This window comes from Kitasatospora sp. NPDC059146 (genome assembly GCF_042786665.1).
Classification (GTDB): Bacteria; Actinomycetota; Actinomycetes; order Streptomycetales; family Streptomycetaceae; genus Kitasatospora.
This window is the reverse complement of record NZ_JBHZCY010000025.1, coordinates 1-56,569: the sequence shown is the minus strand read 5'-3', so window position 1 is coordinate 56,569 and position 56,569 is coordinate 1. Positions and strand designations below refer to the sequence as shown.

Sequence of the window (56,569 nt, the reverse complement as noted above, 5' to 3'; positions counted from 1 at the left end):
CCAGACCCAGACCTGGCCGGTGACGCCGGACTTCGCGCCGGTCACCTTGGTCATCATGATCGGGCCGGCGCCGGTGTCCCGGACCTTGTTGAGGCTGGCGGCCGGGCCGGTCGGCATCAGCACCTTCCCGTTGCCCGGGGTGGGCTGGTCGGCGGTGGGCGTCCCGGGGACGGCGCTGCCCGTGGCGCTCGCACCGCCCGTGCCGGTGGTCGCCGCCGGGGTGCCGTCGGCCGAGGAACCGTTCCCCTTCCCGCCGTCGGACCCTCCGCAGGCCGCGAGCGAGGCGGCCAGGGTGAGCACGGCGGCGCCGGTCAGGACGGCACGGGAACGGGACGACTGCCTAAGCACGGTGAGGACTCTCCGACCGATGTCGCGCCCGGTCCGTCTGACCGGGCGGCGGCCCCCCGGTGGGGCCGGACAGGCCCGGGGGCGCGGGCGCTGTGCGGTCCCCGGAGCGGTGGTGCGCCGTCCGTCGCGGAAGGGCACCTCCCTGCGATCTTATGACGTGGCCCGGGGCGGGCCGGTTGCGAGGTGGCCACCGGAAATCCAATGTTTGTTCGCGATCAGGTAAAGGTCTTCACCGCGCCCGCCGGACGGCGGGGGCCGCCCGGCGGGGAGCACGGGCACCGGCCCGTCCGGCCGTCCGGGTTTTGGACGCTTTGCCCAGTGACGGTGGCCCGCACATCCGGAACGATCGCTCCGGCACCCTCTTCGACCGGATCCGGGAAGAGTGTGACCGTACCGGTACCGAGCCACCGAGCCACCGAGCCACCGAGCCGTCGAGCCACCGAGGAGAGCGCCATGCTGGAGCAGATCGCCGTCGTCACCGGAGCCGGGAGCGGGGTCGGCCGGGCCGTCGCGGTGGAGCTGGCCGCGGCCGGCTGGCGGCTGGTGCTGGCCGGGCGCCGGGCCGAGCAGCTGCACGCGACGGCCGCGGCCTTCCCCCGGGGCGTGCTGCCCGCCGACGTGGTGCCGACCGACGTCACCGACCCGGCCGCGGTGGACGCGCTGTTCGCGACGGCCGTCGGACACCACGGCCGGGTGGACCTGCTGTTCAACAACGCGGGGACCTTCGGCCCGGCCGTCCCGGTGGACGAGCTGGCGGTCGAGGACTGGCGGGCGGTGGTCGACCTCAACCTGACCGGCGCCTTCCTCTGCGCCCGGGCCGCCTTCCGGCAGATGCGGGCGCAGTCCCCGCAGGGCGGCCGGATCATCAACAACGGCTCGATCTCCGCGCACGTCCCGCGCCCGCAGTCGATCGCCTACACCGCGACCAAGCACGCGGTCACCGGCCTGACCAAGTCGCTCTCGCTGGACGGCCGCCCGTACCGGATCGCGTGCGGCCAGATCGACATCGGCAACGCGGCGACCGACATGACGGCCGCGATGAGCGCCGGAGTGCGGCAGGCGGACGGCCGGATCGCGCCCGAGCCGACCATGGACGTGGCGGACGTGGCCCGCACCGTGCGGCACATGGCGGCGCTGCCGCTGGAGGCCAACGTGCAGTTCGCCACCGTGATGGCGACGGCGATGCCGTACATCGGGCGGGGCTGAGGCCCGCCCGCCGGAGCGCCCGTCCTCCAGCTCGCCCGCCCGCCGGAGCGCCCGGCGGCGGAGCGCTCACTCGTCGTGCGAGTGGCGGTACCGCAGCCCGCAGCCCCGCCGCTCCAGCCGGTAGACGCTGGTGGTCGGCCAGTACTCGCCGTCCTCCACGACGGGCAGTTCGGCGCGCAGCACCATCCGCAGGGCGGGCGGCGGGGCGGTGGCGTGGACCCGCTTGCGGTGGCCGTCCCAACGGCCGCCGCACAGTTCGAGGTCCAGGACGAGGGGGGTGGCTCTCATCCCGTGATGGTGCCAGCGCCACCTCCGCCCGGGAGGTCCGGGACGGCGCCGCCACTCACACGGGGGACCCCCGTCAGCCGTGGGCTGACGGGGGTCCCAGGTACGGGCAGAGGGCTACGGCCGCCAGGTGTCGTTCAGGGTGACGTTCCCCGAACCCGGCACGGTCGCCGCCCGGTTGGCCCCGGACTCCCAGGTCACCGCCCCGCTCGCGTCCTTGCGCAGGTACTTGTACTGGAAGGAGGTGCCGGCCGGCAGCGAGAGCGCCAGCGACCAGACCGGGTACCCGGCCGAGGACAGCGGCAGCGCCTTGGCCGGGTCCCAGCCCCCGAGCGCCGCGGCGTCACCGACCACGTACAGGTTCTGCCCGTACGAGGTGGTCGCGTTGACGTTGAAGGAGGCGCCGGACACCGCCGTGCCGGGCTGGACGTACAGCGCCACCGCGTCGCCCGCGCCGACCGTCGCGGTGAACTGCCCGTTGGCGCCCACCTGGTAGGTCGGGCCGGTGCAGCCCCCGCCGGGCTGCGGGTCGCCGTGCTGGACGTCGCAGTACGTCCCGGCCGGCAGTCCGGTCTGGAAGGTCTGGGTGATCGCGCCGCCCTCGTGGTTGATCGCGACGTAGCCCCGGTTGCCGCGGCCGAAGGCGATCGCGTTGTTGCCGTTGGACCACCAGCTGGTCACCCCGGTGCCGGCGACGGCGTTGCGGAAGCCGACCATGTTGGCGATCTGCCGCCAGGCGTGGGTGCAGTTCCAGCCGTCCTGGTAGCAGGCGTTGACGGTGCCGCCGTTGGGCGGGCCGTCGTCGTTGCCGCTGAAGCCGTAGCCCGAGTAGACGTTGGGCGAGCCGTAGGTCGAGGCCAGCAGGAAGACGTTGGCCAGGGTGTAGGTGCTGCCGTAGGTGTAGTTGAGGGTGGAGCCGTTGCGCTCGGTGTCCCAGTTGTCGACGAAGCTGCGCGCCTGGTCGCTCGGCAGGTAGCCCCAGGAGGCGCCCCAGGTGCTGAGGCTTGCGAGCTTGTCGGCGGTGAACACGCGCTTGAGGTCGGTGCCGACCCGGAACTCGTCGACGTCGCCGTTGCCGGTGTACTCGGTGGGCTGGACGGGCTCGCCGGCGCCGTAGATGACCTCCTGCACCCAGTAGGCCTTGGGGTTGGCCGTCTTGGCCTTGATGGCGGCGAGGTCGGCGGCGGCGATGTGCTTGGCGGCGTCGATCCGGTAGCCGTCGACGCCGAGCGAGCCGAGGTCGTCCAGGTAGTGGGCGATGGTGCTCCGGACGTAGTCGCTGCCGGTGTCCAGGTCGGCGAGGTTGACCAGCTCGCAGTTCTGGACGTTGCCGCGGTCCTGGTAGTTGGTGATCGGCTGGCGGCAGGTGTGGAAGTCCTGGTCCTGGTACGTGCCGGGGTAGTTGTACTTGGTGTACGCGGTGCCGCCGGTGCCGGTGCCGGAGCCGGCCGTCATGTGGTTGACGACGGCGTCGGCGATCACCTTCACCCCGGCCGCGTGGCAGGTGTCCACCATGTTCTTGAAGGACGTGCGGTCGCCGAGCCGTCCGGCGATCTTGTAGCTGACCGGCTGGTACGAGGTCCACCACTGCGGGCCCTGGATGTGCTCCTGGGGCGGCGACACCTCGACGAAGCCGTAGCCCTTCGGGCCGAGGGTGGTGGTGCAGGCCTGGGCGACCGAGTCGAAGCGCCACTCGAAGAGGGTGGCGGTGACGTCCTTGCCGTTGTTCGCGGGCGGGGCGGCCTGCGCGGCGGGGGCGCCGAGGGCGGTGCCGAGCGAGAGGGCGAGCGCCGCCGAGGCCGCGAGCGCGCCGGCCGTGCGGGCGGGCCGGCGGGTGCGGGCGGGCCCGCGGGTGGGGGTGGTGACCACGTTGTCTCCTGGGGGTGGCTGGGGTGGGGGCAGCCGGGGTGAAGTCTGCAAGAAGCTTCTGTAACTTGCCGGAAACTTGCAGCGCTGAACCTAGGGCGACCGGAACAGGCCGTCAAGGTCCCAGGAGATTCGTTTCTGCATCGACACGGAGCGGAGCACAGCCGAGGCACGGCCGGAGCGTTCCCCGGAGCACGACAAGGGCCCGGCGGCCGTAGCCGCCGGGCCCCTCACCTGCCCTGGTTCACCGGTCCCTCAGGAGCCGGTGCGACCTCAGCCGGTCTGGACGGAGGTGTCGTCGATCACGAAGCTGGTCTGCAGCGAGGAGTCCTCGGTGCCGGTGAACTTCACGGTGACCGTCTGGCCCGCGTAGGCCGAGAGGTCGAAGGTGCGCTGCTGGTAGCCGGCCGCGGCGTCCACGTTCGAGTAGGTCTTGAGCGTGGTGCCGTTGACCGAGACGGCCAGCTTGTCGTACGCGGTGCTGCCGGTCTCGGCGGTGTCGATGTGCAGCCAGAAGCTCAGCGTCGCCTTGCAGCCCGCCGGGATGCTCACCGTCTGGGACAGCGTGTCGGTGTGGGTGCTGCCGTAGCCGTCCAGGTACGCCTTCCAGCTACCGCCGTGCGACGGCTCGGACGAACCGTTGTCGATCACACCGCTCGAAGCCGTCCACGGCGACGCCGTCCCGGTCTCGAAGCCCGGGTTGCCGAGCAGCTGCGCCGGGGTGCAGGAACCGCCGCCACCACCGGTGACCGTCCAGGCGAAGCTGGCCGTACCGGACTTGCCGGCCGAGTCCTTCACCGTGACCGTCACGTTGGAGCTGCCCGCGGCGGAGGCGGTGCCGGAGATCAGACCGGTCGAGGAGTTGATCGACAGGCCGGCCGGCAGCCCGGTCGCGCTGTAGGACAGCGGGGCGGTGCCGCCGGAGGCGTTGATCTGCAGGTTGACCGAGCCGCCCACCGCGGTGGACTGGTCACCGGGGTTGCCCACCGAGACGGCGGCGCCGGCCGGCTTGGTGAGCAGGCAGCCGGGCACGGTGAGGTCGACGGTCCGGGCGGAGTTGACGCAGGTGGTGAACCAGTAGGTCTCCTCGCCGTAACTCTGGCCCTTGAAGGCCTTGGTGGAGCCGTCGGCGGCGACCTCACAGGGGTTGTTGAGGGTGCACATCTCCCCGTCGTCGTTGCCGGTGTTGTTGATGCCGACGATCCGCCCGCTCGCGGAGTCGATGATCGGCGAACCGGAGGTGCCGTGGGTGGTGTTGCAGCCGGAGCTGTAGCGCAGCGAGTCGTGCCAACTCCACTGGTCCTCGCGCAGGGTGGGCACGAACCCGTTGACGGAGCAGTTCCACACCTGCTTCCAGTACGAGGACGGTATGTACATCGACGAGCCGTCGACCGGGTGGGCGTCGTTGATGGTGAGGGCGGTGGCGCCGTACTTGGAGGTGATCGAGGCGAAGGTGTCGGTGAGTTCGTAGAGGGCGACGTCGGTGCCGGTCATCGTCGCGTAGATCACCTTGTCGCCCTGGACGGTGCCGAGGCTGTTGCCCGCGCCGTCCAGCAGGGTGCCGCTGCGGCTGGCGCTGACGTTCTGGATGACCTGGCCGTAGGGGGGCATGGACGGCAGGCAGTGCCCGTTGGTGAGCATCATGGCCCGGTCGCCGGAGGCCGAGGTGGGGAACCGGACGAGCGAGGCGGAGCAGTCGTCCAGGGCGATGGTCGACGTCAGGTCGGCGGCCTGGACGGCGTGGGCGGGGGCGGCGGCGAGGACCAGCCCTCCGGCGACGACGGCGCTCGCACCGGCCATCGCGACAAGTCTCTTGAACATGGCTCTCCTTGTGGGGGATCGCGGGCCGCCCGGCTGGTCGCCGAGGCCCACGCCCGCACGAAAGTGCCATGGTCACTTCAAGCGGTCAACAGTTCCCGCACAACTCGCCACCCCAGGGGCCGGGTTGTGCCATCGTTTGGCAACAACCCGTCCTGGTATGCCCGTTACGGGACGAGTCGGCGAAGGTCACGGCTGCGGCGCGGAGTCCGCGCTCTGCCCGTCGACCTTGGCATTGCCCTTGCCGTCCTGCGGGCGGACGGTGATCGTCCAGATCGTCCCGCCGCCCTTCGAGTCGAACGCGTGCGGCTGCTGGAACTTGACGTGGCTGCAGTCCTGCGTGAACTGTCGCGCCTCGGAGTCCCAGTCCACACCGGTGGTGTAGTAGAAGTCGTACGAGCCGTCCGCGATGCCCTCGATGGTGGCCCGCTGCCCCTTGGCGGCGAACACCGAGGCCACCGAGGCGCCGTTCCGGGCGATCGTGAAGACCACGTCCGCCTTGTTGCCGCTGTTGTCGACCTCCAGCGTGCCCTTCCCCTCCCCGCCGCCCTCCCGGACCATGGTGCCGTTCTCCAGGGTCCGCGGCTGCGCGGGCAGCTTCGGGAGGTCCGGGACGGTGAAGGTGCTCCGGTGGCCCGCCGCCGTCAGCTTCGTGACGGCACCCGAGACGCCGGACAGGCCCTGACCGCCACCGATCCGCGCCTTTCCGGCGCTGACGCCGCAGAGCCTGTCGAGCCTCATGTCGGTGCGGATCGCCGACGCCTCGTCGGAGAGCGAGCGCAAGGCGTTCACCAGGTCGGTGCGCACCGCCTCGGCCCCGGCCGGCGCCGCGGCGTCCTTCAAGGCCTTGGCGGCGTGGCTGGATTCGGTCTCGACGGTGGCGAGCGCGATGTTGAGGTCGGGCATGGTCTTGGCCTCGGCCGCCTTCCCCAACCCGCCGCCGATCGGCGCGAGGGCCTGGTCGAGCGTGGTCCCGTACGGCGTCGCGGTGGCCGTCGGCGTGGCACTCGGCGCCGCCGTACCACCCCCGCCACCGCCCGAGCACGCCGCCAACAGCAGCACCGCGCCGACGACCAGACCGGACCTGCCCGCGGACCCCGATAACGTCACAACCCACCCCGATGACACCGTGCGCACACTCCGTGCACAGACGGGCCACATGCTGCCGAGCACGAACCGTCCCGGTCAAGCGGTTTCGGGCGAACGCTACGGCTGCGCAAGCGGATCGGACCTCAACCACTCGATGTCGCGCCGCTCCTTGCCGTCCGGCGCGAGGACGGTGAGGGTCCAGATCGTCCCGCCCCGGTCCGGCGTGAAGTCGTGGGTACCGGTGAACCTGGCGAACGCGCAGCCCTGGGTGAACTGCTTCGCGCCGGAGTCCCAGTCCAGGCCGGTGCTGAAGTAGAAGTCGTACACGCCGTCCGCGATGCCCTCGATGGTGGCCTGCTGCCCCTTGGCCGCGTACACCGAGGCCACCGACGTGCCGTTGGCGGCGATCGTGAAGACCGCGTCCGTCTGCCCGGTGTTGTCGACCTTCACCACGCCCTTGCCGCCCTTACCGCCCTCCTGGACCACGGTGCCGTTGTCCAGGCTGCGCGCCTGCGTCTGCGGCTTGGGCAGTTCCGGCACGGCGAAGGCGGTCCGGTAACCGGCCGCCGCCAGCTTGGCGAGCGCCGCCGAGACCCCGGCCACTCCCTGGCCGGCGCCGAACTGCGCCAGTCCGCCGCCGACGGAGCACACCCTGTGCTCCGAGATGTCCTTCCCGACGGGCTCGGTGTCGGTGGCGAGCGTTGTCAGGGCGGTCGCCAGGTCGGCCCGCGCCGCCGTGGCGCCGGAGGGCACGGTGGCGGCGTTCACGTTCCGCGCGGCCCGGTTGGCGTCGGACGCCAGGCGGGTGAGCGCGGTGTCGAGGTCGAAGGCGCTCTTGGCCGAGGTCGCCTTGCCGAAGTCGACGCCGACCGGCGCCAGGGCCTGGTCGAGCGCCGTCCCGAACGGCGTCGCAGCGGCGGACGGCGAGGCGCTCGGCGCGGCCGCCGCGCCACCGCCTCCACCCCCGCCCGAGCACGCCGCGAGCAGCAGCGCCGAACCGATGGCCAGACCGGCCTTGCCGATGGACTTCATGACCCCACCCCATGTCACCCGGCACGCGCACCGCGCGCACACCCCGCGACATGGTCCCGAGTACGAACCACCCCGGTCAATCCGTTTCCGGCGACCACCCGCGGGGGCCGTCCCGCCCCGCCCGGCGGGGTCGACGCCGGGGTCAACTACGATCGGGCACGTGCTCAGCCTCACCGGACTCCCCCTCCAGGTCATCACGTCGGTCATCGCGATCGTCGTCTTCGCCGCCACCATGTGGTTCTGGCCCAAGTTCGGCGGCAAGGGCTGGAAGTCCTGGCTGGGCCGGATCGGCGCCTTCCTGGCCACCCAGCTGTCGGTGCTGGCCGCGATGGGCCTGATCGCCAACAGCTACTTCGGCTTCTACAGCTCCTGGACCGACCTGCTCGGCACCAGCGGCGGCCTCGGCACGGTGGTCGACCACCAGCCGAACGCCTCCGGGGTGTCCGTCACCGGCGAGCAGAAGTTCTACTCGTCCCAGGGTTCGGAGCCGGACCGCTCCGGGATGATCCAGAAGGTCGACGTCAAAGGGGCCGGCACCGGCCTGAGCACCGAGGCGTACGTCTACCTGCCGCCGCAGTACTTCCAGCCGGGCTTCGCCAAGCAGCGCTTCCCGATGGCCGTGGTGCTGACCGGCTACCCGGGCACCCCGGAGAAGCTGATCTCGCTGATGCAGTACCCGGCGTCCACCCTCGACGCCATCGAGCAGAAGAAGCTGCCGCCGACCATCCTGGTGATGACCCGCCCCACCCTCGTCGACAACCGGGACACCGAGTGCGTCGACGTGCCGAACGGCCCCCAGGTCGAGACCTTCTTCACCAGCGACCTGCCCAAGGCCCTCGCCACCACCTACCGGATCGGCACCGACCCCTCCAACCGGGCCGTGATCGGCAACTCCACCGGCGGCTACTGCGCGCTCAAGTTCGCCCTGCGCAAGCCCGACTCCTACCCGGCCGCGGTCGCGCTCTCCGGCTACTACAGCGCCGCCCACGACCCGACCACCGGCGACCTGTTCGGCGGCAACGACAAGCTCAAGCAGGAGAACGACCTGCTGTGGCGGCTCAAGAACCAGCCGGCCGCCCCGGTCTCGCTGCTGCTGACCACCGCGAACGACGAGAACAACTACGACGACACCAAGGCCATGGTCGCCGCCTTCAAGGCGCCCACCAAGATGTCCACGATCACCCTGGACACCGCCGGCCACAACTTCCACACCTGGACCCGGGAGATCCCCCCGGCCCTGGAGTGGCTGGGCAAGCACATCACCATGCCGGCCGCCGCCTGAGCGGCCCGACGGGACCAGCGGTCCGACGGGACCAGCGGCCCGACCGCCCGAGCCCGACCGGACGAGAGCCCCCTGACTCCGCCTCCGGACGGGTGAAACCGGGCAGATCACACCCGCCTCACAGCCGTATCTCACGGTTCTCTCAGCCACGCCACGCACGGTATGGCGCATGACCACGAGCAGCTACTCCCCTCCGGCCGGCGATCCGTGGCCCGAGGCCGCGAACTACCCGCCACCGGAGGCGCCGCGGCCGGACCCGGCGCCGCTCTTCCCCGAGCAGCCCCTGCCGACGACCGGCCCCAAGGGCCCGGCCTCCTGGTCCGGACGGCTGCGCACCCTCCCGGCCCGCGCCTGGCGCGGGCGCGCGGACGACCCGCGCTGGGTGCGCCCGGCCCTGCTGGCGCTGATGGCCGCGACGGTCGTGCTCTACCTGTGGGGCCTGGGCGCCTCCGGCTGGGCCAACGCCTTCTACTCGGCGGCCGTGCAGGCCGGAAGCCAGAGCTGGAAGGCCTTCTTCTTCGGCTCCTCCGACGCCGGCAACTTCATCACCGTCGACAAGCCCCCGGCGTCCCTGTGGCCGATGGCGCTGTCGGTGCGGCTGTTCGGCCTCTCCTCCTGGTCGATCCTGGCCCCGCAGGCGCTGATGGGCGCCGCCACCGTGGGCGCGCTGTACGCGACGGTGCGCCGCCGCTTCTCCCCGCTCGGCGGCCTGCTGGCGGGCGCCGCGCTGGCGCTCACCCCGGTCGCGGCGCTGATGTTCCGCTTCAACAACCCGGACGCGCTGCTGGTGCTGCTGCTGACCCTGGCCGCGTACGGGATGGTGCGGGCGGTCGAGACGGCGAGCACCCGCTGGCTGCTGTTCACCGGCGCGATGTTCGGCTTCGCCTTCCTCACCAAGACGCTGGCGGCCTTCCTGATCCTGCCCGCGTTCGCGGTGATCTACCTGGTCGTGGCGCCCACCGGCTTCTGGCGGCGGCTGCGGCAGACCCTGCTCGCCGGCGTGGCCGTGGTGGTCGCCGGCGGCTGGTGGGTGGCGGTCGTGGAGCTGCTGCCGGCCTCGGCCCGCCCGTACGTCGGCGGCTCGCAGGACAACGACTTCCTGTCGCTGACCTTCGGCTACAACGGCCTCGGCCGGGTCGACGGCAACGAGCGCGGCAGCGTGGGCGGCGGCGGCCGGATGCCCGCCGGGCTCGACCTGCCGGGCGGCGCCGGGCACAGCCGGGGCTGGGGCCAGACCGGCATCACCCGGCTGTTCGGCAGCGACATCGGCGGGCAGATCGCCTGGCTGCTGCCGGCAGCGCTGATCCTGCTGGTGGTCGGCCTGTGGGCGACCCGCCGCTACGCCCGTCCGGACACGGCCCGCGCGGCCTTCCTGGTCTGGGGCGGCTGGCTGGTCTCCACCGCGCTGATCTTCAGCTTCATGTCCGGGATCTTCCACCAGTACTACACGGTGGCGCTGGCCCCGGCCGTCGCGGCGCTGTTCGGCATGGGCGTGGACGGCCTGTGGCGGGCCCGGCACCGGCTGCCGTACGCACTGCTGCTGGCCGGCGTGCTCGCGGTGACGGCCGGGTGGGCGTTCGTCCTGCTCGGGCGCAGCTCCGACTTCCTGCCCTGGCTGCGCTGGGCGGTGCTGGTCGGCGGACTGGCGGCCGCGGGGGCGCTGGTCGCCGGGCAGGTGGCAGGCCGGGTCTCCGGACGGACGGGCGCGCGGATCGCCTCGGTGGCGGGCCTGGTGGGCCTGGCGGCGGCGCTCGGCGGTCCGGCCGCGTACGCGGTGGACACCGTGGGCACCGCGCACAACGGCTCGATCATCACGGCCGGTCCGTCCGTGAAGGGCGCGGGCTTCGGGCCGGGCTCCTTCGGCAAGGGCGGCAAGGGCGGCCGGGGCTTCCCGGGCGGCTTCGGCGGCGGCCAGGGCGGCCAGGGTCAGGGCGGCCAGGCCGGCCAAGGTGGTCAGGGTGGTCAGGGCGGCTTCGGCGGGCGGGGTGGCCAGGGCGGCCACGGCTTCCCGGGCGGTCAGAACGGCCAGGGCGGTCAGGGCGGCTTCAACGGCGGCTCCGGCCGGGGCGCCGACGGCACCGCCCCCGGCGGCCGCCACGAGCGCGGCGCGGGCGGGTCCACCGGCTCCGGCGGCGCCTCCGGTACGCCCGGCTTCCCCGGGTTCCCCGGCGGCGGCCAGGACCCCGAGGGCGCGGGCGGCCCCGGCGGCTTCGGCGGCGGCATGGGCGGCGGCATGGGCGGCCTGCTCGGCGGCACCAAGGTGAGCGACGAGGCGAAGTCCCTGCTCTCGCAGGACTCCGGCCAGTACACCTGGGCGGCCGCCACCACCGGTTCGCAGAACGCCGCGAGCTACCAACTCGCCACCGGCAAGCCGGTGATGGCGCTCGGCGGCTTCAACGGCACGGACCCCTCGCTCAGCCTGGCGGGCTTCCAGAAGTACGTCCAGGAGGGCAAGGTGCACTGGTTCATCGGCGGCGGCTCGCACCGCGGCTTCGGCGGCGCCGGCGGGGCGGGCGGCGAGGGCGCCGAGGGCGACCAGCAGACCGAGTCGGCGCAGATCGAGGCCTGGGTGACCAGCCACTTCACCGCCAAGACGGTCGGTGGCACCACCTTCTACGACCTGACGGCCCCGAAGGCCTGATCCGGTCGGTCCGACCCGGGCTCCGGGAACCCTGACCCGGAGCCCGAACTCCCCAGGGGGCGTGCCGCGTTCGCGCGGTACGCCCTCTTTCGCGTGCCCCTTTCGCCTGCCCCTTCGCCTGCCCCTCTCACGGGTCCCTTTCACGGGCCCGTCCCACGGGCCCCCACGGGCCCGGCACGACGCCCCGTCAGTCGGAGCCGCAGCGCGCCCCGGCGGCGGGCAGCACCCCGTCCACCAGGTAGGCCTCGGCGGCGTCGCGCGCGCAGGAGCTGTGGTACCAGGACATGTGCCCGTCGCCGTCGCGGGTGAGCAGCACGCCGTGCTGCAACCCGGCCGCCATCCGCTGCGCCCACACGTAGGGGGTGATCGGGTCCTCCGTCCCGCCGATCACCAGGACCGGGGCGCTGCCGGGCGCCGTCACGGTGTGCGGCCGCTCGGTGGACCGGTACGGCCAGGGGCGGCAGTCGGGTTCGAGCAGGGTGATCCGGGTGTCGTGGCGGCTGGTGAGCGGGGCCCGGGCGGCGAGGTCGGCGAGGGCGGTGCGCAGGTCGGCGTCGCTGGGGGCGAGCGGGGCGTCGGCGCAGTGGATGGCCGCGAAGGCGTCCGCGGAGTTCTCGTAGTGGCCGTCGTCGTCGCGGCCGGCGTTGCCGTCGGAGAACCGGAGCAGTTCGTCGCCCTCGCCGCGGGTGAGCGCGGGGTCGAGGGCGGAGCGCAGCCGCGACCAGCTGCCGTGGCCGTCGGCGAGGGTGTCGATGACGACGCCCCAGCCGAGGGAGGCGGTGACGGTGCGGCCGTCGTGGGTGGGCAGCGGGTGGTCCTTGAGGCCGTCGAGGAAGTCGGCGAGCCGCCCGGGGGCGGCGGCCGGGTCGGTGCCGAGCGGGCAGTCGGCGCCCTCGGCGGTGCAGGCGATGGCGAAGGCGCGGAAGCCGGCCTCGGTGGCGGCGGCCTGTTCGACGTCGAGGTGCATCAGGTCGGTGCTGCGTTCGACGGCGCCGTCGAGGACGAGCCGACCGGTGCGGTCGGGGAACTCCTCGGCGTAGAGGACGCCGAGGTAGGTGCCGTAGGAGAGGCCGAGGAAGTCGAGCTTGCGCTCGCCGAGGGCGCTGCGCAGCACGTCCATGTCGCGGGCGCTGTTGCGGGTGCCGAGGAACGGCAGGATGTCGGCGTACTTGGCCCGGCAGGCGTCGGCGAGGACCCGGCCTCGGTCGTAGGCCGGGTCGTCGGTGCGCATCGACTGCTCGCGGGTGCGGTCGTCCAGGCAGTCGATCGGCAGGGTGGCGCCGGAGCCGCGCGGGTCGAAGCCGACCACGTCGAAGCGGTCGCGCATCGGGCCCTGGCCGTCCTTCCAGCCCCGGGCCATGTTGGCACCGGAGTTGCCGGGCCCGCCGGGGTTGACCAGCAGGGCGCCGATCCGGTGGGCGGGGTCGGCGGCGGGCACCCGGGCGACGGCGACGTCGATGCTGCGGCCGCCGGGGTCGGCGTAGTCCAGCGGGGCCTTGAGGGTGGCGCACTGGACGGCGGTTGCGGCCGCCTCCGCGCCGTCGGCGCCCGCGTCGCCGCCCGCGCCGTCGCAGGGTGCCCAGGCGAGCCGCTGGTCGTAGTACGCCTGCAGCGCCGGGGAGGCGCTGGTGGGCGCCCGCTCGGCGAGCGGCGGGCGGCTGGTCGGCGCGGCCGCGGGGCGTGCGCCGCCGGGGCCGGAGCAGCCGGCGGCCAGGGCGAGGAGCAGGGCGGCGAGGGCGGGCAGGGCGCGTCGCCGCAGGCGGGGGGTCATCGGGGGCACCGCCCACGAATACCATCCGGGGCACCGCCGGGGCATCTCGCCCGCTGCCCCCGGCCGCCTCCTTGGCACTTCCTTAGCGCCGCCGCGCGGCTGCGCCGCCACGAGGCCTCGCCGCCTCGCGGTACGACCGGCGAAGGAGGATCGTTTCCTCACCCGCCGCACTGCTGGAGCATCGCCTTCTTGTCCGCCTCGGTGACCGGCAGCTGGTACTTGAGCGAGACCTGGGCGAAGCGCACCGCGTACGAGCAGCGGATCTCGGTGCTGGCGGGCAGCCAGTCGGCCGGGCCGGAGTCGCCCTTGGAGGCGTTCTGCGAGCCGTCGGCGGGGATCAGGTTGAGCGGGTCGTTGGCGATCCGGACCCGCTTGGCCTTGTCCCACGTGGCAGCGCCCATCTGCCAGTCGTAGGACAGCGGCATCACGTGGTCGATCTGGATCTTCGACGCCTGCTGCTTGGTCCACTCGACGGTCCGGCCGGTGTACGGGTCGTGGATGGTCATCGCGGTGACCACGCAGTCCGAGCCGTCCTTGCGCTCGACACCGCTGCCGTCGCGGGCCAACAGGTCGTTGCGGGTGTCGCACTTGTTGCCGCCGTACGGGACGCCCTCGACGCTGTCCGTCCAGGCGGGGCCGAACTCGTTGCGGTCGTAGCCGTCCTTGGGACCGGTACGGGCGGTGGCCACCTTGGCGATCAGCTCCCGGCCCGCCTTCTGCTCCTCCGGGGTGGTCAGCGGCGCCAGGCCGGGCTTGGTGCCGTCCGGGTTCTGCAGCGGGCTGGTGCCGGTGCCGACGGCGGACGGTCCGGACCCGCCCGGCGACTTCCCGCCGCGGCCCTCGACCAGCCAGCCGACCAGGGCGAGCAGGCATATCAGGAACACGGTGGCGGCGGACAGCCAGGTACGGCGGGCGGGCACGGAGAACTCCCGGGATCAGGGGCGGGTTGACGGCGAACCAGCAGACCAGCCACCCCAAGAGAAGGTCAAGCCGACGCCACGGGGAGCCCAGGAGCATGTCGAAGCTCACACTCCGTCGACTCCGGCCGCCCGGGCCCCATCCGGGTCCCCGTCCCCGTCCCCGTCCGCGCCCGGGAGTTCAGCCCCCGATCGCCGACATCGGCCGGTCCGGCCGGACGAACCCGGCGCTGCCGATGGCGTGTCCGGGCCCCTTGCCCGTCACCGAGGCCCGCCAGGCCTCCTCGATCCGCCCGTCGTCCGCGCCCCCGCGCAGCAGCGCGCGCAGGTCCGACTCCTCGGTCGCGAACAGGCAGTTGCGCAACTGCCCGTCGGCCGTCAGCCGGACCCGGTCGCAGCCCCCGCAGAACGGCCGGGTGACGGAGGCGATCACCCCGATCACCGTGTCCGTCCCGGCGACCCGCCACTCCTCCGCCGGGGCGTTGCCGCTGCGCCCGACCGGCACCAGGTCGAAGCGCTCGCCGAGCCGGGCCAGCACCTCCTCGGCCGTCACCATCGCGGCGCGGTCCCAACTCCCCTGCGCGTCCAGGGGCATGGACTCGATGAAGCGCATCCGGTAGCCGTGCTCGACGGCGAAGGCCGCCAACTCCGGTATCTCGTCGTCGTTCACGCCGCGCACCGGCACGGCGTTGACCTTCACCGGGTCCAGCCCGGCCGCCTTGGCCGCCGCCAGGCCCGCGAACACGTCGGCGATCCGGTCCCGCCGGGTGAGCTCCGCGAACCGGTCCGCGCGCAGCGTGTCCAGGCTGACGTTCACCCGCCCCAGCCCGGCCTCCCGCAGCGCGACCGCGGTCCGGGCCAGACCGATCCCGTTAGTGGTCAGCGACAGCTCCACGCCCAGCGCGGCCAGCCGCCCGACCAGGCCCGGCAGCCCCCGCCGCAGCAGCGGCTCCCCGCCGGTCAGCCGCACCGAGCGCACCCCCAGGCGCTGCGCCGCGATCCGCACCAGCCGCACCACCTCGTCGTCCCCGAGCGCGTCCGCCCGGGGCAGCCAGTCCAGCCCCTCGGCCGGCATGCAGTACGTGCAGCGCAGGTTGCAGCGATCGGTCAGGGAGACCCGCAGATCGGTGTGGACCCGTCCGAAGCGGTCCACCAGCGGGCGCGGTGCGGTGTTCATCGCCCCAGTACAGGGGCAAGCGGGCCGCGGGACCAGCGGCCGAACCGCCGGGGACCGCCCGCGACCTGCGCCTTCGCCTTGTGGATTCGTACAAGCGCCGAACGGCTGCGCGACCGGGCCCCGACCGGGCAGGCTGGGCGCATGCAGACCACACCGCCCGCCGTCCCGGCCCTCGTCCTCGCCGCCGGGGGCGGACGCCGGCTCGGCGGGCGGCCCAAGGCGCTGATCCGGTACGCGGGCCGGCCGCTGGTGGAGCACGCGGTGGCCACCGTCCGGGCCGGCGGCTGCCCCGACGTCACCGTGGTGCTGGGCGCGGACCGCGAGCGGGTGCGCTCCACCGCGCACCTGCCGGGCTGCCGGCTGGTCGCCAACCCGGACTGGGCCGAGGGCATGGGCTCCTCGCTGCGGGCCGGACTGGCCGCACTGCCGCCGCGGGCCCCGGCGGTGCTGGTGATGCTGGTGGACACCCCCGGCGTCACCCCGGCCGCGGTCGCCCGGCTGCTGGCCGCGCACCGGGCCGGCGCCGACCTGGCCGCCGCGGCGTACGGCGGACGGCGCGGACACCCGGTGCTGATCGGCGCGCGGCACTTCGCCGAGGCCGCCGAGGGCGCGTCCGGGGACGCCGGGGCCCGCGCCCTGCTGGCGGCGCACGCCGGGGAACTCGTCCTGGTCGAGTGCGCGGACGTCGCCGTCCCCGACGACCTGGACACCCCCGCCGACCTGGCCCGCTGGTCCGTCGACCGACCGCCCCGCTGACGCCGGCCGCGCATCCTCCCCGCGGAGGGGCCCGGCCTCGCCCGTACCGGCGACCGGCCCCTGATCCGTCCCTGATCCGTCCCTGAGGATTGCCCCATTCCGCGCCCGAAGCCGGACGTTTCGGGGAGCATGGGAACCAACCACCCCGACCCGACACCGACGGACGGAGCCCGCGATGGCAGGACTGCCCGACGACTTCACCGGACACGACCCCGCGCGGTCGGGGCCGGGGGCGGGCGGTGGCGCCCGGGCGATCCGCTGCCCCGCCTGCCGCCGCGAGCACCTGTACGAGCCGCCGTCGCTGCCGTGTCCGTGCGGCGCCTCGCTGAAGGTCCCGCTGCTGCGCGGCGGGGTGCCGGTCCAGGTGCGGTTCCGCTCCTGGGAGGACTCCTGGCTGAGCATGCGCTGCCCGCACTGCGGCCGCTCCGACCAGTGGCCGCAGCCCGAGTTCACCTGCAACTGCGGCGCCACCGTCCGCCTCCCGGTGGACCGCACCACCCGGCTGGGCGGCGGCACCGCCGGCCCGCTCGCCGCCCCCGGCCCGCAGAGCGCCCGCCCCTACCCGGCGCACCCGGTGAACGCCCCGGTGCCCGCCCCGCCCGCGCAGGGCGGCGGCCCCGCCGGACGCCCCAGGCCGTTCCGCCACCGCGCCCCGTTCCGCCCCCACCCGGTGCGCACCTCCCAGGACGCGGTGTTCACCGCCGCCCGCTACCTGGAGTGGCTCGGCTTCGACGACCTGGAGCTGACCGAGGCCCAGGAACGCGACGGGGTCACCCTGCTGGGCGGCCGGATGGTCGCCCAGGTCGACACCTGGACCGAGCCCGCCGACGTGAAGTCGGTCGAGTGCCTGTGGCTGCAGACCCTGCACGCCGAGGAGATGGCCGCCGCCATGTTCACCCTGGCCGGCTACTCCCACCAGGCCACCGTGCGCGGCGAACAACTGCTGGTCGCCCTGTTCAGCCTCGACCTGGCCGGCGTGCCCCAACCCGCCAACGGCGCCGCCGAGGCCCTGATGGAGACCGGCTGGACCTCCTGACCCGACCCGCCCCTGCCCCGCCCCTCCCCCGACACCCCGGCGCCCCAACACCCGGAGCCCGGCGCCGCACACCCGGCGCCCCACTAGATCATCTCCCCGACAAAAGCAACAACCTCCGCTCGTGATCTGGTGCACAAGCTCACCCCCGTGTTGAATTGCCGCCACAGCGCGGGCCTTTCGCCGTGCCGTTCACCCTGCCGCCGCCATGCGAACGGGCCGTGACGGCAGGGCTCCCAGGCAGGTCCGCGCCCTTGCTGGATGGCGCACACAAGGAGGTGGCGTTGTCGGAGCACGGATGGAGCCCGAGCGGCCCGGACGAACGGGGGCGGGCGGCAGCGGAGGAACCGGGCGACACCGTGTGGCGGCTGCGATCCCGGGGGTGCTGGCAGGAGGCCGCCGAACTACTGCGACCCGCCGCCGAACACGACCCGGCCGCGGCCCTCGCACGGGCCGAACTCCTCATCGAGAAATGCCTGTTCACCGCCGCGCACTGGACCCAGGCGGAACAGGCGTTACGGCTGGCCGAGGCCCTGGCGGAGGGCACCGAGCAGCGCGCGGCCGCCGGCTGCGCCCGCGGCTTCCTCGCCTACCTGGCCAGCGTGCTCGGCCCGCGCGACCGCCTCGACGAGGCCCAGGCCGCCCTCGGCCGCACCTCGGCGCTGCTGCCGCCGGACGCGCCGGGCCGGCCCCTGCTGGACTTCCGGCGCGGACTGGTCGCCGAGAACCTGCTGGGCGACCGCAGTGCCGCCTGGATCGCCTACCGCCGGGCGCACGAGGGCGCCGGGGAACGCGGGGACGAACTGCTCCGCTCCTACACCTGGCGGCACCTGGGCGCGCTCGCGCTCTCCCGCGGCGACCGCGGCAACGCCCGGGAGGGCTTCGACGCCTCACTGCGACTGCGCGAGCAACTCGGCTTCACGGTGGGGGTGGCGCCGGCGCTCGCGGCGCTCGCCGAGGTGTCCGAACCCGCCGAGGCGGTGCGGCTGCGCGCCGAGGCCACCCGCCTGGTGCACGCCCTGGGCGGGGTGCCGGTCTGGCTCGCACGCCAGCTCGGACGTGCGCCGGGGCCTCCCCCGGACGGACGCATCACCAGCGAGACCCGGGGAACTATCAGCTAAGGTGAGCCTAACCTGTCCGGGGTGAGCAGCGCCCCGGACAGGTCGCCTTGCTGTCCCCCGGGCACCGCCACGCCCCGGACCGGCCGGGCCCGGCCGCGGCGGACCGTCCGCGACCGGCCCTGCCGGGCGGTCCACCGGCGGCCCCGGTCGACCCGATGGGGCCCGCCCATGACCGCGAGCAGCACCCGGCCCGGCCCCGCGCCGCGCGCCCCCCGCACCACCCGGGCGCACGACCACGCCCAGGCGCACGACCCCACCCACGCACCGGACACCCCCACCCCCTGCGCCCCCTCGTACCACCGGCTGACCGCGCTCGCCCCGATGCTGGACCTGCGCTGCGCCCCACCCCGGCACGGCGACGGCTGGCTGCCGGTCGCCACCCTCACCACCGACCCGGCGGCACTGCGCGAACTGGTCGCCCACGACGCCCGGCAGGGCCTGACCCGCTACGGGCGGCCGCTGCGCCCGGACGTGGCGGCCGGCTTCGGGCTGCACCGCTTCGTCTGGCCGGTCTCGCTGCTGTTCACCGTGCCGTGGTTCCTGGAGCGGCGCGTCCCGCTGCTCGGCCCCGGCGACGTCTCGGTGCACCGCGCCCCAGCCTCGATGGGGCTGACGGTGCGCCCGGAGGCCTTCGTCTGCCTGCCGGACGACCCCGCGGCCCGCACGGCCGGGGCCCGCACGGTGCCGGACGAGGACGCGCTCGGCGCCGAACTGCGGCGCGCCCTGGCCGAGTTCCTGACCCCGGTGCTGGCCGCCTTCGGACCGGAGGCGCGGCGCGGGCCCCGGGTGCTGTGGGCGATGGCCACCGACGCGGTGGTGGAGGGGCTCTGGTACGCGGGCGGGCTGCTCGGGGAGCAGGAACGGGCGCGCGACGAGCTGTCCGCCCTGCTGGCACCCGGGGAGCCCGGGGAGCCCTCCTCCGGGCCATCCCCCTCCGGACCGGCGCGCACGCCCGGCGCGGGCCGGGGCCCCGCTCCCGCCCCGGCCCCCTTCACCCCGGGCGCCGGTTTCGCACCCCCGGCGCCCGGGTGCGGCGGTGCTTCGGGTACGGACCGGGCTCGGGCCAGCTGTTGCCTCGTCTACACCGTGGAATCCGCGGAAATGTGCAACGGCTGCCCCCGCGTCACGCGACGTTGACGGAAATCCGTACGACCCGGGATTCGAAAAGCCCGTGATTCCGGGAATGTCCAGCGCCGAATTCATATGACCATGTGATTGGCGACGGGTCAGAAATCCCTCTCCTCAGCGCATTGACGGCGAATCCGCCTTTCGCCCGCCGGGCATCCGTCATGATGGTCCCCGCCGCGCCGCTGGAACGCAGCGACCGGCGCAGGAACGCGACGCAGAAAGCGAGGCTGGTTCCGGCAATGAAATTGTCCGACATACCGCTCGGCTGGGCCGTCACCGGGGTCGTGGGGCTGCTGGTCAGCGCCCTCCTGGTGGCCCTGGCCCGAAGCCGGGGATCCGCCGCCGGCGCGGATTCCTGGGAGCGTTCCGAGGAACGGCGCCGCAACAAGGAATCCCTGTACGGCGCTGCCTCCTACACGCTGCTGTTCTGCTGCGCCGGTGTCGCGGCCGCGCTCTCCTTCCACGGCCTGGTCGGCTTCGGCGTGCAGAACCTCGGACTGTCCGGCGGCTGGGAGTACCTCGTCCCGTTCGGCCTGGACGGCGCCGCGATGTTCTGCTCGGTGCTCGCCGTCCGCGAGGCCAGCCACGGCGACGCGGCGCTCGGCTCCCGGCTGCTGGTCTGGCTCTTCGCCGGCGCCTCGGCCTGGTTCAACTGGGTGCACGCCCCGCGCGGCTTCGGCCACGCCGGCGCCCCGCAGTTCTTCTCCGGCATGTCGCTGTCCGCCGCGATCCTGTTCGACCGCGCGCTCAAGCAGACCCGCCGGGCCGCGCTGCGCGAACAGGGCCTGGTGCCCCGTCCGCTGCCGCAGATCCGCATCGTCCGCTGGCTGCGCGCCCCGCGCGAGACCTACGCGGCCTGGTCGCTGATGCTCCTGGAGGGTGTCCGCAGCCTGGACGAGGCGGTGGACGAGGTCCGCGACGAGAAGCGCGAGCGCGCCATGGAGAAGGAGCGCCGTAAGCTCGCCGGGCGCCGAGAACGGGCCGAGATCCGGGCGATCAACCGCAGCAGCGGCCACTGGCGCGGACGCGGCGGCGCCGCACGGCAGTTGGAGTCGGCCGGCCCGGAGTCCGCGATAGCCGGCGGGCCCGGGGCGGAGCTCCCGGCGGGCGCCCGGGAGGCTGGGGCCCTCGGCTCCGCCGGGGCGGGCGCCCGGGAGGCCGGGTCGGGCGCGCGCGGGGCCAGGACGCGCGCGCGCGAGGTCGAGGCCGCCGAGGGCACCGTCGCCCAGCCGGGCCTGCCGGCCCGTCCGGAGCGGCGCACCATCGACCTCACCGCCGACGAGGACACCGTCACGCTCCCCCGGCTGGACTCGCTGGAGCGCAAACTGAAGGACCTGGAGCAGCAGTTCGGCTGACCCGTCACCGGGCCCCGGCCCGACCGTTCCCCTGGGGCCCCGCGTCACCCGGGCCCCAGGGGGCGGGGGCGGGAAACCGTCAGGCCGCGCTCGTCCCGCTGAGCTCGAACCACATCCGCTTGCCGGACCCGCGCGGCTCCACGCCCCAGGCGTCCGCCAGCGCCTCGACCAGCATCAGCCCGCGCCCGGAGGAGGCCTGCTCCCCCGGGGTCCGGCGGGTCGGCCAGAGGTCCGACTCGTCCTCCACCTCGACCCGCAGCCGGGCCCGGCCGCCGTCCGAGACCGTCTCCCGGTAGAGCCGGGCGGTGAACATGGCGTCCCGGTCGGTGTGCCGGATCGCGTTGGTGACCAGCTCGGAGGAGAGCAGCTCGGCGGTGTCGATGAACTCGGCGACGCCCCAGCGGCGCAGCGCGTCCCGCAGCTCGGCGCGCACCTCGGCGACCCTGGCCAGGTCGGCCTGGCCGATCCGGCGGCGCAGCTGCTGGGCGGCCAGGCCGCCCTCCGGACCGTCCCAGCGCAGCAGCAGGAGCGCTATGTCGTCCTCGCGCTCGCTGGAGTCGGCGGCCTGGGAGGTGATCCGGTCGGCCAGCTCCTCCAGCGGGTCGCGGGCCGCCTCGCCGGCCACCGGCAGCGGCCGGGCCATGGTCCGGGTGAGCCGGCCGATGCCCTCGTCCAGGTCCGTACCGCGGGCCTCGACCAGGCCGTCGGTGCAGAGCAGCACCGTCTCGCCCGGGTCCAGGCTGAACCTCGTCACCCGGTACTCCTGGTCCGGGTCGATGCCCAGCGGCAGCCCGCCGGCCACCGGCAGGACGGCGGCGGTGCCGTCCGCGCGGCGCACCACCGGGTCCAGGTGGCCGGCCCGGACGGCGTAGACCACGCCGTAGTCCACGTTGACCTCGGCGTAGGTGCAGGTCGCGAAGTGGTCGGTGTCCAGGTCCGCGAGGAAGCGGGAGGCGCGGGCCATCACCGCGGCGGGCGGGTGGCCCTCCGCGGCGTAGGCGCGCAGCGCGATCCGCAGCTGACCCATGATCCCGGCCGCGTGCACGTCGTGGCCCTGGACGTCGCCGATCACCAGGCCGACGTGCCCGCCGGGCAGCGGCACCACGTCGTACCAGTCGCCGCCGATCTGCAGCCCGGAGCCGGCCGCCAGGTAGCGCACCGCGGTGGTCACCCCGGGCACGGACGGGACGGTGCGGGGCAGCATCACCCGCTGCAGGCCGGCCGCCAGCTCGTGCTCGGCGTCGTGCAGCCGGGCCCGGGCCAGCGACTGGGCCACCAGCCCGCCCAGGGTGGACAGCAGGGTGCGCTCGTCCGCGTCCAGCTCGCGCTCGTCGTCGAAGCTGACCACGCAGACGCCGATCGCCCGGCCGCTGGCCACCAGCGGCAGGTACGCCCAGGAGCCGCGGCCGGTGCGGCTGGTCTGCTCCCACACGTCGGGGTGGCGGTCCCGGAAGTCCTCCCGGCTGGAGATGAAGACCGGGGTGCGGTGCCTGAGCGCCTCGGCGGCCGGGTGGCCGGCGGGCAGCACCGCGCGGTCCCAGACGGCGAGGGCCTGCGAACGGTAGCCGGAGGCGCCGAGGATCCGGGCCCGGCCGGCCTCGAAGGAGGCCAGCACCAGACCGTCCGGCGGCAGTCCGGGCAGCGGCAGCTCGGTGAACACCCGGGCCACGTCACGCACGGTGACCGCCTCGGAGAGGGCGCGCGCGGCCTCCTTGATGAACCGGGAGCGCTCCTCGCGCAGCAGGGCCATCCGGTCGGCGTGGTCGCGCTTGTGCAGCTCGACGGTGGCGTCCCAGACGAAGCCCACCATCCGCGAGGCCCGGCCGAAGGCGTCCGCCAGCACCCGGCCGCGGAAGCGCACCGCGCGCATCGTGCCGTTCGGCCCGACGGTGCGGTAGTAGGCGCCGCACTGGCCCAGCTCGGCCACCGCGCGCTCGACCCGGCGGCGCACCACCGGCGCGTCCTCGGGGTGAAGCAGGGACAGGAAGGAGGCGGCGGTGCGGTCGAAGCGGTCCCGCTCGACGGAGTCCAGTCCGATGATCGCGCAGGCGCGCTGGTCACCCTCCAGGACGTCGCGGCGGATGTCCCAGTCGAAGGAGCCGATGCCGTTGGCGGCCATCGCGGGCTCCAGCCAGTCCGGCATGGAGTCGGCGGAGGAGGGCGGCAGGCCGCCGGACAGCACGGGCGCCAGCCGCCCGGAGGCGAGCACCGGCGGTGTGCGGACGGAGTTGCGGCGGGTGGCCTGCGCGGGCGTGCGGGGAGCGGGCGGGTGCGGCTCCGCGGCGGGCAGGTGCCGCTCCGCGGCGGACACGCCGGGAGGAAGCGTCGGCCCCGGCGACTCGGGCTCAGTGGGCATGCTGCTCCTGCCGCTGCCGTGGCGGACCGCGCCGACCGTCCGGACGGGCCGCGTGGCGGTGTGATGGGTCGTGCTGGATCGGGCGGTGCCGACGGGCGGTGGTCAGTCGAGGTTCGGTCTCCCCGCTGCTTCCCGCACGTGGACACACATTCCCACCATCCTGTCCAATGTTCGGCCGAGCGGCAATGGCAACGGGCCGGAAATCTTGCGCTCCGCCTTGTGTTCAGGGCTTGCTTCGGGAACGGATCAATCGGAGACGAACAATCGTACGGGTGTCGCGTTCGGGTTCGCCGACGGGCTTCGGCGGACGTTGGCGGACATGGGCGGGCTTCGGCGGACGCTGGCGGACATGGGCGAGCTTCGGCGGACGTTGGCGGGCTCCGCCGGACTTCGGCGGGTTACGGCATCGCGAGCTCGAACCAGGTGACCTTGCCGTCGCCGCGCAGCTGCACGCCCCAGGAGTCCGCCAGCGCCTCCACCAGCAGCAGCCCGCGCCCCGAGGTCGCGTACTCGGCGTCCGGCTCGCGCCGCCGCCCGGGCAGTCGGCTCGCGCCGTCCTGCACCTCGACCCGCAGCCGGCTGTCCGTACCGAGCACCGCGTCGAAGACCGCGCCCTTGCCGGTGTGCTGCAACGCGTTGGTGACCAGCTCGGAGGAGAGCAGCTCGGCGGTGTCGGACAGCTCCGGCACCCCCCAGTGGCTCAGCGCCGTACGCAGCCGGTGCCGCACCGCGCCCACCCCGACCAGGTCGGCCGGTTCGAGCGTCAGGTGCAGCCGGCGGTGCAGCGCGCACCCCGGGGCCGACGCACCCGGCAGGGCCGTTCCGGCGCCGACGACCGGGCCCTGGACCGGCCCGGACCGGTAGGCGTCGCCCGAACTCGTCCGCTGCCGCGGGAATCGCGACTGACCGTCCATCAACAGATGCCCCCGCCCTCAAAATCCGGGCCCCCGCCTCCGGATCCCCCGCCGGCCGGGTGGCCCCTCGTACTGAACCACCATCCTCATGCCCAGTTGACGGCGTTTGCAACAGTGTGCGTCCGATCACGTGGGGTGAAAGGGGCACGGGGAGGTTCACGTGATCCAACTGCCCGCGCCGGACAGGTTTGCGAAGCGCAGAGGCTGTTTTCGAGACCGCCCCCACCCGATCCCGCGCACACCCGGCGCCCGTACGGACCGTGCGCGGGGCCGCGCGCCCCCACCCGCACCACCGCCGTGCGCCGCCCGGCGAGCAGGCCCGCTCGCCCCCGCCACCCGCCCCGCTGCTCGCCCCGCCGCCCGTCCCGCTTCTCACCCCGCCGCCCGCCCCGCCGCCCGCCCGAGAGGCCGAAGGCTCCGGGAGCGGCAACGCTGGACACAGAGCCCCGGTGCGGGTTCAATGAACCGAGATGTTTGAACGCCGTTCTAACATCATCCGGAAGCCCAGGGCCCCGAACCCACCCCCTCCCCGGCGACCGCGAGCGAGGAACCGTGCGACTGACCCCCACCGAGCGGGACCGGCTGCTGATCTTCACAGCAGCCGAACTGGCCCGCGCCCGCCGCGCCCGGGGCGTGCGCCTCAACATCCCCGAGGCGACCGCCCTGATCGCCGACACCGTCTGCGAAGCCGCCCGCGACGGCCGCCGCCTCGCCGAGGCCGTCGAGGCCGGCCGCTCGGTCCTCACCGCCGCCGACGTCCTGCCCGGAGTGCCCGACGTGGTCACCGTCGTCCAGGTCGAGGCCGTCTTCGAGGACGGCACCCGGCTCGCCGTCGTCGACGACCCCTTCCGGGGCGCCGGCTCGCTCGGCGACGAGGCCCCCGGCCGCGCGCTGCCAGGCGACGGCGCCGGCTACGACCCGGTCGAGGAGACCCTGCTCATCCCCGTCCACAACACCTCCCGGGTGCCGATCTCGGTCACCTCCCACTTCCACTTCTTCGAGGCCAACCCGCGCCTGGCCTTCGACCGGGCCGCCGCCTACGGCACCCACCTGGCCGTCCCGGCCGGCTCCTCGGTGCGCTTCGACCCCGGCGCCACCGTCGAGGTCGGCCTCGTCCCGATCGGCGGCGCACGCGTCGCGATCGGCTTCGCCGGACTCGTCGACGGCCCCCTGGACGCCCCCGGCGCCAAGGACGCCGCCCTCGCCAAAGCCCGCGCCACCGGCTACCTCACCGACTTCGACGACCAGGAGGTGCCCTCGTGAGCTCCCTCACCGCCCACGACTACATCTCCGTGCACGGCCCCCGGGCCGGCGACCGGATCCGGCTCGGCGACAGCGGACTGATCGTCCGCGTCGAATCCGACTCCCAGGCCCCCGGCGACGAATTCCTGGCCGGCTTCGGCAAGACCGCCCGTGACGGCCTCCACCTCAAGCCCGCCGCCGTCCGCGACACCTGCGACGTCGTGATCAGCAACGTCCTGGTGATCGACGCGATCCAGGGCATCCGCAAGACGTCCATCGGCCTGATCGGCGGCCGGATCGCCTCGATCGGGCGGGCCGGCAACCCGGACACCCTGGACGGCGTCGAGGTGGTCGTCGGCACCGGCACCACCATCGTCTCCGGCGAAGGCCTGATCGCCACCGCCGGCGCCGTCGACACCCACGTCCACCTGCTCTCGCCGCGGATCATGGAGGCCTCGCTGGCCTCCGGCGTCACCACGATCATCGGCCAGGAGTTCGGCCCGGTCTGGGGCGTCGGCGTCAACTCGCCCTGGGCGCTGCGCCACGCCTTCAACGCCTTCGACGCCTGGCCCGTCAACATCGGCTTCCTGGGCCGCGGTTCGTCCTCCGACGAGGCCCCGCTGGTGGAGGCGCTGGCCGAGGGCGGCGCCTGCGGCTTCAAGGTGCACGAGGACATGGGCGCCCACACCCGCGCACTGGACACCGCGCTGCGCGTCGCCGAACAGTACGACGTCCAAGTCGCCCTGCACACCGACGGGTTGAACGAGTGCCTGGCGGTCGAGGACACCCTGCGGGTGCTGGAGGGCCGGACCGTCCACGCCTTCCACATCGAGGGCTGCGGCGGCGGACACGTCCCCAACGTGCTCAAGCTGGCCGGCGTGCCGAACGTCATCGGCTCCTCCACCAACCCCACCCTGCCCTTCGGCCGGGACGCCCTCGGCGAACACTTCGGCATGATCGTCTCCGCCCACGACCTCAAGACCGACCTGCCCGGCGACGCCGCCATGGCCCGCGACCGCATCCGGGCCGGCACCATGGGCGCCGAGGACGTGCTGCACGACCTCGGCGTCATCGGCATCACCTCCTCCGACGCCCAGGGCATGGGCCGCGCCGGCGAGACGGTGCGCCGCACCTTCGCGATGGCCGGCAAGATGAAGGCCGAACGCGGACCGATGGACGGCAACGGCTCGTACGGGACCACCGAGAGCGGCGACGACAACGAGCGCGTGCTGCGCTACATCGCCAAACTCACCGTCAACCCCGCCATCGCCCACGGACTCGCCCACGAGGTCGGCTCGATCGAGATCGGCAAGCTCGCCGACATCGTGCTCTGGCGCCCCGACCACTTCGGCGCCAAACCGCAACTCGTCCTCAAGGCCGGCTTCCCCGCGTACGGCGTCACCGGCGACCCCAACGCCGCCACCGACCGCTGCGAACCCCTCGTCCTGGGGCCCCAGTTCGGCGCCCACGGCGCCACCGCCGCCGACCTCTCGGTGGCCTTCGTCGCCCAGGCCGCCGCCGACGGCGCCCACCCCCACCGAGCCGCCGACGGACTCCCCACCCGCCGCCGCCGGGTCGGCGTCCGCGGCACCCGCGGCATCGGACCGCGCGACCTCGTCCGCAACGCCCGCACCGGCCACGTCGAGGTCACCGAGACCGGACTGGTCTCGCTCGACGGCGCACCCCTGCGCTCCGAACCCGCGGACAGCGTCTCGCTCAGCCGCCTCTACTTCCTCTGACCCCGTCGCTCACTTCTTCCTCAAGGACCCGATGATGACCACCCCCACGCCCGCCTCCCTCGGCTATCGGATGCCCGCCGAGTGGCACCCCCACGAGCGCACCTGGATGGCCTTCCCCACCACCAACCCCACCTTCGAGACCCCCGAGCAGCTGCACGCCGGCCGCGAGGCCTGGGCCGCCGTCGCCGACACCATCGTCCGGTACGAGCCGCTCACCCTGATCGTCAACACCGGCGAGACCGCCGACGCCCGCCGGTACGTCTCCGAGGCCGTCGAGATCGTCGAACGCCCGCTCGACGACGCCTGGATGCGCGACATCGGCCCCTCGTTCGTGATCGACGGCAAGGGCTCGCTGGCCGCCACCGACTGGATCTTCAACGGCTGGGGCGCCCAGTCCTGGGCCCGCTGGGACAAGGACCAGCACGTCGCCGAGCACATCAGCGAACTCACCGGCGTCCAGCGCTTCGCCTCCCGGCTGATCAACGAAGGCGGCGGCATCCACGTCGACGGCGAGGGCACCGTCCTCGTCACCGAGACCGTCCAGCTCGGCGAGGGCCGCAACTCCGACTGGACCAAGGAGGACGTCGAGGCCGAACTGCACGCCCACCTCGGCACCACCAAGGCCATCTGGCTGCCCCGCGGACTCACCCGCGACTACGACGAGTTCGGCACCCGCGGCCACATCGACATCGTCGCCTCCTTCGTCCGCCCCGGCGTCGTCGTCGCCCACGTCCAGCCCGACCCGGCCCACCCCGACCACGAGGTCTGCCAGGAGCTCGTCGCCGTGCTGCGCGCCGCCACCGACGCGCAGGGCCGACAGCTGGAGGTCATCGAACTGCCCGCCCCCACCGTCCTGTTCGACGAGGACGGCGAGCCGGTCGACTACTCCTACATCAACCACTACGTGGCCAACGGCGCCGTCGTCCTGTGCGCCTTCGACGACCCGCGCGACCAGGAGGCCGCCGACATCCTCGCCAAGGCCTACCCCGGCCGCACCGTCGAACTCGTCGACGCCCGCGGGATCTTCGCCAACGGGGGCGGAATCCACTGCATCACCCAGCAGCAGCCCAAGGCCTGACGCCGGGGGTACCGGAGCGGGGAGCCTTCCCCGCTCCGGTACCGTTCGGACTTCCACCAGCGCCGCCGTCTCCCCGTCTCGCCCGTCTCGCCCGTCTCGCCCGTCTCCCGCGTCAGGAAGCAGCCCCACCATGGCCGACCCCCGCCCGCGCCGCCCGGCGCGCCCCCGCGAGGAGGTCTACGCCACCGCCCGGGCCGCGATCGCCGAACACGGACTCGCCAAACTCACCATGGCCGGGCTCGGCAAACAGCTCCAGATGAGCGCCGGACACCTGCTCTACTACTTCGGCAGCAAGGACCAGCTGCTGCTCGAAACCCTCCGCTGGAGCGAGGACCAGCTGGGGGCCCGCCGGCGCGCAGCCCTCACCGACCCGGCCCTCGACCCCTGGCAGCGCCTCGACGCCTACCTGCGGCTCTACCTGGCCGAAGGCCCCGGCGACCCGCGCTGGATCCTCTGGGTGGAAGTCTGGGGCCGCTCCCCGGCCAGCGCCGAACTCCGCCAGGGGCAGCAGGAGATCGAGGCGCCCTGGCAGGCCGACCTGGTCACCCTCATCGAGCAGGGCACCAGCACCGGCCACTTCACCCCCGGACCGGCCGCCGACCGCGCCGGCCAACTCCGCGCCCTCCTCGACGGCCTGGCCGTCCCCATCGCCATCGGCCTCCCCGGCGCCCACCACCCCACCGCCCTCACCCAGGCCACCGCCGTCGCCACCATCCTGCTCCGCACCTGAGGCACCCCGGCCACTGAGCCCTGGCCGCCTCTTCCGGTGCAGCCCCCCCCGGCCCGCCGGGGGTCGGGCCCCGCACGCGGCGTGCCTCTCGGGGGAAATATGTAGACCGATCTACTGGCTGGCCATCCCGGAGAATATGTAGATCGATCTACAGATTCATCGGGCTTCTCGACCACGCCGCCACCCTGCCCGCACCAAAAGTCGGCCCAGCCGACTTCCCATGCAGCGCGCGCAGAAGTAGACCGACCGGTCTATAGATTTCTTCCCCCAGCGCACTCGCCGCTCCCGCACCAGAAGTCGGCCCAGCCGACTTCTGGTGTCCGGAGGGCCGGGGTCGGGGTCGGGGCCAGGGCCGGGGCCGGGGCCAGGGAGAACTGAGCTGCGGCCCGCCGGCAGGGCGTTCGCCCCTCGGTCCTCGGCCCTCGCCCGACCAGATGCGGGAGGGCCACGGCATCACGGCACCCGGTGCACCGGGGGGCGAACACAGATCCGGTTGAGCCAGAAGTCGGCCGGGTCGACTTCTGGCTACGCGGGGCCTGCTCTCTCAGCCCGACCCGCCTGCCCGAGAGTGCCACGCCCCCGATGAGCACCGAGCACTCGCACGGGGACTGTGCACCAGAAGTCGGGCGGATCGACTTCTGGTGTGCGGGGCTTGCTGCCCCGCCCGGCCGGCTCCGGGTCGGGAAGGGGGCGGCCCGATGGGCGGCGGGCGCCGTGGGGGGCTGCGCTGGAAGTCGGGCGGGCCGACTTCTGGTGCGATGGGGCTTGGTCATTCGGTCCAGATGGCGGCGGCGGTGCGGTCGTCGGCGTAGCCCTTGGCGCGGACTTGGACCTGGCGGAGGAAGTCGACGGTGCCCGGGGGGTGGGGGTGGGCCCAGTGGGAGGAGAGGAAGTGGGCGACCGCCGGTTCGTCGGCGATGGGGCGGGACAGGCCCGGGGTGCAGAGGAGCAGGATGTCGCCCGGGGTGGCGGGGACGAGCCGGAAGCGGAACGGGCGCGGGTCCGGCACGGGGGCCTCCGGGACGGGCGGCTGGCCGTCCGGGTGGTGGAGCAGCCGGGCCGCGTAGGCGTCGATCCAGTGGCCCGAGCGCAGCAGGTAGAGCCCGCCGGGCCCGACGCCGAAGGCGGCGCGGTAGCCGGCCGCCGGGTCCAGCGACATCAGCAGACAGTGCAGCGAGGCCGGGGACGGGCTGTCGTCCCCCTCCGTCTGGGAAGCGAGGGCCCGCAGCGGGGCGGCCGCGCCGGTGGCCAGGCGCTGGAGGCCGTAGCGCAGCCGGTCGCGGGCACCGTCGCGCAGGTCGGCGGCGAGGCCGGTCCGGCTGCGTCCGATGGTGGCGGCGAGCTGGCGGCAGGCCTCGCCCGTCCCCGCGGCGACGGCCTGCGGGGTGAGTGACTCGTCCTCGGCGCCGCCGGTGCGCTCGTAGCCGGCGAGGACGGCGAGCAGCAGCCCGTCGGGGCCGTCGCCGAACCTGGTGACCAGCAGGCTGTCCCGGCGCGGCTCGCCGCGGTAGCGGGCGGAGTCGCCGCGGACGGAGACCGCGCGCAGCACGGTCGCCCCGTACTGGGCGCCTTCGAGCGCGGTGTCCGGCACGACGGCGTCGAGGGTGTCGGGGTCGGCCTCCGGTACGGCGGTCGGTTCGGGGCCGTAGGTCGGGGGGCGTTCGCCGACGTGGGGGACGGTGGGAGGGGTCTCGGCGAGCGGGGTGCGGATGGCGAGGCGCGGGTCGGGGACCGAGGCGGGGACGGGAACGGGGGCCACGGGTTCGGGGTCGGGCTGCGGCGCGTGGTCGGGCTCGGGCTCGGGCTCGGGGGTTGCGGCGGGGGGAGGGGTGGGGGCGGGGGCGAGCTCGGGGACGGGCTTTTCCAGGGAGACCGGGGGGACCGGGGAGACCGGGGTGGGCGGCTGCTCGGGCTCGGGCTCCGCCGCGGGGGGCTCGGGGGCCTGCTGGGTCTCGGTCGAGCTGCGCTGGCGCCCGATGCCGCCGGCGCCCTCGATGACGCCGAGCGCGTCGTCGAACCAGTCGTCGATGCTGTCCCGTTCGGCCGCGGGCGCCTCCGCGGGCTCGTCCACGGGCACCTCCACGGGCTCGTCCGCAAGCTCCTCCGCAGCTTCCGCCGCGGGCTCCGGCACCGGCGGAGCGGTGCGCTGCGGCCCGATGAGTCCGGCCGCCGTGTCGAACCAGTCGTCGACGCTGCCGTCGCCCGGGTCGGCGTGCGGGGTGTCGGGGAGGGTGCCCGCCGGACCGTCGTAGACGGTGTCCCACCAGCCGTCGTCGGGCCGGGGCGGCTGTGCGGGTGCACCCTGCTTGCTCATCTGGCGGCTCCTGGTCGGTCCGTGGTCGCGCCGCCCCCGGCGGGGCCGGACTGGCGTCATTGTCTCCAAGTGCAACGACCGTGTCCGGGTTTCGGCGACAACCGGTCACCGATCGGATCATCCCGGCCACCGCGCTCACCTGCCGGTTCACGGCCGTCCGGGCAGCTGGGTGGGACGGGTGTCACCGACTCGTTCGCTCCCGTTCCGTCCCTGCTTGCCGGATGTGCCCCGAGCAGGGCGTTTCCTGGACATTGGGGGGTGTTGGCGGCCGAAAATGAGGTCCGAGGAGGGGCATCGCTTCACCCGTTCGGCTGATTAAATGTGCGCATGACCGCGTCGGCCCCGAGCTCGCCCCGACCGGGGAGGGCCGCACCGGCGGGCCGCCCGGCGGGTGTGCTGTTGGTCCTGTTGCTGGTCGCGCTGTTGTCCGCGCTGCCGTGTTCGGGCCTGGCGAAGGCGGACGCCCCCGTCCGCCCCGGCCCGGCCCCGGTGAGTGCCGTGTCCCTGGTGAGCGCCGTGTCGCTGGTGAGCGCGGCGGACGCCGTCGCGCCGGCACCGCACGCCCACGACGCCCGCGACGCCCGCGACGTCGTCCGGGCGTCCGACCACCACTGGTTCGGGGAACCGCAGGAGCACTGGATCCTGTGCACCGCCGACGGCCAGCCACCGCGCAACAACGGCTGCTCCAGCCACCCGTTCTGCCCGCAGGACGCCCAGTTGCCCAACCCGCCGCCGCATCCGCAGCCCGCCGTACTGCCGTTGGCCGTGCCGACGCCCGAGGCGCTGCCCCGGGCGGTGCCCGCGGGTCTGCTGGACGGTCCGCGCCCCGCGCCGGATCTGCACGAACTCCAGGTCCACCGGTCCTGAGCGGAACCCACCGCCGACGCTCCCGTCGGCGGGTCCGCCCTACCCCCACTACAGCCGACCGCCGCCACAGCCGTGCGCGGCGGGGACAAGGACGACCATCATGGGTTCCGCCTCCAAGCAGTCCAACAAGCCCGGTGCCAAGGGCAACGTCGACCGCCGCGCCCGGATCGCCGAGCTGCGCGCCGCCGAGCAGCGCCGCGACCGCCGCAACAAGGTGATCGCCTCGGTGGCCGCCGGTGTGCTGGTGGTCGGTGCGATCGGCACCGCCACCTGGTTCGTCATGGACCAGAACCAGAAGAAGAAGGACCGCGTGGCCGCAGCCAACGCGGACATCCCGGGCGTGAAGACCTTCGGCGACCTGAGCCGCAACCACGTCAAGGAGAAGGTCAACTACCCGATGACCCCGCCGGTCGGCGGGGACCACAACGCGGTCTGGCTGGACTGCATGGGCCACGTCTACGACCAGCCGGTCGAGAACGAGCGCGCCGTCCACTCGCTGGAGCACGGCGCGGTCTGGGTGACGTACAACGGCAAGGCCACGCCGGACGACATCAAGACCCTGTCCGACAAGGTCAAGAACACCCCGTACTCGCTGATGAGCCCGTACCCGGACGAGCAGGGCACCATCACCCTGAACGCCTGGAGCACCCAGCTGATCGTGGACAGCGCCAGCGACCCGCGGGTCAGCCAGTTCTTCACCAAGTACGTCCAGGGCAAGCAGACCCAGGAGCCCGGCGCCTCCTGCACGATGGGGCAGATGTGACCGCCAAGGGGGCCCGCCCGGAGGACGTCCCGGCGGCGGAGGCCGAATCGGCCGGGGTCGCGGACGCGGCCGGGGCCGGGGCCGGGGCCGGGGCCGGGACGACGGAGCCGACCGGCCGGCCGGGCCGTCGGCGGATGTGGTGGCCGGCCGCGCTGGCCGCCGCGGTGGCGCTGGCGCTCGGGGTGCCGGCCCTGGTGGCGGGTTCGACCACGGCCTCCGGCTCCTCCTCGGTCGCCGTCCCGGCCGACGACTCGCCCGAGGCCGGGTTCGCCCGTGACATGGCGACCCACCACCAGCAGGCGGTCGACCTGTCGTTCATCGTCCGGGACCGCACCAGCGACGAGCCGACCCGCACCCTCGCCTTCGACATCATCAACACCCAGGCCAACCAGCGCGGGATGATGATGGGCTGGATCGACCAGTGGGGGCTGTCGCAGCACTCGCCGGCCAAGCCGATGGCGTGGATGAGGATGGGCCACGACTACCAGGCCCACGACGGTTCGCTGATGCCCGGCATGGCCACCAACACCCAGATGGCGAAGCTGCGTTCGCTCAGCGGGCGGGACGCCGAGGTGTACTACCTGCAGCTGATGATCGAGCACCACAAGGGCGGCGTCGAGATGGCCCAGGGGTACGTCGACATGGCGAAGAACGACGTCGAGAAGCGGCTCGCCCAGTCGATGGTGGTCGCCCAGACCTCCGAGGTGGAGCTGATGACCGACATGCTCAAGGAGCGCGGCGCCGCCCCCGGCGTCCCCGCGTCCTGACACCCGCTGGTCCTGCTGCTGTTCCTCTGTTCCCGCTGTTCCGCTGTTCCGCTGTTCCCGCTGTTCCCCCGTTGTCACGTTCCCTCCGTTCCCTCCGTTCTCCCGGACGGCCGGGGCGCGCGGGCGGTCCCGTACCGGCCCGCACCGCGCCCCGGCCGTCCGCCGTTCCACAGCACCTGGAGTTCCCGCATGACCCCTCAAGCGCCCTGGCTGATCGTCGGACTGGGCAACCCCGGCCCCTGGTTCCGGACGACCCGGCACAACGCGGGGTTCCTGACCGTGGACCGGCTGGCCGAACGGCACGGCGCCCGGTTCCGGCGGCGCGGGATCGGCGGCACGGTCGCGGAGATCGAACTGGACGGGCGGCGGGTGCTGCTGGCCAAGCCGCAGTGGTTCATCAACCTGTCCGGTCGGCCGGTGTCCGGCCTGATGCGCCGATACGGGGTGCCGGTGGAGCACCTGGTGATCGTCCAGGACGACCTGGACTTCGCCTACGGCTCCGGCAAGTTGAAGCGCGGCGGCGGGCCGGGCGGGCACAACGGGGTCCGTTCGGTGGGTGACGTGCTCGGCACCCGGGACTTCATCCGGCTGCGCTTCGGCATCGGCCGCCCGCCGAAGGGACAGAGTGTCGGCGACTACGTGCTCAAGAAGTTCACGGACGAGGAACTGGCCGCGATGCCAGAGGTGTTGGAGCGCTGCGCGAACGCCCTGGAGACGCTGGTGCGGCTCGGCCTGAACCGGGCCCAGGACGCCCTGAACATCAGCGCGCCCTGAGGCCCTCCGGGCCGCCGGGGCCCCTCCGCCCGGGGCCGTGCGGGTCGAAGCCCGCTCGGTCCGGGCCGTCCCGGCGCGCGGTCGGGCGGGTCAGAGCGACGGCCGCCACCGCGACCGCCGCGAGGGCGACCAGCACCGTCCGCCCACCGGACGCCGCGCCCGCCAGGTGGACACCGAGGACCGACAGCGCCATGCCCAGCGCCGTACCGAGGCTGCGCGCCATGTTCACCATGCCGCCGCCGACGGCCGAGCACTCCGCCGGGACCGCCCGCATCACCAGGGCGTTGTTGGCCGGCAGCAGCAGCCCCAGCCCGTAGCCGGCCACCAGCAGCGGGGCCGCCACCGCCGCGCCCGAGGCGGGCAGCACGGCGAACAGCAGCAGCCCGGCGGCGGCGAGGCCGGCCCCGGCGCGGCACCGGGCGACGTCCGACCAGCCCCGGGGCAGCAACCCACCGCCGACCGTCGCGGCGACCGCGAACGCGGCGGGCAGCAGGGTGACCACCAGGCCGGCGGCCGCCGTCGAGACCCCCGCGCCGGTGAGCAGCACCGGGCCCAGTACGAGCGGGCAGAACAGCAGTAGGTAGCCGATCAGCGCGACCACCAGCCCGGACCGCACACCCGGGGTGTTGACCAGCCCGGGCGCCAGCACCGGCCTGGCCGCCCGCCGCTCCTGGCGCACCAGTGCCAGGGTGAGCACCGCGGCGGCCGCCAGCAGGACGACCACGGCCCAGCCGGGCAGCGGCAGGCCGGAGGCGGTGGAGAGGGCGAGCAGCAGCGAGGTGGTCGCGCCGGTGAGGAGCAGCATGCCGGGCAGGTCGAAGCGAGGCTCGGAGGACGTGCGGCGTGCAGAGCCTCGGGGTACGGAACCGCGAGGTGCGGGAACGGTGGTGGGGACGGTGGTCGGCCCGTCGGCCGCGGTCCGGGTGCGGGGCAGCAGGTACCAGCCGGCCACGATGCCGAACAGCGCGATCGGCACGTTGACCCAGAACACCCACTGCCAGGAGGCGTGTTCCACCAGCAGCCCGCCGAGGCTCGGCCCCAGTGCCAGCCCGAGCCCCTGGGCGGCGGCCTGGATGCCGAGCGCGCGCCGCATCGCGTGCTCGGGGACACCGCGGGCGACCAGGGCGACGCTGTTGGCCTGCATCATCGCGGCGCCGACGGCCTGTAGGGTCCGGCAGCCGACCAGGATCCACAGGCTGCCGGCGAGTCCGGCGCCGAGGGAGGAGAGGCCGAAGACGGCGAAGCCGCCGATGTACATGGTCTTGCGGCCGACCAGGTCGGACAGCCAGCCGACCGGCGCCAGCAGGGCGACCAGGACGAGCAGGTAGGCGAGGGCGACCCATTCGACGGCGGCGAAACCCGCGCCGAAGTGGCGGCCGAGGGCGGGGAAGACCAGGGCGATGACGCTGGCGTCGAGCTGGCCGAGGAAGGCACCGAGACAGACCGTGCCGACGGCCAGCCAGTGGGCGTGGCGCCAGCCGGCTATGCCGCGGGGCCGGGCCCGCTCGGTGAGCAGGCGCGCGGTGAAGGCGGTGGCGTTCATGCCACGAATATATCGGATGCAGATATGTTCTTGCTACGACTTGCTCGCCCTGCGATACGAAACATCTCGCAGGGCGCCCACCCCGCGTCCGAGGACCGGACAGCGCCCCGGGAACGCCCCGTACCAGGCGATACGCTGTCCGCCATGCCGTCGTCACCACACGTTCCCGACCCCGCCACCGAAAGCCCCGACCCGGCGGTCGAGCACGCCCGGCGGCTGACCGACACCGTCACCCGGCTGCGCCGCGCCCTGCGCAGCAGCATCCGCACCGACTACCCCTGGGAGTCCCTGCCGATGGCGCAGGTCGAACTCCTCCAGACGCTCGCCGCCGCCCCGCTCCGGGTCGGCGAACTCGCCGCCCGCCAGCGGCTCGCCCCCAACACCGTCAGCGGCCTGGTCGGCAAGCTCCTGGAAGCCGGCTTCGTCGACCGCCAGGCCGACCCCGGCGACCGGCGCACCGCCCGCATCGCCCTCACCCCCGCCGGACGGCTCCAGCTCGACGACTGGCAGCACGCCCACGAACGCCGCATCGCCACCGCCCTCAGCACCCTCGACCCGGCCGACCGCGCGACCGTCGTCCACGCCCTGCCCGCGCTGGACCGGCTCGCCCGCGCCCTCGCCCAGCCCGGGGCGGTCGGCCCCGAGGGGCCCGCGGGCGGGTGAAAACCGCTGGTGGACGGGGTCCGGCGGGCGCTACCGTCCCCGGCATGACCACCACCGAGGTACAGCTCGAACCCTGGACGGACGCCGACCTCGCGCTGCTGCGCCGGGTGAACACCCCGGAGATGAAGAAGCACGTCGGCGGGCCGGAGACGGAGGAGCAGCTGCTCGTCCGGCACGGGCGCTACCTGGACTTCGTCCCGTCCGGGCTGGGCTGCATGTACCGGATCGTGCTGCTGCCCGAGGGCGAGGCCGTCGGCACGGTCGGCTACGGCACCCGCAGCTGGGACGGCGGGACCGTGCACGAGATGGGGTGGAACGTGCTGCCCGAGCACCAGGGGCGCGGCATCGCCGTGAGCGCCACCCGGGCCGCCGTCGCCGCCGCCCGGCGCGAGGCCGCGCACCGCTTCCTGCACGCCTTCCCCTCGGTGGACAACCCCGCCTCCAACGCGGTCTGCGCGAAGGCCGGGTTCACGCTGCTCGGCGAGACGGAGTTCGAGTTCCCGCCCGGTCGGTTCATGCGCAGCAACAACTGGCGGGTGGACCTGCGGGGTTGAGGCCTCCGAGGTTGAGGCCTGCGGGGTTGAGACCTGCGGGGGTTGAGACCTGCGGGGGGTGGGGCCTGCGGGGTTGAGGCCTCCGGGCACGGGTGTCTCAGAAGAGGGTGCCGCTCTCCAGCTCCAGCAGCCAGCGCTTGCGGTCCACACCCGCGGCGAACCCGGTGAGCGCGCCGCCGGCGCCGAGCACCCGGTGGCAGGGGCGCACGATCAGCAGCGGGTTGGCACCCACCGCGCCGCCGACCGCCCGGACCGTCCGCGGCGACTGCCCGGCCAGTTCGGCGAGTTGGCCGTAGGTCACGGTCGTGCCGTACGGGATCTCGTCCAGCGCGGCCCAGATCCGGCGGCGGAACTCGGTGCCCTCGGGGGCGAGCGGGAAGTCGAAGGTGGTGCGGTCGCCCTTGAAGTAGGCGGTCAGCTGGGCGACCGGCTCGGCCAGGGCCTCGGGGTCGTACTCCCAGTCGTCGGCGGGCTCGGCCAGCGCGTACTTCTGCCCGGGCGCGGTGACCGTGGCCAGGGCCGCGGGACCGCCGTCCTCGGGCAGCACGCCGCTGAGGAGCAGCGGGCCGAACGGGCTCTCCATGGTGGTGTAGACGGTGGTGCTCATGCCGGGTCGTTCTCCGTTCCGGTGTTCGTGCTGGTGCTGGTGCTGGTGCTGGTGCTGAGGATGGTGCTGGTGCTGTCGGCGCTCGCGGGGCCGGCCCACAGGCGGTGGACGGCGTAGGAGCGCCACGGGGCCCAGGCCTCGGCGGCGTGGGCGGCGGCCTTGGCGTCGCCGGGGGCGCCGAGCCGGAGGAGGCCGTGCTTGACGCCGATGTCGGTCGGGAGGAAGACGTCGGGGTCGGCGAGGGCGCGCATCCGCAGGTAGCCGACCGTCCAGGGGCCGATGCCGGGCAGCGCCAGCAGCCGGGTGGCGGCCTCCTCCCGGTCGACGCCGCCGTCCAGGCGCACCACGCCCTCCGCCAGCGCGGCGCACAGGCCGGTGAGCGCCCGGCGGCGGGCCGCGGGCATCGCGAAGTCCTCCGGGTCGGCGGTGGCCAGCACCGCCGCCGAGGGGAAGAGCAGCCGCAGTCCGCCGCTCGGCTCGGGCAGCGCGGCACCGTACTTCTCCGCGAGCCGGCCCGCCAGGGTGCGGGCGGCGCCGACGGTGATCTGCTGGCCGAGCACGGCACGGACGGCGAGCTCGTGCGGCTCCACGTGGCCGGGCGAGCGCAGGCCGGGGCGCTCGCGGACCAGCGGGCCGAGCACCGGATCGGCGCCGAGCTGCTCGTCCACGGTGTCCGGGTCGGCGTCCAGATCGAACAGGCCGCGCAGGCGCTGGACGGCGGTCGGCAGGTCGCGCAGGTCGGCGAGCAGCAGGCGGCAGTCGAGCCAGCCGCGGGTGCGCGGGTCCTGCGGTGCCAGGCCGTCGACCTCGGCGATGCCGTGCCCGTACGGGAGCGCGAGGGTGCGCCGATAGGTGCGCACACCGGGGCGCGCGCCGGGTACCACCTCCTCCACGCCGGGGACGGCGCGCAGCTCCAGGAAGTCGATCAGGTGGTCGCTGTCCAGCGCGCCGCGATAGGCCAGGCGCAGGGTGAGCCCACCGGCCGGGGTCGCCGTGCGGCGGCCGGACACCACCTCGGCGCGCAGGCCGCTGGGGGTGCGGTCGTAGACCTCGCGCACGGTGTCGTTGAACTGGCGGACGGAGGCGAAGCCGGCCGCGAACGCGATGTCGGTGACGGGGAGTTCGGTGGTCTGCAGGAGCAGCCGGGCGGTCTGGGCGCGGCGGGCCCGGGCCAGCGCGATCGGACCGGCGCCGAGCTCGGCGGTGAGCTGGCGCTGGAGCTGCCGGGCGCTGTAGCCGAGGCGGTCGGCCAGGCCCGCGACGCCCTCGCGGTCCACCACGCCGTCGCCGATCAGGCGCATCGCGCGGCCGACCAGGTCGGCGCGGTGGTTCCACTCCGGGGAGCCCGGCACCGAGTCCGGGCGGCAGCGGCGGCAGGCTCGGAAGCCTGCGCCCTGGGCGGCCGCGGCGCTGGGATAGAAGCGGCAGTTGGCACGTTTGGGGGTCACGGCGGGGCAGCTCGGCCGGCAGTAGATGCCGGTGGAGGTGACCGCCGTGAAGAAGACGCCGTCGAAGCGGGCGTCGCGGCTGTCCACGGCTCGGTACCGAATGTCGTCGTCGATCACGTTGTCCAGTTTGCGGGATCGGACGAGGGGTGACTGGCGGGAATCGGACATTGCCGTTGGGGGCTTCCCCCTCCCCTCCCCCCTCCCCCACCCTCCCGCCGCCACCACCCACCACCCACCACCCACCCACCACCGGGCCCGGCTCCATACCGGGCCCCGCCCGGCCCCGCCCGGCTCGCACGGCTCCGCCTCGGCCCGTCCCCGCGCTGGCCGGCCGCCGGCCGACCGGTCAGTGCGGGGCGTCACGCCCGGGCTCGCCGGGCGGACGCTGGGCCATGGAGCTGCTGAACCGCTGCGCCGAGGACGGATCCGGTCAACGCTTCACCGGACCGCCTGCCGCACGCATCGACTTGGTGATCGCCTTCCACTTGTTCAGCCGGGCCTTGGCGACCCGGGCGTCGGTGCGCGAGGCGATCCACTCGTTCTCGCGCTGGAGCTTGAGGTAGCTGTCCATCCGGCGCTGCGGCAGGGTGCCGTCCTCCAGCGCCGCGCGGACCGCGCAGCCGGGCTCGGTGTGATGGCTGCAGTCGTGGAAGCGGCAGCCCTCGGCCAGCTCGGCTATGTCGGCGAAGGCCAGGTCCACCCCCTCGCCACCGTAGAGGCCGACCTCGCGCAGCCCGGGGGTGTCGATGAGCACGCCCCCACCGGGCAGCGGTATCAGCTCGCGGGTGGTCGTGGTGTGGCGCCCCTTCTGGTCGACCTCGCGGGCTTCCTGGACGGTCATCACGTCGGCGCCGACCAGCGCGTTGGTGAGCGTGGACTTGCCCACGCCGGACTGGCCGATCAGCACTGTGGTGCCGGGGGCGCAGGCGCGGAGCACGTCGATGCCCTCGCCGCTCTCCGCGCTGACCACCAGCACGGTGACGCCCGGTGCGACGGATTCGACGTCGGCCCGGATGAACTCGGCGTCGTCGACCAGGTCGGCCTTGGTGAGGACGACCAGCGGTTCGGCGCCGGACTCCCAGGCCAGGGCCAGGAAGCGCTCGATCCGCCCGAGGTCGGGATCGGCCGCGAGCGAGGCGGCGATCAGTACGGTGTCGACGTTGGCCGCCAGCACCTGGCCGTCGGAGCGCTTGCCGGCCACCTTGCGGATGATCGCGGTGGAGCGCGGCAGCAGCGCGGAGACGGCGGCCATCGGCTGGGCGTGCAGGTCGACGGCGGCCCAGTCGCCCGTGCAGGGGCAGTTGATCATGTCGGCGTCGCCCACCGGCCGGGTGTCGAGCCGGACGGTGCGCAGCTCGCCCGTCTCCGGGTCGGCCAGGACGGCGTCGCACTGGCCGCGGTCGACCCGGGTGATGCGGGCGGGGAGCAGGCCGGCCTCGGCGAGCGGGACGAAGAGCTCGTCGAGCTCGGGCGTCCAGCCGTAGCGGGCCAGCGGGGAACTCTCGGTGGGGAAGGAAGAGGAGAACAGCGAAGTGGAGGCAGCGTTGAACAACGCAGTGGCCCTTCGGGAGGAGATGGTCCCGGCGGGCTACGGCTGGCGCGGAAGGCTCAGCCGGCGGCCGGGAAGAGGAGGTGAACGCGCGTGCTGCCCAGGGCAGCTATCGGGGCGACAACGACCACGGGGTTCACCTCCTGCTCTCTACTCCTCGGGCGGCCCAATGGCCCCCGAACCGATGTGTCACACGCTAGCGGGGTGGGCGGTCGTGGCCAACCTATTTTTGACCTGCGGAAATGCGGTAGGAAGGGGTTGCAGCGGGCCAACATTGGCCCGGCCGCAGGACGGCGCACGACGGACGATGCGCGACGGACGACAGAGGACCCACGACGCACGACGCACCGACCCGCCGCTACCCCCCGTAGCGGTGCTTGAGGTTCGGGTCGTCCAGCCACCACGGCCGCATCCCGCCCTCGTCCTCCTCCGGCCGCCCCGCCGCCCGGTCCTGCGCGGCCTGCGCCTCGAAGCGGGCGTCCAGCTCGGCGTCCACGGCCTTGATCTCCTCGCGCCCCTGCACCACCATCCGCCGCACCAGCGCGGCCAGGAACGGCAGGCCGACGAGGTCGCCCAGCACCCAGAAGGCGTTGCCGCCCCAGGTCTGGTCCTGCGCCAGGCTCGGCCCCCAGGGCCGCCCGAGCGCCACGTAGTAGTGCTCGGCGACGAGGTGCCCGCCGTAGATCAGCACGATCCCGAGCCCCGCGTCGAAGATCACCTCGGCGAAGGTGATGAACAGCCCGACCAGGTGCGGGTACTCGTGCCCGACCGGGTCGAGCTGCAGTCGCGGCCAGAAGTAGGCGAGGCCCAGCAGCACCAGCGCCAGGTGCAGCACCAGGTTGCCGACGCCGCTGGAGACCGACCACTCGTACCAGGGCGTGAAGTAGAGGAGCCACGGCGGCGCCATCAGCAGCGCGGTGGAGACCGCGGGGAACATCAGCACCTTGGAGGGCCGGCTGCGCAGCGCCCGCAGGATCCGCTCCCGCCGGTGCTCCGGCGAGGACCGGACCAGCAGCGAGACGGGGGCGCCGAGCGCGAGCAGCAGCGGGACGACCATGAGCAGCAGCACGACCTGCACGGCCCGGTCGGTGAACAGGACGCGCTCGTACACCCCGAGGCCGGAGCAGGTGCACCAGATCCACAGCAGCAGCCCGCCGAGGAAGGCCGCGGTGCGGGTGGGCTGCCAGCGGGCGCCGTCGCCGCGGTTCGCGGTGCGCACCGCGGCCAGGTACCAGCCGCCGAGCAGCAGCGACAGGGCGAGCACCACCGGTTCGAAGGTCCAGGAGGTGGCCAGGTCGGACCACTGCCACGCGGGCGGTCCGCCGTACGCGAGCACCCGGGCCCCGCCGGCCAACCCGCCGGCCAACGCGCCGGCCACCGCGCCGTTCATCCGTCCGCCCACCTCATCCCTACCGCCGCAGGGGCCGCGGCGCCCGGCCATGATGGCCTTCCCGACGCCGTCCGCCGCAGCCGGGGCCCACCTCTATACCCGGACCTGAACAAAGCTTTGCCAAAGCCGAACAAAGCTTTGCCCAGGCAAAGTTCTGCCCATGGCGACCCCGGAGGCGCAACCGGCGCGAGCCCGCTCCCGTCTGGCAGGATGCACCGTCGGCGATACCGGCCACGTGGGTGACAGCAAGGGGACGACAAGAGGTGCAAAGCACTGCACGCGGCGAGGGCCGGCGGCTGGCCGCGCGCCACCGCAACATCGAGCTGGGCCTGCTGGCGCTCGCGGTGGCCGTCTGCCTGGCCGGACACATCGACGCCTCGCTGGCGATGACCGACAAGCTGCCGCCCGGGCTCCTCGTCCACGGCCTGTCCCTCGGCGCGCTGGTCGCGGTGGCGCACCTGGCGGTGCGCCGGTTCGCACCGTACGCGGACCCGCTGATCCTGCCGCTGGGCGTGTTCCTGACCGGCTTCGGGCTGGTGCTGCTGGACCGGCTGGACTTCAGCTACAAGGCCGCGCACGCCGCCAAGGGCGACTACCAGAAGCTCCCGGCCGCGCCGGGCCAGCTGATGTGGACGTTCATCGCGGTGGCGGCGGCGCTCGCGCTGATCGTCTTCGTCAAGCACCACCGCTTCTTCCAGCGCTACGTCTACGTGCTGATGGCGGGCGCGCTGATCCTGCTGACCGCGCCGATCTTCTCGCCGACCGACAGCTTCGGCGCCAAGCGCTGGATCAAGCTCCCCGGGCTGCCCTCCTTCGAGCCGGACGAGTTCGTGAAGGTCGCGATCACGATCTTCTTCGCGGGCTACCTGATGGCCTCCCGGGACGCCCTGGCACTGGCCGGGCGGAAGGTCTGGGGGATGACCCTCCCGCGCGGGCGGCACGCCGGACCGGTGCTGGCGATCTGGGCGGTCAGCCTGATGGTGCTGATCTTCGAACGCGACCTGGGCACCTCGCTGATCTTCTTCGGCGTCTTCGTCGTGATGCTGTACGTGGCGACCGAGCGCACCAGCTGGGTGGTGCTCGGCCTGCTGATGGCGGTCGGCGGCGCGGCCGTGGTCGGCACCGTGGAGCCGCACGTGCACGGACGCGTCGAGGCCTGGCTGCACCCGCTCGACTACTTTCCCCCGGTCAACAACCAGGCGATCTCCGCACAGCCCGCCGAGGCGCTGTTCAGCCTCGGCACCGGACACATGACCGGGACCGGCCTGGGCTCCGGCCGGCCGTGGCTGATCGGCTTCGCCGGGCGCAGCGACTTCATCTTCACCACCATCGGCGAGGAACTCGGCCTGGCCGGGGTGACCGCGATCCTGCTGGTGTACGTGCTGCTGATCCAGCGCGGGCTGCGCACCGCGGTCGGCCTGACCGACCCGTTCGGCAAGCTGCTGGCCACCGGCCTGTCGGCGGCCCTCGCACTGCAGGTGTTCGTGGTGGTCGGCGGCGTGAGCGGGCTGGTCCCGCTGACCGGCAAGGCGCTGCCCTTCCTGGCGGCCGGCGGTTCCTCCCTACTGGCGAACTGGCTGATGGTCGCCCTGCTGATCAAGCTGAGCGACTCCTCGGGGCGCACCGCCATGGACCCGGCCCCGACCAGCCCGGAGCCGCTCCCGGCACAGGCCGCCCCGGCCGAGCGGGCGGCGGCCGGCACCCCGGCCTCCGCCGCCCCGGGCGGGACCCTGGGGGCGGGCGAACCGCTGGCCGCGGGCCTGGACGCGCTGCCGGGCACCGGGCCCGACCCGGCGGGCCCGTCGTCCGCGCCGTCCGCGCCGCCCGGCCCCGGCCACGCGGACCCGGGCGCCCCCACCGAGCTGCGCCCCTCCTTCGGCCACGCGCCCGGCGCGCCCCGGCCCGACGGACCGCAGCACGGCGGAACGCTGCCCGGCACCCCCCAGTACGGCGGTCCGCAGTTCGGCGGTCCGCAGCACGGTGGAGCGCAGGCGTCGTACGGCTACCCGCCGATCAACGAGCAGTCCACCCACGGCTACGGCCACCCGCAGCAGCCCCCGTACCCGCAGAACCCGACGATCGGCTGACCCCACCGGCACACCCCGGCCCCACCGGCACCCACCGGCACACCCCGCCGGCCGGCCGTCAAGGTGCCGTCAAGGTGCCCCAGGCCCCCGCCGACCGGCCCGGACCGCCCTCGGCACGATTCGTACACAAGTCGAACACCGGCCGACCGCTGTCAGCGCAACCGACAACGCGGCCGGCAACGCAGAGGGCCTCCCCCGCACCCGCGAGGGAGGCCCTGCCCGTACGAAGCCGCCGCCACGGCCGTGCCCCTACCGTGCCACTAGCGCGCCGCTACCGCTGCTCCCACGGCGGCCGCGGCGGGTACCCCGGCGCCTGCTCCGCCCCCGGCCCCGCCCCCGGCCGCTCCGGCGGCGGTGGGGAGGGCCGGTCGCTGTCCGGCGGCGGCGGGGCGGGCCGGTGGTGCGGCCCGGGCCGGGCGGTGAGCCGCGCGCGCACGTTGTCGGCGGCCAGCACGTCGGCCCACCGCTCGGGGTACTCGGCGGGCACGTCGACGTCGTCGCCGTCCTCCTCGCCCCACTCCTCCTCGACGCCCTCGGCCAGGCCGAGTTCGCGGGCGCGCCGGGCCCGTTCGACGGCCCGGCGGGCGGCGACCTCGCGGACCACCGCGGCGGCGGCCTCCTCGTGGGCGCGCTCGTTCTCGGCGCGGGCGTCGGCGGTCTCCAGGGTGGGCCAGCGGCGGTCTATGGCGGCGTTCATGGCGGCGCCGATGAGTACGGCGAGGGCCACCACGAAGATCCACAGCAGGACGGCCACCGGCGCGGCCAGCGAGCCGTACACCGAGGGGCCCTCGACCGAGCTGACCAGGTAGAGCCGCAGGCCGACGCTGCAGAAGACGAGCACCACCAGGGCGACCAGCGCGCCGGGGATGTCCTCGCGCCAGGGCGTGGAGACCGGCACGGCCAGGTGGTAGAGGGTGGTGAGGGAGACGATCAGCAGCAGGATGGCGACCGGCCAGTAGGCGGCGCCGACGAGTCCGGCGGCGCCGGGGACGGCGTTCTCGACCAGTCCGGGCCCGGCCATCAGCAGCGGCAGCACCAGTGAGCCGATCACCAGGGCGCCGAGGTAGAGGCCGAGCGACAGCAGCCGGGTCTTGACGATGCCGCGCTTGCCGTCCAGCCCGTACATGACGGTGATGGTGTCGATGAAGATGTAGAGGGCCCTGGAGCCGGACCACAGCGACAGCAGGAAGCCGATCGAGATCAGGTCGGGCCGGGCCTGGTCGAAGACCTGGCTGAGCAGCGGTTTGACGACCTCGTTGACGGAGGAGTCGGACAGGACCGTTCCGGAGGCCGAGACGATGTCGTGCTTGAGCCGCTCGATGGTGCCCGCGCCGAGGAACCCGTCGAGGTAGCCGAGGGTGGCGGCGAGGCCGAGCAGCAGCGGCGGGATGGACAGCAGGGTGAAGAAGGCCGCCTCGGCGGCGAGGCCGGTGACCCGGTACTCGACGCAGGTGTTGGTGGTGTCCTTGACCAAGTCCCACGCCGTGCGGCGCCACAGGCCCTGTTTGGCCGCGCGCCGGGAGCCCTTGCCCCGGCGCCGGGAGGGCCGTTCGGGGTTCGGTCTGCTCGTATCGCCTGCTGCTTGCACAGGGCTAACGGTATCGGGCCGGGTCGCTCCGGTTGATCTCCCCCGGGGTGCGGGCGCGTGCGCCCCGGCCGTGCGGGCTGCCGTCCGGGCACGTGCGCACCGCCGCGTCGGCCGCCGCACCGGACCGCGGTCCGAGCGCCCGTCAGGAGGCCCGGCCGGGAGCGGCGGGAACGCCCGGGCGTCCCAGATGCCGAAACTCCGGAGTCCAGTATGCGGATGTTAGTGGACCGCGAGTCCCGCGCCGTGCGAATCTCTTGCCATGCCTAGCGCCGGAACCACCCTAGTAGGTCGACTCCACGTCGATCTCCTTCGCGTGTCCAGCGCCATCTGTCCGGTGACCTGAGCTCCCACCCCGCCGCACCACCGCACCCGGCGCCGTCCACCCCGCCATCCCCGCACGAGCGGATGCGCAGGCGCCCGCCCGGCCCGGTCAGCTGCTCTCCCGGCCCTGAGAAACCCGCAGGTCACAGCAGCGATCGCACGGCCGAGCACGCCCCGCGACCCACCCGGCGCCAGCGCCACCTGCCCAGAAGGACTTCACCATGGCCACCTCTCCCGAGACTGCCGAGCCCACGGCCGACCGCCCGGTCGCGCCCCGCCCCGCCGCGGCTCGCAAGGTGACCCGCCACCGCGGCGAGGGCCAGTGGGGCATGGGGCACTTCACCCCGCTGAACGCCAACGAGCAGTTCAAGAAGGACGACGACGGTCTCAATGTGCGGACACGTATTGAGACGATCTACGCGCACCGGGGCTTCGACTCGATCGACCCCGCCGACCTGCGCGGCCGGATGCGCTGGTGGGGGCTCTACACCCAGCGCAAGGAGGGCATCGACGGCGGCAAGACCGCGATCCTGGACCCGCACGAGCTGGACGCCGAGTACTTCATGCTCCGGGTGCGCATCGACGGCGGCCGGCTGACCGTCGCCCAGCTGCGCGCGGTCGCCGAGGTCTCCGAGCAGTACGCCCGGGGCACCGCCGACCTGACCGACCGGCAGAACATCCAGTACCACTGGATCCGGATCGAGGACGTCCCGGCGATCTGGCAGAAGCTGGAGGCCGTCGGCCTGTCCACCACCGAGGCCTGCGGCGACACCCCGCGCGTCATCCTCGGCTCGCCGGTGGCCGGCATCGCCGAGGACGAGATCATCGACGGCACCCCGGCCATCGAGGAGATCCAGCGCCGCTTCATCGGCAACAAGGACTTCTCCAACCTGCCGCGCAAGTTCAAGAGCGCGGTCTCCGGCTCCCCGCAGCTGGACGTCGCCCACGAGATCAACGACGTCGCCTTCGTCGGCGTGGTCCACCCCGAGCACGGGCCCGGCTTCGACCTGTGGGTCGGCGGCGGCCTGTCCACCAACCCCAAGCTCGGCGTGCGCCTGGGCGCCTGGGTCCCGCTGGACGAGGTCGCCGACGTCTACGGCGGTGTCATCGGCATCTTCCGCGACTACGGCTACCGGCGCCTGCGCAACCGCGCCCGGCTCAAGTTCCTGGTCGCCGACTGGGGCGTGGAGAAGTTCCGTCAGGTCCTGGAGGACGAGTACCTGAAGTACCGCCTCGTCGACGGGCCCGCCCCGGCCGAGCCCGCCGCCCGCTGGCGCGACCACGTCGGCGTCCACAAGCAGCAGGACGGCCGCTACTACATCGGCTTCGCCCCGCGCGTCGGCCGGGTCGACGGCAAGCTGCTCGGCCGGATCGCCGACCTCGCCGCCGCCCACGGCAGCGACCGGCTGCGCACCACCGCCGAGCAGAAGATGCTGGTCCTCGACATCGCCGAGGAGCACGTCGACTCGGTGGTGGCCGGCCTGGAGGAACTCGACCTGCGGGTCACCCCCTCGCCGTTCCGCCGCGGCACCATGGCCTGCACCGGCATCGAGTACTGCAAGCTCGCCATCGTCGAGACCAAGGAGCGCGGGCGCACCCTGATCGACGAACTGGAGCAGCGCCTGCCGGAGTTCGCCGAGCCGCTGACCATCAACATCAACGGCTGCCCGAACGCCTGCGCCCGGATCCAGGTCGCCGACATCGGCCTCAAGGGCCAGCTGGTCACCGACGAGCACGGCGAGCAGGTCGAGGGCTACCAGGTCCACCTGGGCGGCGCGCTCGGCCTGGAGGCCGGCTTCGGCCGCAAGGTCCGCGGCCTCAAGGTCACCAGCGCCGGCCTGCCCGACTACGTCGAGCGCGTGCTGACCCGCTACCAGGCCGACCGCGCCGAGGGCGAGCGCTTCGCCCAGTGGACGGCCCGCGCCACCGAGGAGCAGCTGTCGTGAGCGAGCGCAGCGAGCGAACCGGTAGGCAGGGCGTTGTTCGCGAAGCGAACGCCGAGCGGAGCGAGGTGGGCGATGAGTGAGCGAGCCGCGCCGTTCTTCTGCCCGTACTGCGGGGACGAGGACCTGCGCCCGTCCGAGGCCGGCCACGGCGCCTGGGAGTGCCACGGCTGCCGCCGCGCCTTCCAGTTGAAGTTCCTCGGCCTGCTGTCACCGACCAACGGGGGTGCGTCGCATGACCGACCGGGCCACGACTGACCACGAGGAGCTCGCCGTCCGGGCCGGCCGCGAGCTGGAGGAGGCCACCCCGCAGGAGGTGCTGCGCTGGGCCGCCTACACCTTCGGCGAGCGGTTCTGCGTCACCTCCTCGATGGAGGACGCGGTGGTAGCCCACCTCGCGTCCTCGGTGTTCCCGGGGGTGGACGTGGTGTTCCTGGACACCGGCTACCACTTCCCGGAGACCATCGGGACCAGGGACGCGGTCGCCGCGACCATGCCGGTCAACGTCATCACGCTCACCCCGCTGAGGACGGTCGCCGAGCAGGACGCCGAGCACGGGCCGCGGCTGCACGACCGCGACCCGGACCTGTGCTGCGCGCTGCGCAAGGTCGAGCCGCTCAACCGCGGCCTGGCCGGCTACGACGCGTGGGCGACCGGGCTGCGCCGCGACGAGTCCCCGACCCGGGCGAACACGCCGGTGGTCTCCTGGGACCCGAAGCGCCGCAAGGTCAAGATCGCCCCGATCGCCCGCTGGACGCAGCAGGACGTGGACGCCTACGTCGCCGCGAACGGCGTGCTGCTCAACCCGCTGCTGTGGGAGGGCTACCCGTCCATCGGCTGCTCGCCGCTGTCCTGCACCCGCAAGCCGGGCGAGGGCGAGGACGCCCGGGCCGGCCGCTGGTCCGGCTCCGGCAAGACCGAGTGCGGCATCCACCTCTGAGGCCCCCGGCCTCCTGACCATCCGTCAACCACCGTGTAAGGAACGAACCGTGACAGCTCACACCCCGGCCGCCGACGGAGCCGCAGAGGCGGCCCCCGCGGCCGCCCCCTGCGAGCGCGGCGCCACCGTGTGGCTGACCGGGCTGCCGAGCGCGGGCAAGACCACCCTGGCCTTCGCACTGGCCGGGCGGCTGCGCGCCGAGGGCCACAAGGTGGAGGTGCTGGACGGCGACGAGATCCGCGAGTTCCTCTCCAAGGGCCTCGGCTTCTCCCGCGAGGACCGGCACACCAACGTCACCCGGATCGGCTTCGTCGCCGAGAAGCTCGCCGCCAACGGCGTCAAGGTGCTCGCCCCGGTGATCGCCCCGTTCGCCGACTCCCGCACCGCGGTACGCGAGCGGCACGCCGCGGCCGGCACCGAGTTCCTGGAGATCCACGTCGCCACCCCGGTCGAGCTGTGCGCCGAGCGCGACGTCAAGGGCCTGTACGCCAAGCAGGCCGCCGGGGAGATCTCCGGCCTGACCGGCGTCGACGACCCGTACGAGGCCCCGGCCGCACCGGAGTTGCGCCTCCAGACGCAGGGCCGCGCGGTCGCCGAGTCCGCCGCCGAGCTGCACGCCTTCCTGACCGAGAGGGGTCTGGCATGACCACCGCGACCGACAGCCCGGTCCGCACCCAGGACGCCGGCCAGGATTCAGGGGGGCCCTTCGCGCTGTCCCACCTGGACGCGCTGGAGGCCGAGTCGGTGCACATCTTCCGCGAGGTCGCGGGGGAGTTCGAGCGCCCGGTGATCCTGTTCTCCGGCGGCAAGGACTCCATCCTGATGCTGCACCTGGCGCTCAAGGCCTTCGCACCGGCCGCCGTGCCCTTCTCCCTCCTGCACGTCGACACCGGCCACAACTTCCCCGAGGTCCTCGCCTACCGCGACCGGACCGTCGCCGAGCACAACCTGCGCCTGCACGTCGCCCACGTCCAGGACTTCATCGACGACGGCCGGCTGCGCGAGCGCCCCGACGGCACCCGCAACCCGCTGCAGACCGTGCCGCTGCTCGACGCCATCGAGACCAACCGCTTCGACGCGGTGTTCGGCGGCGGGCGCCGCGACGAGGAGAAGGCCCGCGCCAAGGAGCGCGTCTTCTCCCTGCGCGACGAGTTCGGCGCCTGGGACCCGCGCCGCCAGCGCCCCGAGCTGTGGTCGCTGTACAACGGCCGGCACGCCGTCGGCGAGCACGTGCGGGTCTTCCCGCTGTCCAACTGGACCGAGCTGGACGTCTGGCAGTACATCGAGCGCGAGGGCATCGAACTCCCCGAGATCTACTACGCCCACGAGCGGGACGTCTTCGCCCGCAGCGGCATGTGGCTGACCGCCGGCGAGTGGGGCGGCCCCAAGGACAGCGAGCCCGTCGAGCGGCGCCTGGTGCGCTACCGCACCGTCGGCGACATGTCCTGCACCGGCGCCGTCGACTCCGACGCCACCACCATCGAGGCCGTGATCGCCGAGATCGCCGCCAGCCGCCTCACCGAGCGCGGCGCCACCCGCGCCGACGACAAGCTGTCCGAGGCCGCGATGGAAGACCGCAAGCGCGAGGGGTACTTCTAATGAGCACCACCAGCACGACCGTCGGGACCAGCGCCACCTCCCTGCTGCGCTTCGCCACCGCCGGCTCCGTCGACGACGGCAAGTCCACCCTGGTCGGCCGCCTGCTGCACGACTCCAAGTCGGTGCTCGCCGACCAGCTGGAGGCCGTCGAGCACGCCTCCCGCAGCCGCGGCCAGGAGGCACCCGACCTCGCGCTGCTCACCGACGGCCTGCGGGCCGAACGCGAGCAGGGCATCACCATCGACGTCGCCTACCGCTACTTCGCCACCCCCCGGCGCCGGTTCATCCTCGCCGACACCCCCGGGCACGTGCAGTACACCCGCAACATGGTGACCGGCGCCTCCACCGCCGAACTCGCCGTCGTCCTGGTCGACGCCCGCAACGGCGTGGTCGAGCAGACCCGCCGGCACGCCGCCGTCGCCGCCCTGCTGCGGGTGCCGCACGTGGTGCTGGCCGTCAACAAGATGGACCTGGTCGACTACGCCGAGCCGGTGTTCGCCGCGATCGCCGCCGAGTTCACCGCCTACGCCGCCTCGCTCGGGGTCAAGGACGTGCTGGCCGTCCCGATCTCCGCCCTCGCCGGGGACAACGTCGTCGAGCCGTCCGCGCAGATGGACTGGTACGGCGGCCCGACCCTGCTGGAGCACCTGGAGACCGTCCCGGTCGGCAGCGACCCCGGCGCGGAGCCCGCCCGCTTCCCCGTCCAGTACGTGATCCGCCCGCAGACCGAGGAGCACCCCGACTACCGCGGCTACGCGGGCCAGCTGGCCTCCGGCGTGCTGCGCGTCGGCGACCCCGTCACCGTGCTGCCCTCCGGCCACACCACCACCGTCGCCGCCATCGACGCCCTCGGACGGGAAACGGACCTCGCCTGGGCCCCGCAGTCGGTCACCGTCCGCCTCGCCGACGACCTCGACATCTCCCGCGGCGACCTCATCACCGCCGGGGCCTCCCCCGCCCCCACCAAGGACATCGAGGCCACCGTCAGCCACCTCAACGAGCGGCCGCTGCGCGCCGGGGACAAGGTGCTGCTCAAGCACACCACCCGCACCGTGCGCGCCCTCGTCAAGGAGATCACCTACCGCATCGACATCGACACCCTCGAACAGCGCTCCGGCACCGAGGGGTTGAACGTCAACGACATCGGCCACGTGAAGCTGCGCACCGCCGAGCCGCTGGCCCTCGACGACTACACCGACAACCGCCGCACCGGCTCGTTCCTGCTGATCGACCCGGCCGACGGCACCACCCTCACCGCCGGCATGGCGGGCGAGGCCTTCGCCACCGTACGCACCGACGGCGCGCCCGGCGCGCCCGAAGAGGAGGACTGGGTCTGATGCCCAGCGAGGCGTTCTCGGGCATGGACAAGGAAGGCGGCCGCATCGGCAGCGGCGTCCTCGGCAGCGGCCAGGGCGGCTTGACCCGATGTGCGGGCCGACGGGGCTGAGAACGCCCCGTCACCGGGCCGCTCCCCACGGCCGCCCGGCTTGCCCGGCACACCCCCTGCCGCAAGCGCCACCTTCCCACCGTCCGCCCGGGACCGCTTCCTGACGGTCCGTCCGCGAACAGGACCCACCATGGCACCGCACCAGGCACCCTCGTACCGCACCCCCTCCGATCGGCCCGCCCGCCCCAACGCCGGCCGGATCAGACGCACGGCCGCGGCCGCCGCCGCCGGCCTGACCGCCGTCGCCCTGCTGTCGGCCTGCAGCTACGGCTCCAAGGCCGACACCAAGGCCGACACCGCGGCCACCGTGGGGAGTTCGGCGTCCGGCCCCAAGCTCACCGCGGACACGGTGAAGATCGGCTACTTCGCCAACCTGACCCACGGCACCCCGCTGGTCGGACTCCAGGAAGGCATATTCCAGAAGGAGTTGGGCGCCACCCAGGTAAAGACCCAGGTCTTCAACGCGGGCCCGGCGGAGATCGAGGCGCTCAACGCCGGATCGATCGACATCGGCTGGATCGGCCCCTCCCCGGCGATCAACGGCTACACCAAGTCCGACGGCAAGTCCTTGAAGATCATCGGCGGTTCGGCCTCCGGCGGGGTCAAGCTGGTGGTCAACCCCGAGAAGATCGGCTCGCTGGACGACCTCAAGGGCAAGAAGATCGCCACCCCGCAGCTGGGCAACACCCAGGACGTGGCGCTGCTCAACTACCTGGCCGGCAAGGGCTACAAGGTCGACGCGGCGTCCGGCGCGGGCGACGTCTCGGTGGTGCGCACCGACAACAAGGTCACCCCCGACGCCTACCGGCAGGGCTCCATCGACGGCGCCTGGGTGCCCGAGCCCACCGCCTCCAAGCTGGTCACCCTCGGCGCGAAGGTCCTGCTCAACGAGAAGGACGTCTGGCCGGACAAGAAGTTCGTGATCACCAACATCATCGTCTCGCAGAAGTTCCTCAAGGAGCACCCGGACGTGGTGGAGGCCGTGCTGCGCGGCTCGGTGAACACCAACGCCTTCATCAAGGCCAACCCCGACAAGGCCAAGGCCGACGCCAACGAGGCGATCAAGAAGGAGGCCGGCAACGCGCTGGAGCCGGCCGTCCTCGACCCGGCCTGGTCCGACATCGACTTCCTGGACGACCCGCTGGCGAACACCCTCCAGGCCGAGGCCGACCACGCCGTCACCGCCGGGCTCCTCAAGAAGCCCAACCTGAACGGCATCTACGACCTCACCCTGCTGAACAAGGTCCTCGCGGCCAAGGGCCAGGCGCCCGTGGCGGACGCCGGACTCGGCGCCAAGTAGCCCGGCGCCCCGCAGCTCCGCGGTCCGGCCCCCGCCCGCCCGGTCGATCCCCGATCGATGCCCACCGGGCCGGGCGGGGCCGGACCCGGCCTCCCGCTCCGCAGCCCCGCCAGACCGCCAGACCGCCAGACCGCCAGACCACTCACGCAGGAGGTGCCCGGATGACCCCGGCACTGACCACCTCGGCGGACGCCCCCGGCGCCGACGCCACCGGCGGCACCCCCGCCGTCCGGATCTCGCACGTGCACAAGTCCTTCGGCCGCCCGGGCGCCGCCACCCACGTGCTGGACGACATCACCCTCGACGTCGCGCCCGGCGAGTTCGTCACCCTGCTCGGCGCCTCGGGCTGCGGCAAGTCCACCCTGCTCAACCTGGTCGCCGGCCTCGACGCGCCCACCCGCGGCAGCATCGAGGTGTCCGGCGGCCGCCCCGCCCTGATGTTCCAGGAACACGCCCTGTTCCCCTGGCTCACCGCCGGGAAGAACATCGAACTGGCCCTCAAGCTGGCCGGCGTCCCCCGCCCCGAGCGCCGCGCCGAGGCCGAGCGCCTGCTCGAACTCGTCCGCCTGAACGGCGCGTACGGCAAGCGGGTGCACGAGCTGTCCGGCGGCATGCGCCAGCGCGTCGCGATGGCCCGCGCCCTCGCCCAGGGCAGCACGGTGCTGCTGATGGACGAGCCCTTCGCGGCCCTCGACGCCATCACCCGGGACGTCCTGCACGACGAGATCACCCGGATCTGGGCCGAGCGGCAGCTGTCCGTCCTGTTCGTCACCCACAACGTGCGCGAGGCCGTCCGGCTGGCCCAGCGCGTCGTGCTGCTCTCCTCCCGCCCCGGCCGGGTCGCCCGGGAGTGGCGGATCGACCTTCCGCAGCCGCGCCGCATCGAGTCCTCCGGCGTCGCCGACCTGTCCATCGAGATCACCGAAGAACTGCGTGGGGAGATCCGTCGCCATGGCCAGCACTGACACCGCTCCCGTCGTCCTGGACAAGAACCCCGTCTCCGACGGCGTCTCCGACAGCGCCGACGTCGGCGCCGGCCTGGACGCCCTCGACTCCGTCACCGCCCGGCGCAGCTCGCTCGGCGAGGTGCTGCGCGGCAAGGCCCTGCCGCCGCTGATCGGCGTGCTGGTGGTGCTGGCACTGTGGCAGGGCGCGTACAGCCTGCACCTCACCTCCTCGTACAAGCTGCCCAGCCCCACCGACGTGTGGCACTCCCTCCAGGACCTCTGGTACCAGGGCACGCTGTTCTCGATCATCTGGACCAGCGTCTGGCGCGGCCTGTCGGGCTTCCTGCTCGCCGTCGTCATCGGCACCCCGATCGGCCTGGTCGTCGCCCGGGTCAAGCCGGTGCGCACCGCGATCGGCCCGGTCCTCCAGGGCCTCCAGTCGCTGCCCTCGGTCGCCTGGGTGCCGGCCGCGGTCATCTGGCTCGGCATCAACGACCAGATGATGTACGCGGTGATCCTGCTCGGCGCCGTCCCGTCCATCGCCAACGGGCTGGTGGCCGGCATCGACCAGGTCCCGCCGCTGTTCCTGCGGGCCGGGCGCACCCTCGGCGCCACCGGCCTGACCGGCGCCCGCCACGTGCTCATCCCCGCCGCGCTGCCCGGCTACCTGGCCGGCCTCAAGCAGGGCTGGGCGTTCTCCTGGCGCTCCCTGATGGCCGCCGAGCTCGTCGCCTCCTCCCCCGACCTCGGCCGGGGCCTGGGCCGGTTCCTGGAGGACCAGCGCGAGTTCTCCGACATGTCCGGGGTGCTGCTCGGCATCATCCTGATCCTGTTCGTCGGCATCGCCATCGAACTGCTCGTCTTCACCCCGGTCGAACGCCGGGTGCTGCGCAACCGCGGCCTGCTGGCCTCCGGCAAGTGAGGCGGCCGCCGGTGCCCGCCCTCCTGCTCATCGCCCACGGCAGCCGCGACCCGCGGCACGCCGCGACCGTGGCCGCGCTGGTCCGGGAGGTGCGGGCCCAGCGGCCCGCCCTGGAGGTCGCCACCGCCTACCTGGACCACTGCGCGCCGCGGATCCCCCAGCTGGTCGGGCGGTCCGGCCGGTTCGGGCGGGCGGCGGACGCGGTGGCCGTCCCGCTGCTGCTCAACCGGGCCTTCCACGCCAAGCACGACATCCCCGCCGCGCTGCGCGCTACCGGCGCGGGCCTGCCGGTGGCGGACGTGCTGGGCCCCTCCCCGCTGCTGCTCGCCGCCCTGGACCGCCGGCTGGCCGGGGCCGGGCTCGACGTCGGCTCGGCGGCGGTCCGCGCCCGTACGGGTGTGGTGCTGGCCGCGGCCGGCTCCTCCGACCCGGCCGCCGACGCGGCCACCCGCCGGGTCGCCGCCGAGTGGCGCCGCACCCGCGGCTGGGCCGCCGTCGAGGTCGCGTACGCCTCGGCGGCGGGCCCGCGCGTGCCCGACGCCCTCGCCGCCCTGCGCGCGGCAGGCGCCGAGCGGACCGCCGTCGCCCCGTACCTGCTGGCCCCGGGCCTGCTGCCGGACCGCATCGCGGCGGCTGCGGCGGGCGCGGACCTGGTCGCCGACGTCCTCGGCGCCGCCCCGGAGCTGGCCGCTCTGCTGCTGGAACGCTACGACGAGGCCCGTCGGGCGGCGGCAACGGTTCCGGCGCTGAGCGCCTGAGCCGGAGTCCGGCTCAGCGTGCCTCCGTCTCCGCCCGGTGCACGTACGCGGCGATCTCGACGGCTTCCCAGTGCCGCGCCCGCTCGAAGTGCCGACCGGTCCGGGCCGCATGCTCCTGCTGGTGACGCGCGACGGCGGCGGTGATCACGCTCAGTGGCACGGTCCCGCCCGGGTCCACGACGGTGGCTTCGACCCATTCCCGGAGGAGGACGCCCGGCTCGGTCTCCCGCTCCTGCGCCCGTCGTCGCACCTCGTCCATCACCGGCTTGGGCAGCCGCAGCCAGGTGGTGATCATCGCCGGCTCCGCGGCCGGCGGCTCGGCGCCCATGAGCTGGCCCCCGGCCAGTTCGCGCGTCCCGCCGTACTCGGCGCTCGCTTCGAGCTCCGGCTCGTCGGCCATCCACCACTCCCATCGAGCCACCGGGCCTCTCCCGTCTCCTGGGCCGCAGCGTGCCAGCGGCCCGCACGCCGGGCCAGCCGCACCCACTCGGGCGGGTGACGGCTAGGGCCTGTCCGGCGGATCTTGCCAGCCGCGCGACGCCGGGCATCCCGCCTGGACGCACGCCCGAATCGCCCAAGTACGTCCAGTACGAG

General features: G+C 73.9%; 48 protein-coding genes and 2 pseudogenes (1 of these 50 cut by a window edge). 30 read left to right on the top strand and 20 right to left on the bottom strand.

Annotated features, from left to right (window positions below; genetic code table 11):
• Positions 1-348 carry the 5' portion of an alpha/beta hydrolase gene (locus tag ACFXPX_RS14185; protein WP_375892620.1) on the bottom strand. It extends 714 nt beyond the left edge of the window, so 348 of the gene's 1,062 nt are visible here — the first part of the coding sequence; its start codon is at positions 346-348; the stop codon falls past the left edge of the window.
• 453 nt (positions 349-801) lie between these two features.
• On the opposite strand from ACFXPX_RS14185, the gene ACFXPX_RS14180 reads away from it, so the two are divergent.
• Positions 802-1,554, top strand: coding sequence for an SDR family oxidoreductase (locus tag ACFXPX_RS14180; protein ID WP_380403726.1), 753 nt, complete (start codon positions 802-804; stop codon positions 1,552-1,554).
• 66 nt (positions 1,555-1,620) lie between these two features.
• On the opposite strand, the gene ACFXPX_RS14175 is transcribed toward ACFXPX_RS14180, so the two are convergent.
• From ACFXPX_RS14175 to ACFXPX_RS14150, 6 genes and pseudogenes are all read right to left on the bottom strand, one after another.
• The gene (locus ACFXPX_RS14175) at positions 1,621-1,842 is read right to left on the bottom strand and encodes a hypothetical protein (protein WP_375892623.1); all 222 of its coding nucleotides are present in this window, start codon (positions 1,840-1,842) and stop codon (positions 1,621-1,623) included.
• A 114-nt stretch (positions 1,843-1,956) separates the two neighbouring features.
• Positions 1,957-3,708, bottom strand: coding sequence for a carbohydrate-binding module family 20 domain-containing protein (locus ACFXPX_RS14170; protein WP_380641326.1), 1,752 nt, complete (start codon positions 3,706-3,708; stop codon positions 1,957-1,959).
• Positions 3,709-3,978: 270 nt separating this feature from the next.
• A pseudogene (locus ACFXPX_RS14165) lies at positions 3,979-4,707 on the bottom strand (putative Ig domain-containing protein); the annotation flags it as partial.
• 201 nt (positions 4,708-4,908) lie between these two features.
• Positions 4,909-5,346, bottom strand: a pseudogene (locus ACFXPX_RS14160) (trypsin-like peptidase domain-containing protein); the annotation flags it as partial.
• A 366-nt stretch (positions 5,347-5,712) separates the two neighbouring features.
• Positions 5,713-6,633 carry a hypothetical protein gene (locus ACFXPX_RS14155; RefSeq protein WP_380641324.1) on the bottom strand — a complete coding sequence of 307 codons (921 nt, stop codon included), beginning with the start codon at positions 6,631-6,633 and terminating at the stop codon, positions 5,713-5,715.
• Positions 6,634-6,729: 96 nt separating this feature from the next.
• On the bottom strand, positions 6,730-7,644 hold the full coding sequence (locus ACFXPX_RS14150) for a hypothetical protein (RefSeq protein WP_380641322.1): 915 nt from the start codon (positions 7,642-7,644) through the stop codon (positions 6,730-6,732).
• Positions 7,645-7,804: 160 nt separating this feature from the next.
• Here ACFXPX_RS14150 and ACFXPX_RS14145 point away from each other — a divergent pair, with 160 nt between their 5' ends.
• Together ACFXPX_RS14145 and ACFXPX_RS14140 are read left to right on the top strand one after the other, a co-directional pair.
• Positions 7,805-8,926, top strand: a complete 1,122-nt coding sequence (locus ACFXPX_RS14145) for an alpha/beta hydrolase (RefSeq protein WP_375890200.1) — start codon at positions 7,805-7,807, stop codon at positions 8,924-8,926.
• Between the two features lie 169 nt (positions 8,927-9,095).
• On the top strand, positions 9,096-11,567 hold the full coding sequence (locus ACFXPX_RS14140; RefSeq protein ID WP_380590792.1) for an ArnT family glycosyltransferase: 2,472 nt from the start codon (positions 9,096-9,098) through the stop codon (positions 11,565-11,567).
• A 187-nt stretch (positions 11,568-11,754) separates the two neighbouring features.
• Here ACFXPX_RS14140 and ACFXPX_RS14135 read toward each other — a convergent pair whose 3' ends face one another.
• The 3 genes from ACFXPX_RS14135 to moaA form a co-directional block, all read right to left on the bottom strand.
• Entirely contained in the window at positions 11,755-13,338 is a 1,584-nt protein-coding gene (locus ACFXPX_RS14135) for an alpha/beta hydrolase (protein WP_380590795.1), read from the bottom strand.
• A gap of 158 nt (positions 13,339-13,496) precedes the next feature.
• The gene (locus ACFXPX_RS14130) at positions 13,497-14,213 is read right to left on the bottom strand and encodes an HNH endonuclease family protein (protein ID WP_380522786.1); all 717 of its coding nucleotides are present in this window, start codon (positions 14,211-14,213) and stop codon (positions 13,497-13,499) included.
• Positions 14,214-14,436: 223 nt separating this feature from the next.
• Positions 14,437-15,432, bottom strand: a complete 996-nt coding sequence (gene moaA / locus ACFXPX_RS14125; protein WP_380405838.1) for a GTP 3',8-cyclase MoaA — start codon at positions 15,430-15,432, stop codon at positions 14,437-14,439.
• A gap of 141 nt (positions 15,433-15,573) precedes the next feature.
• Between moaA and ACFXPX_RS14120 the strand changes: the two genes are divergently transcribed.
• From ACFXPX_RS14120 to ACFXPX_RS14100, 5 genes are all read left to right on the top strand, one after another.
• Positions 15,574-16,188 (top strand): NTP transferase domain-containing protein, encoded by a 615-nt coding sequence (locus ACFXPX_RS14120; RefSeq protein ID WP_375890192.1) that lies wholly within the window; start codon positions 15,574-15,576, stop codon positions 16,186-16,188.
• A gap of 175 nt (positions 16,189-16,363) precedes the next feature.
• The gene (locus ACFXPX_RS14115; protein WP_375890190.1) at positions 16,364-17,224 is read left to right on the top strand and encodes a hypothetical protein; all 861 of its coding nucleotides are present in this window, start codon (positions 16,364-16,366) and stop codon (positions 17,222-17,224) included.
• Between the two features lie 281 nt (positions 17,225-17,505).
• Positions 17,506-18,342 carry a hypothetical protein gene (locus ACFXPX_RS14110; RefSeq protein WP_375890188.1) on the top strand — a complete coding sequence of 279 codons (837 nt, stop codon included), beginning with the start codon at positions 17,506-17,508 and terminating at the stop codon, positions 18,340-18,342.
• 168 nt (positions 18,343-18,510) lie between these two features.
• On the top strand, positions 18,511-19,479 hold the full coding sequence (locus tag ACFXPX_RS14105) for a (2Fe-2S)-binding protein (RefSeq protein WP_380641319.1): 969 nt from the start codon (positions 18,511-18,513) through the stop codon (positions 19,477-19,479).
• 230 nt (positions 19,480-19,709) lie between these two features.
• Entirely contained in the window at positions 19,710-20,825 is a 1,116-nt protein-coding gene (locus ACFXPX_RS14100; protein ID WP_375890185.1) for a DUF2637 domain-containing protein, read from the top strand.
• Positions 20,826-20,904: 79 nt separating this feature from the next.
• On the opposite strand, the gene ACFXPX_RS14095 is transcribed toward ACFXPX_RS14100, so the two are convergent.
• Entirely contained in the window at positions 20,905-23,181 is a 2,277-nt protein-coding gene (locus tag ACFXPX_RS14095; protein ID WP_375890183.1) for a SpoIIE family protein phosphatase, read from the bottom strand.
• 398 nt (positions 23,182-23,579) lie between these two features.
• Positions 23,580-24,095: an ATP-binding protein gene (locus ACFXPX_RS14090; RefSeq protein WP_375890181.1), complete on the bottom strand. Its 516-nt coding sequence runs from the start codon at positions 24,093-24,095 to the stop codon at positions 23,580-23,582.
• A 552-nt stretch (positions 24,096-24,647) separates the two neighbouring features.
• Here ACFXPX_RS14090 and ureA point away from each other — a divergent pair.
• From ureA to ACFXPX_RS14070, 4 genes are all read left to right on the top strand, one after another.
• Positions 24,648-25,358 (top strand): urease subunit gamma, encoded by a 711-nt coding sequence (gene ureA, locus ACFXPX_RS14085; protein ID WP_380590807.1) that lies wholly within the window; start codon positions 24,648-24,650, stop codon positions 25,356-25,358.
• On the top strand, positions 25,355-27,076 hold the full coding sequence (locus tag ACFXPX_RS14080; protein WP_380522764.1) for an urease subunit alpha: 1,722 nt from the start codon (positions 25,355-25,357) through the stop codon (positions 27,074-27,076). Before ureA ends, ACFXPX_RS14080 begins: the two co-directional genes overlap by 4 nt.
• Before the next feature lie 31 nt (positions 27,077-27,107).
• Complete coding sequence (locus tag ACFXPX_RS14075; protein ID WP_380641317.1) at positions 27,108-28,154, top strand: agmatine/peptidylarginine deiminase; 1,047 nt, start codon at positions 27,108-27,110, stop codon at positions 28,152-28,154.
• 130 nt (positions 28,155-28,284) lie between these two features.
• Positions 28,285-28,884: a TetR/AcrR family transcriptional regulator gene (locus tag ACFXPX_RS14070; protein ID WP_375890175.1), complete on the top strand. Its 600-nt coding sequence runs from the start codon at positions 28,285-28,287 to the stop codon at positions 28,882-28,884.
• Positions 28,885-29,653: 769 nt separating this feature from the next.
• Here the strand turns inward: ACFXPX_RS14070 and ACFXPX_RS14065 are convergent.
• On the bottom strand, positions 29,654-31,198 hold the full coding sequence (locus tag ACFXPX_RS14065) for a hypothetical protein (RefSeq protein ID WP_380641315.1): 1,545 nt from the start codon (positions 31,196-31,198) through the stop codon (positions 29,654-29,656).
• A gap of 327 nt (positions 31,199-31,525) precedes the next feature.
• On the opposite strand from ACFXPX_RS14065, the gene ACFXPX_RS14060 reads away from it, so the two are divergent.
• From ACFXPX_RS14060 to pth, 4 genes are all read left to right on the top strand, one after another.
• The gene (locus ACFXPX_RS14060) at positions 31,526-32,065 is read left to right on the top strand and encodes a hypothetical protein (RefSeq protein ID WP_380522767.1); all 540 of its coding nucleotides are present in this window, start codon (positions 31,526-31,528) and stop codon (positions 32,063-32,065) included.
• A 100-nt stretch (positions 32,066-32,165) separates the two neighbouring features.
• Positions 32,166-32,828, top strand: coding sequence for a DUF3105 domain-containing protein (locus tag ACFXPX_RS14055; RefSeq protein WP_375890169.1), 663 nt, complete (start codon positions 32,166-32,168; stop codon positions 32,826-32,828).
• A 134-nt stretch (positions 32,829-32,962) separates the two neighbouring features.
• Positions 32,963-33,595 carry a DUF305 domain-containing protein gene (locus ACFXPX_RS14050; RefSeq protein ID WP_375890287.1) on the top strand — a complete coding sequence of 211 codons (633 nt, stop codon included), beginning with the start codon at positions 32,963-32,965 and terminating at the stop codon, positions 33,593-33,595.
• A 189-nt stretch (positions 33,596-33,784) separates the two neighbouring features.
• Positions 33,785-34,369, top strand: a complete 585-nt coding sequence (pth, locus tag ACFXPX_RS14045) for an aminoacyl-tRNA hydrolase (protein ID WP_380522769.1) — start codon at positions 33,785-33,787, stop codon at positions 34,367-34,369.
• Here pth and ACFXPX_RS14040 read toward each other — a convergent pair.
• The gene (locus tag ACFXPX_RS14040) at positions 34,356-35,912 is read right to left on the bottom strand and encodes an MFS transporter (RefSeq protein WP_380641313.1); all 1,557 of its coding nucleotides are present in this window, start codon (positions 35,910-35,912) and stop codon (positions 34,356-34,358) included. The two genes, pth and ACFXPX_RS14040, sit on opposite strands and share 14 nt — an antisense overlap.
• A 144-nt stretch (positions 35,913-36,056) precedes the next feature.
• Between ACFXPX_RS14040 and ACFXPX_RS14035 the strand changes: the two genes are divergently transcribed.
• Together ACFXPX_RS14035 and ACFXPX_RS14030 are read left to right on the top strand one after the other, a co-directional pair.
• Positions 36,057-36,575 (top strand): MarR family winged helix-turn-helix transcriptional regulator, encoded by a 519-nt coding sequence (locus tag ACFXPX_RS14035; RefSeq protein ID WP_380590822.1) that lies wholly within the window; start codon positions 36,057-36,059, stop codon positions 36,573-36,575.
• Between the two features lie 44 nt (positions 36,576-36,619).
• The gene (locus tag ACFXPX_RS14030; RefSeq protein ID WP_380641311.1) at positions 36,620-37,129 is read left to right on the top strand and encodes a GNAT family N-acetyltransferase; all 510 of its coding nucleotides are present in this window, start codon (positions 36,620-36,622) and stop codon (positions 37,127-37,129) included.
• 97 nt (positions 37,130-37,226) lie between these two features.
• Here ACFXPX_RS14030 and ACFXPX_RS14025 read toward each other — a convergent pair whose 3' ends face one another.
• The 4 genes from ACFXPX_RS14025 to ACFXPX_RS14010 form a co-directional block, all read right to left on the bottom strand.
• Positions 37,227-37,736 (bottom strand): methylated-DNA--[protein]-cysteine S-methyltransferase, encoded by a 510-nt coding sequence (locus ACFXPX_RS14025; protein ID WP_380398302.1) that lies wholly within the window; start codon positions 37,734-37,736, stop codon positions 37,227-37,229.
• Positions 37,733-39,352 carry a DNA-3-methyladenine glycosylase 2 family protein gene (locus tag ACFXPX_RS14020; RefSeq protein WP_380641309.1) on the bottom strand — a complete coding sequence of 540 codons (1,620 nt, stop codon included), beginning with the start codon at positions 39,350-39,352 and terminating at the stop codon, positions 37,733-37,735. Before ACFXPX_RS14020 ends, ACFXPX_RS14025 begins: the two co-directional genes overlap by 4 nt.
• Before the next feature lie 262 nt (positions 39,353-39,614).
• Complete coding sequence (gene rsgA / locus ACFXPX_RS14015) at positions 39,615-40,736, bottom strand: ribosome small subunit-dependent GTPase A (protein WP_380522774.1); 1,122 nt, start codon at positions 40,734-40,736, stop codon at positions 39,615-39,617.
• Positions 40,737-41,091: 355 nt separating this feature from the next.
• Positions 41,092-42,123 carry a cytochrome c oxidase assembly protein gene (locus ACFXPX_RS14010; protein ID WP_380641307.1) on the bottom strand — a complete coding sequence of 344 codons (1,032 nt, stop codon included), beginning with the start codon at positions 42,121-42,123 and terminating at the stop codon, positions 41,092-41,094.
• Between the two features lie 263 nt (positions 42,124-42,386).
• On the opposite strand from ACFXPX_RS14010, the gene ACFXPX_RS14005 reads away from it, so the two are divergent.
• Positions 42,387-44,210 (top strand): FtsW/RodA/SpoVE family cell cycle protein, encoded by a 1,824-nt coding sequence (locus ACFXPX_RS14005; protein ID WP_380641305.1) that lies wholly within the window; start codon positions 42,387-42,389, stop codon positions 44,208-44,210.
• Positions 44,211-44,481: 271 nt separating this feature from the next.
• Here the strand turns inward: ACFXPX_RS14005 and ACFXPX_RS14000 are convergent, their stop codons facing one another.
• Complete coding sequence (locus ACFXPX_RS14000; RefSeq protein ID WP_380641303.1) at positions 44,482-45,798, bottom strand: YihY/virulence factor BrkB family protein; 1,317 nt, start codon at positions 45,796-45,798, stop codon at positions 44,482-44,484.
• Between the two features lie 259 nt (positions 45,799-46,057).
• Here ACFXPX_RS14000 and ACFXPX_RS13995 point away from each other — a divergent pair, with 259 nt between their 5' ends.
• From ACFXPX_RS13995 to ACFXPX_RS13945, 11 genes are all read left to right on the top strand, one after another.
• A complete protein-coding gene (locus tag ACFXPX_RS13995; RefSeq protein ID WP_310593185.1) occupies positions 46,058-46,141 on the top strand; it encodes a putative leader peptide in 84 nt (27 codons plus the stop codon).
• A 199-nt stretch (positions 46,142-46,340) separates the two neighbouring features.
• Positions 46,341-48,065, top strand: a complete 1,725-nt coding sequence (locus tag ACFXPX_RS13990) for a nitrite/sulfite reductase (protein ID WP_375890149.1) — start codon at positions 46,341-46,343, stop codon at positions 48,063-48,065.
• 72 nt (positions 48,066-48,137) lie between these two features.
• Entirely contained in the window at positions 48,138-48,320 is a 183-nt protein-coding gene (locus ACFXPX_RS13985; RefSeq protein ID WP_375890147.1) for a hypothetical protein, read from the top strand.
• A complete protein-coding gene (locus ACFXPX_RS13980; protein WP_380641301.1) occupies positions 48,298-49,002 on the top strand; it encodes a phosphoadenylyl-sulfate reductase in 705 nt (234 codons plus the stop codon). Before ACFXPX_RS13985 ends, ACFXPX_RS13980 begins: the two co-directional genes overlap by 23 nt.
• A 49-nt stretch (positions 49,003-49,051) precedes the next feature.
• Positions 49,052-49,648 carry an adenylyl-sulfate kinase gene (gene cysC, locus ACFXPX_RS13975; RefSeq protein WP_375890144.1) on the top strand — a complete coding sequence of 199 codons (597 nt, stop codon included), beginning with the start codon at positions 49,052-49,054 and terminating at the stop codon, positions 49,646-49,648.
• Positions 49,645-50,601, top strand: coding sequence for a sulfate adenylyltransferase subunit CysD (gene cysD / locus ACFXPX_RS13970; RefSeq protein ID WP_375890142.1), 957 nt, complete (start codon positions 49,645-49,647; stop codon positions 50,599-50,601). Before cysC ends, cysD begins: the two co-directional genes overlap by 4 nt.
• Positions 50,601-51,938, top strand: coding sequence for a sulfate adenylyltransferase subunit 1 (locus ACFXPX_RS13965; protein WP_375890141.1), 1,338 nt, complete (start codon positions 50,601-50,603; stop codon positions 51,936-51,938). Before cysD ends, ACFXPX_RS13965 begins: the two co-directional genes overlap by 1 nt.
• 240 nt (positions 51,939-52,178) lie before the next feature.
• A complete protein-coding gene (locus ACFXPX_RS13960; RefSeq protein ID WP_375890139.1) occupies positions 52,179-53,348 on the top strand; it encodes an aliphatic sulfonate ABC transporter substrate-binding protein in 1,170 nt (389 codons plus the stop codon).
• A gap of 161 nt (positions 53,349-53,509) precedes the next feature.
• Complete coding sequence (locus ACFXPX_RS13955; RefSeq protein WP_380641298.1) at positions 53,510-54,313, top strand: ABC transporter ATP-binding protein; 804 nt, start codon at positions 53,510-53,512, stop codon at positions 54,311-54,313.
• Positions 54,300-55,217 carry an ABC transporter permease gene (locus ACFXPX_RS13950; protein WP_380590838.1) on the top strand — a complete coding sequence of 306 codons (918 nt, stop codon included), beginning with the start codon at positions 54,300-54,302 and terminating at the stop codon, positions 55,215-55,217. Before ACFXPX_RS13955 ends, ACFXPX_RS13950 begins: the two co-directional genes overlap by 14 nt.
• 11 nt (positions 55,218-55,228) lie before the next feature.
• A complete protein-coding gene (locus tag ACFXPX_RS13945; RefSeq protein WP_380522782.1) occupies positions 55,229-55,975 on the top strand; it encodes a sirohydrochlorin chelatase in 747 nt (248 codons plus the stop codon).
• A 13-nt stretch (positions 55,976-55,988) separates the two neighbouring features.
• Here the strand turns inward: ACFXPX_RS13945 and ACFXPX_RS13940 are convergent, their stop codons facing one another.
• Positions 55,989-56,375 carry a hypothetical protein gene (locus ACFXPX_RS13940; protein WP_380641296.1) on the bottom strand — a complete coding sequence of 129 codons (387 nt, stop codon included), beginning with the start codon at positions 56,373-56,375 and terminating at the stop codon, positions 55,989-55,991.
• Positions 56,376-56,569: the final 194 nt, after the last annotated feature.

Bases quoted from the DNA above. Each gene is read 5' to 3' on its own strand.
- ACFXPX_RS14180 (WP_380403726.1), top strand. From the start codon at position 802: ATGCTGGAGCAGATCGCCGTCGTCACCGGAGCCGGGAGCGGGGTCGGC.
- ACFXPX_RS14175 (WP_375892623.1), bottom strand. From the start codon at position 1,842: ATGAGAGCCACCCCCCTCGTCCTGGACCTCGAACTGTGCGGCGGCCGT.
- ACFXPX_RS14150 (WP_380641322.1), bottom strand. From the start codon at position 7,644: ATGAAGTCCATCGGCAAGGCCGGTCTGGCCATCGGTTCGGCGCTGCTG.
- ACFXPX_RS14140 (WP_380590792.1), top strand. From the start codon at position 9,096: ATGACCACGAGCAGCTACTCCCCTCCGGCCGGCGATCCGTGGCCCGAG.
- ACFXPX_RS14135 (WP_380590795.1), bottom strand. From the start codon at position 13,338: ATGACCCCCCGCCTGCGGCGACGCGCCCTGCCCGCCCTCGCCGCCCTG.
- moaA (WP_380405838.1), bottom strand. From the start codon at position 15,432: ATGAACACCGCACCGCGCCCGCTGGTGGACCGCTTCGGACGGGTCCAC.
- ACFXPX_RS14120 (WP_375890192.1), top strand. From the start codon at position 15,574: ATGCAGACCACACCGCCCGCCGTCCCGGCCCTCGTCCTCGCCGCCGGG.
- ACFXPX_RS14115 (WP_375890190.1), top strand. From the start codon at position 16,364: ATGGCAGGACTGCCCGACGACTTCACCGGACACGACCCCGCGCGGTCG.
- ACFXPX_RS14105 (WP_380641319.1), top strand. From the start codon at position 18,511: ATGACCGCGAGCAGCACCCGGCCCGGCCCCGCGCCGCGCGCCCCCCGC.
- ACFXPX_RS14100 (WP_375890185.1), top strand. From the start codon at position 19,710: ATGAAATTGTCCGACATACCGCTCGGCTGGGCCGTCACCGGGGTCGTG.
- ACFXPX_RS14095 (WP_375890183.1), bottom strand. From the start codon at position 23,181: ATGCCCACTGAGCCCGAGTCGCCGGGGCCGACGCTTCCTCCCGGCGTG.
- ACFXPX_RS14090 (WP_375890181.1), bottom strand. From the start codon at position 24,095: ATGGACGGTCAGTCGCGATTCCCGCGGCAGCGGACGAGTTCGGGCGAC.
- ACFXPX_RS14075 (WP_380641317.1), top strand. From the start codon at position 27,108: ATGATGACCACCCCCACGCCCGCCTCCCTCGGCTATCGGATGCCCGCC.
- ACFXPX_RS14070 (WP_375890175.1), top strand. From the start codon at position 28,285: ATGGCCGACCCCCGCCCGCGCCGCCCGGCGCGCCCCCGCGAGGAGGTC.
- ACFXPX_RS14065 (WP_380641315.1), bottom strand. From the start codon at position 31,198: ATGAGCAAGCAGGGTGCACCCGCACAGCCGCCCCGGCCCGACGACGGC.
- ACFXPX_RS14060 (WP_380522767.1), top strand. From the start codon at position 31,526: ATGACCGCGTCGGCCCCGAGCTCGCCCCGACCGGGGAGGGCCGCACCG.
- ACFXPX_RS14055 (WP_375890169.1), top strand. From the start codon at position 32,166: ATGGGTTCCGCCTCCAAGCAGTCCAACAAGCCCGGTGCCAAGGGCAAC.
- ACFXPX_RS14050 (WP_375890287.1), top strand. From the start codon at position 32,963: ATGTGGTGGCCGGCCGCGCTGGCCGCCGCGGTGGCGCTGGCGCTCGGG.
- pth (WP_380522769.1), top strand. From the start codon at position 33,785: ATGACCCCTCAAGCGCCCTGGCTGATCGTCGGACTGGGCAACCCCGGC.
- ACFXPX_RS14040 (WP_380641313.1), bottom strand. From the start codon at position 35,912: ATGAACGCCACCGCCTTCACCGCGCGCCTGCTCACCGAGCGGGCCCGG.
- ACFXPX_RS14035 (WP_380590822.1), top strand. From the start codon at position 36,057: ATGCCGTCGTCACCACACGTTCCCGACCCCGCCACCGAAAGCCCCGAC.
- ACFXPX_RS14030 (WP_380641311.1), top strand. From the start codon at position 36,620: ATGACCACCACCGAGGTACAGCTCGAACCCTGGACGGACGCCGACCTC.
- ACFXPX_RS14025 (WP_380398302.1), bottom strand. From the start codon at position 37,736: ATGAGCACCACCGTCTACACCACCATGGAGAGCCCGTTCGGCCCGCTG.
- ACFXPX_RS14020 (WP_380641309.1), bottom strand. From the start codon at position 39,352: ATGTCCGATTCCCGCCAGTCACCCCTCGTCCGATCCCGCAAACTGGAC.
- ACFXPX_RS14010 (WP_380641307.1), bottom strand. From the start codon at position 42,123: ATGAACGGCGCGGTGGCCGGCGCGTTGGCCGGCGGGTTGGCCGGCGGG.
- ACFXPX_RS13995 (WP_310593185.1), top strand. From the start codon at position 46,058: ATGCCTAGCGCCGGAACCACCCTAGTAGGTCGACTCCACGTCGATCTC.
- ACFXPX_RS13990 (WP_375890149.1), top strand. From the start codon at position 46,341: ATGGCCACCTCTCCCGAGACTGCCGAGCCCACGGCCGACCGCCCGGTC.
- ACFXPX_RS13985 (WP_375890147.1), top strand. From the start codon at position 48,138: ATGAGTGAGCGAGCCGCGCCGTTCTTCTGCCCGTACTGCGGGGACGAG.
- ACFXPX_RS13980 (WP_380641301.1), top strand. From the start codon at position 48,298: ATGACCGACCGGGCCACGACTGACCACGAGGAGCTCGCCGTCCGGGCC.
- cysD (WP_375890142.1), top strand. From the start codon at position 49,645: ATGACCACCGCGACCGACAGCCCGGTCCGCACCCAGGACGCCGGCCAG.
- ACFXPX_RS13965 (WP_375890141.1), top strand. From the start codon at position 50,601: ATGAGCACCACCAGCACGACCGTCGGGACCAGCGCCACCTCCCTGCTG.
- ACFXPX_RS13960 (WP_375890139.1), top strand. From the start codon at position 52,179: ATGGCACCGCACCAGGCACCCTCGTACCGCACCCCCTCCGATCGGCCC.
- ACFXPX_RS13955 (WP_380641298.1), top strand. From the start codon at position 53,510: ATGACCCCGGCACTGACCACCTCGGCGGACGCCCCCGGCGCCGACGCC.
- ACFXPX_RS13950 (WP_380590838.1), top strand. From the start codon at position 54,300: ATGGCCAGCACTGACACCGCTCCCGTCGTCCTGGACAAGAACCCCGTC.
- ACFXPX_RS13940 (WP_380641296.1), bottom strand. From the start codon at position 56,375: ATGGCCGACGAGCCGGAGCTCGAAGCGAGCGCCGAGTACGGCGGGACG.